Here is a 57,671-nt window from a genome sequence, read left to right on the forward strand (position 1 = left end):
GCGCCAACCCGAGCAGCCGCTGCAAGCCCGCGCAACAAAAAAAGCCGACCCGGGCAATCGCCCGAGCCGGCACAATCACAGTCAGCTGCTGCGTACCTACGCGTTCAGCGCGGCGTTCACGGCAACGGCGCAGGCCACGGTGGCACCGACCATGGGATTGTTGCCCATGCCGATGAGACCCATCATGTCCACGTGCGCAGGCACCGAGGAGGAGCCGGCGAACTGGGCGTCGGAGTGCATGCGACCCATGGTGTCGGTCATGCCGTAGGAGGCGGGGCCGGCAGCCATGTTGTCCGGGTGCAGCGTACGGCCGGTGCCGCCGCCGGAGGCCACGGAGAAGTACTTCTTGCCGGCGGCCAGGCGCTCCTTCTTGTAGGTGCCCGCAACCGGGTGCTGGAAGCGCGTGGGGTTCGTGGAGTTACCGGTGATGGAGATGTCCACGTTCTCGTGCCACATGATGGCAACACCCTCGCGGACGTCGTCGGCACCGTAGCAGTTGATCTCGGCGCGCGGGCCATTGGAGTACGGGATGGTCTCGACGACCTTGAGCTCGCCCGTGTAGTAGTCGAACTGCGTCTTCACGTAGGTGAAGCCGTTGATGCGGCTGATGATCTGGGCGGCGTCCTTGCCAAGGCCGTTCAGCACGACGCGGAGCGGCTTCTTGCGGGCCTTGTTGGCGTTGAGCGCGATGCCGATGGCGCCCTCGGCGGCAGCGAAGGACTCGTGGCCAGCGAGGAAGCAGAAGCACTCGGTGTCATCGCCGAGCAGCATGGCGCCCAGGTTGCCGTGACCAAGACCAACCTTGCGGTCCTCGGCAACGGAGCCCGGCACGCAGAACGCCTGCAGGCCCTCGCCGATGGCGGAAGCGGCCTCGGCGGCGGACTTCACGCCCTTCTCGATGGCGATGGCGCAGCCGAGCGTGTAGGCCCAGCCGGCGTTCTCGAAGGCGATGGACTGGACGCCGTGCACGATCTCGCGCGGGTTGACGCCCTTGTCCAGGCAGACCTTCTCGGCATCCTCGAGGGAGGAGATGCCGTACTGAGCGAGCACGCCGTTGATCTTGTCGATGCGGCGCTCGTAGCCCTCAAACGTAACAGTCATTGTCTAACCTCCCCCTTCTACTCGTTGACCGGGAACACGCTGGCGACGGAGTGGGTCTCCTTGTCGTCACGCGGGTCGATGTACTTGGCGGCGTTGTCCCACTGGCCGTAGTGGCCCATGGCGCCGGAGATGGCCTCCTCGGGGGTCTTGCCGGCCTTGACGGCGTCGGTGAACTTGCCGAGGTTCAGGAACTCGAACGCGATGATCTCGTTCTTGTCGTTGAGCGCCATGCGGGTGACGTAGCCCTGGGCGAGCTCGAGGTAACGGGCACCCTTGGCCTTGGTGCCGAACATGGTGCCAACCTGGGAGCGCAGGCCCTTGCCGAGGTCGTCGAGGGAGGCGCCCACGGGCAGGCCGCCCTCGGAGAACGCGGTCTGGGTGCGGCCGTAGACGATCTGCTTGAAGATCTCGCGCATGGCGACGTTGATGGCGTCGCAGACGAGGTCGGTGTTGAGCGCCTCGAGGATGGTCTTGCCGGGAAGGATCTCAGCGGCCATGGCGGCGGAGTGGGTCATGCCCGAGCAGCCGATGGTCTCGATGAGGCACTCCTCGATGACGCCCTCCTTGACGTTCAGCGTGAGCTTGCAGGCGCCCTGCTGGGGAGCGCACCAACCCACACCGTGCGTGAGACCGGAGATGTCGGAGATCTCCTTGGCCTGAACCCACTTGCCCTCCTCGGGGATGGGCGCGGGGCCGTGGTATGCGCCCTTGGCGACGGGGCACATGTTCTCCACTTCCTTCGAATACTGCATGCCTCTCCTTTCTGTTGCATGCGCCGCCGTGCTTTCCCCGGCACCGCGGCTAGCCATGTGCCACCCAGCCACCGGGCGGAAAGACCCGTCCCCCGCGCGGCTCGGCGGCATCCACAGACACACTGATAATACAGCGAACGGACGTGCATGGAACGGCAACTTGGTAATGGATTGTCATGTTTCTGCACGTAGATGGCGAGTTGTACAAGGTTCAAAGGTCAACTTTTTAGTTAACTGAGTCTAATTGTCGCACCGCAAAGGCCGACGGCGCGGTCCGCGAACGCCTTCGCCCAAGGCGCCCCCGTCAGAGGACGCACCTCCAACCGGCAGGGCGGCCCCACTCCACGCCCTCGCCCGGGGCGCCCCCGTCAGAGGACGCGCCCCCAACCGGCAGGGCGGCCCCACCCCGCGCCCTCGCCCAAGGAGCCCGCCCCGGGCGCCGCCGCCCCTTGTGGGTAGAATGGTCGAGACTCATACGGGACCCCGGCGCGCGCACGCCGGGGCAATCGAACAGGAGCACATCCATGGCACATGAGCAGGCAGGGCCGCAGGAGTTCGAGCTTGGCAAGAACTCCCGCGTGCACCACCTCATCAGCGTCATCTCGGGCAAGGGCGGCGTGGGCAAGTCCCTCGTCACGGGCATCCTCGCCACCGAGCTCGCCCGCGCCGGCAAGACCGTTGGCATCCTCGACGCGGACATCACGGGCCCGTCCATTCCTCGCATGTTTGGCATGGCCAAGGCGCACGCCACCGCCGCCGACGAGCAGCTCGTCCCCTGCGTCTCCAGCCGCGGCACCAAGGTCATGAGCGCCAACCTCGTGCTTGAGGACGAGACGCAGCCGGTGCTGTGGCGCGGACCCGTGCTGGGCGGCGCCATCCGCCAGTTCTGGGGCGACACCGCCTGGGGCGACATCGACTACATGCTCGTCGACATGCCTCCCGGAACGGGCGACGTGGCGCTCACCGTGTTCCAGAGCCTGCCCATCGAGGGCGTCGTCATCGTGACGAGCCCGCAGGACCTCGTGTCCATGATCGTGGGCAAGGCCGTGAACATGTGCGCCCAGATGCAGGTGCCGGTGCTGGGCCTCGTGGAGAACATGAGCTACGCCGTGTGCCCCAAGTGCGGCGAGCACCTGCACATCTTTGGCGAGAGCCACCTGGACGAGGTGGCGGCCGGCTACGGCCTGCCCGTCCTGGGACGCCTGCCCATCGACCCCAAGATCGCCGCCGCCTGCGACGCCGGCACCTTCGAGGACGACCTGCCGGAGAATCTCTTGCCCGACGCCGTGGCGCTCGCGCTCGACCTTCCCGAGCTCGAGGTCTCCGAACAGGCACCCAAGGGCCCCGAGCCCACGATGGCCGAGCGCGCCGCGGCCGCCGCGGCCGCCTACAAGGCCAAGAAGGCCCACGAGAAGGACGGCGGGGACGACGGCACCGTGGACATGACCCCGCGCGAGGTTCGCTAGGTGGCGGGCGGCCGCAGGAAGGCCACAGGCAAGGGCGGCGCCAAGGGAGGCTCCCGGGCACGCGAGCGCGAGCGCATGCTCGCGGACGCGGCGCACGCGGAGCTTCCCGCACGCGCGGACGTCTGCGTCATCGGCGGCGGCGCGGCGGGGCTCTGCGCCGCCATCGCCGCGCGCGAGGCCGGTGCCCGCGCCGTGGTGCTCGAGCGAGACCTCGCCTGCGGGCGCACGATTCTCGCAACCGGCAACGGCCGCTGCAACTTCTGCAACACGAGGCTCGAGGCGCGCAACTACAACCACCCCGAGCTCGCCGAGGCGGTCATGGGCGAGCCCGCGGCCGCGCTCGAGCAGGTGCTGGGCTTCTTCCGCGAGGGAGGCCTCGCCTGGGCGGAGGAGGACGGCAGGCTCTATCCCCGCAGCCGCCAGGCGGCGAGCGTGCGCAACGTCCTGCTCTCCCGCTGCTGGCGCGAGGGCGTGACCCTGGCTCCGGCGCGTGAGGTCCTGGGCGCTGTCCGCCGGCACGGCACGTGGTACGTCACCTATCGCGAGCGCTGGCACGAGGGGGCGCTCAGCATCGTGCCCGCGCAGGACGAGGAGGGGCACGCCACCGGGGCCATCCGCACGCTCCGGGCCCGGTCGCTCGTCATCGCGAGCGGAGGCGGCACCTCCGCGCTTGCCAAGGAGCTCGGCCTGCCGCTCGTGGCCGAGTCTCCCGTGCTCTGCGGCGTGGCAGCCCAGGGGCCCACGCCGCACCTGCTCGAGGCGATCGACGGTAGGCGCGCCCACTGCGTCGCCACCCTCACGCGCGCAGGGCGCGTGGTGCTGCGCGAGGCCGGCGAGGTGCTCTTTAGGCCCTATGGACTCTCCGGCATCGTGAGCTTCGACCTCTCCCGCGTGGCCAGGCGCGGTGACATGGTGGAGCTCGACCTTGTGCCCGAGGTGGACGCCTGGGAGGTCGACCACCTCGTCGCCAGCCGCCCCGGCGACACCGCCGCGCTGGACGGCATCCTCGACCCCGTCATCGCCGCCGAGCTGCTGCGCCTTGCCGGCGGTACGGGCTCCAGCGGCCTCGCCTGGCGCGTGGCGCCGCTCGCGAAGGGGCTTCCCTTCCGCGTGACGGGACTGGCAGACGAGGCGCACGCGCAGGTCACCCGCGGAGGCATCGACGTGGCGGCGCTCCACGCGCAGACGCTCGCGCTGCGCGGCGTAGGCGGAACTCGGCCAAGCGACTCGCCCACGGCGCACCCGCGCCTCTACGGCTGCGGCGAGGCGCTGGACATGGACGGTGCCTGCGGCGGCTTCAACCTCGCCTGGGCCTGGCTCTCGGGCCTCACCGCCGGCGAGGCGGCCGCCCGCGGGTAAAGGCAGGCGCGTGCGGCCCGCCCGACCGGCACGCTCGGCCCACTCGGCCGTCAGCCCGTGCGGCAGCCCGACCCGTCAGTACGCTCAACCGAAAGAAGGGGTCCTTGAACGCTCGTTCAAGGACCCCTTCTTTCGATCCGACCGCCACGGCCCGACCGCCACGGCCCGACCGCCACGGCCTCAGCCTACCGCATCTTCACGCCAGCGATGACCTCGGTGATGCCGTCGAAGATGAGCGCGAGGCCGGCAACCAGCATCACGAGCTCGGCCATCGCAAAGGGCGACGCCGCCACGCAGGCACCCGCCACCACGGTGAGGATGCCGAGCACCATGCGCCAGCCCGCCCCCGGAAGGCCCAGGCGCCTGATGGCCATGGCCTCGGCGATGTCGTTGACGCCCGTAATCAGGATGATGATGCCGATGACCACGTACACGATGGCAACGAAGGCGTCCGGCATCGTCACGAACAGGGCCCCGGGCACGAGCTCCACGAAGCCAACCACGAGGTCTGCCTGCCTAAGCTCGGCCGAGCGGTGGGCCCACGAGTTCAAAAGCGTTGCGGCGCCCGCGACCACGAGCGTCCAGCCCACGATCTGCACGATGAGCAGTGTGGCGCCGATGGGGCTCACGAACATTGCCACGCCCAGCACGAGCAGGGCGATGCCCATCAAGATCACGGCAACCTTCGTGCGCCGGAAGAGCTTCTCGAACAAATCCATAGGTTCCCCCTTACCGAATCGGGCTGCCGCGCATGGTGGCGCCCCGTTAAAGTCAGCTACAGTGATACCCACTCGCTTGAGAGTCTGACATGAGGAGGACGGGCTTGGCTCGCGCACCATCGGCGCGCGGCACCCTAGAACAGGGCGCTCACACCCACGAGCGTCAGCACGCAGCCTCCGGCGATGAGCGCGTAGTCGCCCAGCAGGTGGCCGTAGCGCTTGCCGAGGGTGATGCCCGCGACACAGATGAGCGCCGTCACGAGCGCGTTGCAGACGCCCACGAACACGATGTCCGCCTCCATGGCGCGCATGCTCACGCCGATGGCGAAGACGTCGATGGAGGTCACGAGCGACTGCAGCAGAATCGAGCGCTTGGCGAGCCGGCGCTCCGGCAGCTCGTCTTCGTGGCCGCTCTCGTCTGCCCTGAGTTCCGTGATGCCCTCGCGCACCATGCCGATGCCAATGAAGCCCAGCACGGCGAGGGTGACGATGCCGGCGTAAGCCTCGATGAAGTCACCCACGAAGCTACCGAGGAAGTAGCCAATAGCCGGAAGCACGCCCTGGAAAAGGGCGAACGACAGGGGCATCAGCAGAAGGCGCCGTGCGGGCTCCTTTGGGTGCAAAAACGTGTTCGAGATGGTCACCGCAAAGATATCCATGCTGGTGGCGACGCTGATGACGAGAATCTCCCATAGGGCCATGCGCATACTCCTCTCTGGGGGAGCATGCTGCCCGCGCGGCACCGGGCCCCTCGCAAGGGCGCGGCGCAAAGGCGGCCGAAGGTCATGACGCTCCCCCGACACCCCAAGGGGAAGCTCATGGCTCAGCTGCATAAGGCGGGACCCGACACCGCCCGCGTGGGCGATGGGCGGGACTGCCGGACAGGTGGCCGAGCAGGGAGCTCGGGCGGCGTGCTGCGCACGGGGCCGGCAGGCCAGCGGTGGGAGCGAAGCTCCGGAGAACGGCCGAAGGCGGTCGAGCCAATGGCGTCGCATTGCGGCGTCAATTTCTACTCACAGTGAGTAGTTTTGCAGATAAATACCCTCCCGTCGAGGGGTATTTTGATCGGACGCACGAAACGCGCACTAGCCGGCAGAGACCGCATCGCGCATCGCTACGCAAACTCAGCCGGAAAGGCGGCGAGAGGCCGCACCATGAGGCGCATGAGCATTCGGCCGTCTTGAGGCGCCGTGCCTCGCGCGCCATGTTGCCTCCGGATGACTACCCCCGCTCGCCCTTCGCGTCCGGCAGGGTAAGCAGCATGACGAGGCCAGCCACGAGCAGGATGCCAATGGAGAGCACGCCCAGGCTCGCGTCGCCCGTGAGCGCCGTGATGACGCTCACGAGGAAGGTGCCCATCACGCTCGCATAGCGCCCAAAGATGTCGAAGAAGCCGTAGTACTCGTTGCTGTGCTCCTTGGGCACCAAGCGGCCAAAGTAGCTGCGGGAAAGCGCTTGGATGCCACCCTGAAACAGGCCCACGAGGATGGCGAGGACCCAGAACTCGGCAGCCGTCTTGAGGAAGAAGGCCGCAAACAGCACGATGCCCACATAGGCCACCACGGCGGCGATGATCATGCGCAGGGTGCCGAACCTGCCCGCAAGCCTGCCGTAGGCGATGGCAGAGGGAAACGCCACGAACTGCGTCACGAGCAGGGCGAGGACGAGCTGCGTGGAGTCGATGCCCAGGGCAGCCCCATAGCTCGTGGCCATGGAGATGACGGTGTGGACGCCGTCGATGTAGAAGAAGAACGCGAGCATGTAGACGAACAGGACGCGGTCGCGCGCGATGCGCCCCGTGGTGGCCACGAGCCCGCGGAAGGTGTCGGCGGCGATGGTGGCGAGTGTCTCGCCCGGCTCGCGCTCCTTGCCAAAGCGCTGTCGGTAGGTCTTGAGCAGGGGCACCGTGAAGGCGAGCCACCACAGGCCCGTGATCACGAAGCTCAGGCGCGTGCAGAGCATGGTGTCGAGCCCCAGCTCGGGGCCGCCAAAGATGAGCGCCAGACACAGCAGGAACGGAATGGTGGAGCCCACGTAGCCCCAGGCATAGCCCGAGCTCGAGACGGCGTCCATGCGCTCGTCTGTGGTGACGTCGGTGAGCATGGCGTCGTAGAACGTCATCGAGGAGTTGAGGCCCACGGTGCAGAGCACGTAGATGACGAGGAACGGAAGGGCGCCCATGGGAAGCGCTTGGGCAAAGCACAGAACGAGGCCCGTGAGGAAGAAGCCGAGGAAGAACTTGACCTTGTTGCCCGCGTAGTCTGCAAGCGAGCCCAGGATGGGCATGAGCAGGGCAACCACGAGCGAGGCCACCGTCTGGGCGTTGGCCCAGGCCGTCACAAGCTCGGCGGCCGAGGCGCCAGTGTTGAGGGCGTTGAAGTAGATGGGGACGACGGAGGTCTGGAGCAGGACGAGCGCAGAGTTTCCCACGTCGTACATGACCCAATTGCGCTCGAGCTTCGTGTAGGTGATCTTATCCATCCGGCCTCTCCCGTCTGCAGGTCTGCGCGTCCGGGCCATCAAGGAGCACACCGAACGTAGCTATGGTAGCCGTATGTGGGGCCGCGAACGTAAGGCGACGGTAAATGGGCCCGACAGAGAACCACCCGTGAGTCACCCACCGCCCAGGTTGCCGCCTACTTTGACTCATTTTTCAAACAAGGCGTTACGCGCGAGCTAACCAGCACCGGCCATCGCGGGATGCAAGGCAATCTCGCAGAGTGGAATAATGGTTCAGGAAAAAGGCCAAGGCATCCTTGCCTCATCGGCACCGAAAGGACCACCATGCCCGCACTTATCACCCATCATCTCTTTGGCGAGCACTCCGCCAACCTCCTGCCTGCCGGCGTGATCAACGACGAGGAGGAGCTGCTGGCGTTTCTGCTCGGCAACCAGGGTCCCGACCCCTTCTTCTTCCGCTTTGCCGGCCTTCCCGCACATGTGGCTGCCTCCCAGCGCCTCGCCCACCGGATGCATGACGAGCGCATGACGGCGGCGTTCTCCGCGCTGCGCGACGGCGTGAGCCACCTACCCGCCCACGACGCCGGCATCGGACGCGCGTTTGCCCTGGGCATGCTCTCCCACTACGCGCTGGACCGCCACGCCCACCCCTTCATCTACGCGCAGGAATACGCACTCGTTGATGCGAACCCTCAGCTTGGCGATGCCGGCGGCGAGGTCCACGCCGTTATCGAGAGCGACATCGACACATGGATGCTCTGGTCGCTCCGCCGCGCCACCGTGCACGACTGCCCGCCTGCCGCCGAGCTCGCCCGTACCGAGCGCATCTGCCGCGTTGCCGGCGCGCTCATGAGCCAGGTTGCCTGGGCGGCGTTCTCGCTCGACGTTCCTGCCACCGAGTACGGTGACGCCGTGGCCAACATGGAGCTCGTTTACCGCCTCATCGAGCCCGCCGGATCGACCGGTGCGCGCCTCGTCGGAAGCCTCGAGCGCCTCGGCCGCGCCCACTCCCAGATCCAGGCCCTCTCCCACCGGGTGTCGACGAGCGACGAGTGCCCGGCCGCAAACCTCGAGCACGACGAGTGGGTGAGCCCCTTCACCGGCAAGAGGTCCACGAAGTCGTTCAAGGACCTCTTTGACGAGGCACTCGTAGGCTGGCCCCGCCTCGCCTCGGCCTTCACCCACGGCGGCGACGACCTTCGCCAGGCCATCGCCAGCCTCAACTACTCCGGCCAGCCCCTCGGCGAAGCAGAGAAACCCAGCGAGTAGACCGACCCCCGAAGGGAACAAATAAACCTCCCAGCCCTGTGTTTCAGGGCTGGGAGGTTTTTTGGTTAGCGCCAACAACAAGCAAGCCCCGCGACCTCGCATAGCCACACGGCGCGGACCGGCCATACGCCAAGCGAATCGGATTCGAAGATTGCCGAGCGTGCGTATAGCCAGGCCGTGCTGCGCGGCGGTCGTCGCCTGTTGCTGAGCGCGCGCATGGCCAGGCCGTGCCGCGCGGCAATCGTCGCCTACTCCTGGCGTTCGATAAACTCCTCCACCACCGCGTTATACGTCTCCGGGATCTCCAGGTGCACGCAGTGGGTACCAGGCAGCAGCGCCCACTCGGCACCGGGGATGCCGTCGGCAATCTGCTTGGCGATGAGCGGCGTGCACTCGTCTGCCGTGCCCGAGGTCACGAGGGTTGGGATGCAGATGTCCCCCAGCTGGTCCACCACGCTCCAACCGCTCAGGCAGCCGGTGACCACGAACTCGCTCATTCCCTGCATGGCGTGGTAGCACTCGTCGCCAACCGGGTCCGGGAAGGGCTTGCGGATGTTGACGGGCCGCTCCCCCTCCGGCACCAGCGCCACGTGGCGGCGGTAATACACCTCGCTTGCCGCCTTCACGTCCGGCGCGTCGTAGTTGCCGTCAACGTCGGCACGGGCGAGGGCTTCGTCCATCTCGCGCGGCAGGTAGTGGCGCAGGCGCACGGCCTCGGAAAGCCAGAGGTCCATGCTCGCCGGCGAGCTGGCGACCACCATCGAGGCCACGCCGCTCGGCCGATGCGTGGCGTACTGCATCTCCAGCATGCCGCCCCAGCTCTGGCCCAACAGGTGCACGTGCTCGAGACCCAGATAGCGCCGCAGCTCGTGCAGCTCCTCCTCGTAGAGGGCGGGCGTCCAGAGCTCGGGCAGGACAGGCGTCTGCGAGTAGCCGCAGGAGAGCTGGTCATAGTAGATGACCTGTCGCCCGTAGGCCTCCGCCAGCTGGTCGAGAGAGCGCAGGTACCAGTGCGTGTTGCCCGGGCCGCCGTGAATCGTGAGCAGGGGCAGGCGGCCGAGGTCGCTCTCCCCCGCGATGCGATACCACGTGCCATAGCCGCGGAAGGGCATGTAGCCCTCGCGAACCGGCAGGCCTCCCTCGGTGGTGTAGGAGCGTTCCTCGCCCAGCGCGAGCCCGTTGCCCGCAACGAATCCGTCTGCCATGTGTCCCCCTGTCGATTGTCCCGTAGAACTGCTCGTCCCCGATGCTAGTCCCTCGCAAGCCTACGCCACTCAGCGGAAGTGGGCCCCTCGAGAATCACTGGCGGGCCCGGCCTTCTCGTTGGACGTCGAACGAGTGGCGGAGCCCTCCCCGGCAACCGAGGGCGCGTCGGGGTTCGCGGCGCCCTCGCTGGCCAAGCCCTTGCCTGCAAGGTCCTCGCCAGCGGCCCCAACGGCAGGTGACACACCCGATTCCGTCGAGAGCCGACCCGCCTGCTCCCCCTCTGGCAGCGTGACGCTCGCGAGCGCGCGGTCCATGGCGCGGGCCCGGGTGCCCACGAGGCTGTCAATCGTGCGTGTGGCCGTGCCGAGTTGCTTCTGCGCGCGCAGCAGTAGCGTCTGGTAGCTCGCGAACTCCGTCTTGACCGCCGCAAGCGTGCGCTGGATCTCGTCTGCCCTGCGCTGGATGGCCACCGCCTGGAAACCCATCTCGAGGCTGTTCAGCAGGGCCGCCATGGTCGAGGGGCCCGCCACGCTCACGCGACTCTCGCGCTGCAGGCGCTCAAGCAGGCCCGGGCGGTTGGCAACCTCCGCATAGAGCCCCTCAAAGGGCAGGAAGAGCACGCCAAAGGCGGTGGTTGCCGGAGGCGCCACGTACTTGTCGTGAATGTCCTTGGCCTCCGTGCGCAGACGCGTCTCGAGCACCTTCCAGGCCACCTCGACCGCCGCGGCGTCGCCCGCCTCCTGGGCGGCACGCAGATGCTCGTAGGAATCGCCGGGGAACTTGGCATCGATGGGAAGCCAGACCGTCTGGCCATCTTCCCCCGGAATGCGCACCGCATACTCCACGCGCTCCGAGCTCCCTGGCACCGTGGCCACGTTCTCGGCAAACTGCGCCGGTGCGAGGACCTCGCGCAGGATGGCACCCAGCTGCACCTCGCCCACGATACCGCGGGTCTTCACGTTGGAGAGCACGCGCTTGAGGTCGCCCACACCCTGCGCCAGGCCCTGCATCTCGCCCAGGCCGCGGTCCACCTGCTGGAGCCGGGCGTCGACGCGTGCGAACGACTGCGAGAGCCGCTCGTTGAGCGTGTGCTCGAGCTTCTCGTCAACCGTGGCGCGCATGGCCTCGAGCGCCTGGGCATTCTCCGCACGGAGCCGCTCGATGCTCTGGGCGTTCTCCATGCGAACGCGCTCGAGGCTCTGGGCGTTGTCCGCCCGCACGGTCTCGAGCCCACGAGCCGTCTCCGCGCGGAGCTGGGCCATCTGGTCTGCCAGGCGAGAGAGCCCGTCGCCCGCCTGCGAGAGCTCAACGCGCTGAAGCTCGCGGCTCTGCGCGAACTGACGCTCGAGCATCGCGGAGAGCTCCGGTGCCTGGGCGGCCGGACGGCCGGCACCCTCGGCCGCGCGTGACAGCCGCACAAGAGCCAACGCCGCAACCACAAGTGCGGCAACGAGCAGGACGATGAGTATGGCGAGCAGCACCTCGGTGGGCATGGGGCCTCCAAACGTACGACCAGGTCCCACCCATCCTAGCGTGCCTTCCGGACAGAAAGCCCGCGCGCCCTCACCCGTGCGTGCGATGGTCCTGGTAGTTCGCGAGGCAGGACGCAAACTCGGGCGAGGTGTCGGAATTGCCTGAGCGCCAGGCTTTGTGGTCGATGAGTCGGCAGAGTAGAGCTCGTGGTACCAGGACTTGCTCTGGAAGTACTCGCGGAGCGACTCGTCCTTGAAGCCGAGGCCATGGCGCGCGTAAATCTCGTTGTGGGCGATGAGCAGCTGCCCGTCTGAGAGGCCCGAGACCTCGCTCATGGCGTAGAGGCGCGTGTCCGAGTTTGGCTACGCGAGATAGCCAGGCTGCGCGCCCCCACGCTGGGAGCCCCTCACGGAAGCCGTGGGCACGAAGCCTTGGGACACCGCGGTTGCCTCAGGGCCCACGACCGTCGTCTCGTCAGAGGCCCCGCGGGGCTCCTTGGCATCGGCCACTCCCCCGAGCGACCTCAGCGCCTCGTCGACGCCATCGCCCTCGGGAATCGACGCCCCAGAAGGGGCATCCTTGGCCTCGGCACCGCACTTGCTGCAGAACCGGGCCCCGTCATCGAGCCTCGCCCCGCACTGCGCACAAAACCTCGCCATACCCACTCCTCCCGTCAAGCGTCTCGCCGATTATACGAGCAGCGGCGGACACCCCGCGAGCATCCCCACAAGCACGCTAACGCCCAGCAACAACGTAGCGGCCCCGGAGCCGAGCTGCTAAGAGAACATTCCGCAGGCGCCAAATCACTCGCTTTGCGCAAGTGCCTGTCGCCGAGGGCGTTCTCGTGCAGCTCGGCCCCGGGGCCGCCTCACGAGCGTGGAAAGCTGGTTAGCACACCTTGAAGACCCAGTCGTGCTTGTCCTCGAGGTCGGCGGACTGAATACCCACGAGCGTCTCGCGGAGCTTCTTCATGACCGGACCGCACTCCTCGTGGCCCTCGGGGAACTCGACGACGAGCTCGTTGTTGTGAATCTCGCCAACCGGGGAGATGACGGCAGCGGTGCCGCACAGACCGCACTCGACGAACTCGCCCTCAGCGACCTCGTTCCAGGTGACGGGACGCTGGTCGACCTTCATGCCGAGGTCCTCGGCAACCTGCACGAGCGAACGACGGGTGATGGAGGGCAGGATGGAATCCGTGTGGGACTGCGGAACGACGAGCGTGCCGTCCTTGGCGACGAACAGGACGTTGGCGCCGCCGGTCTCCTCGACGTAGGTACGGGACTGGGAGTCGAGGTAGAGGTTCTCGGCATAGCCGTTGCGGTGGGCCTCCATGGTCGGCTTCAGGCTCATGGCGTAGTTCAGGCCGGCCTTGATGTTGCCGGTGCCGTGGGGCGCGGCACGGTCATACTTAGAGACGCAGAGCTTGATGGGCTTGAGGCCACCCTTGAAGTACGGGCCCACCGGCGTGACGAGGATGCGGAACTGGTACTCGGGAGCCGGGGCGACGCCGATGACGTTGCCGGAGCCGATCATGAGCGGGCGCACGTAGAGCGTGGCGCCGGAGCCGAAGGGCGGCACCCAGGCGGCGTTGGCCTCAACGACCTGCTTGACGGCCGCGACGAACTTCTCCTTCGGGAAGGGCGGCATCTCGAGGCGCTGGGCGGAATCGTACATACGAGCGGCGTTCATATCCGGACGGAAGCAGACGATGTCGCCGTCCTTGGTGGTGTAGGCCTTGAGGCCCTCGAAGACCTCCTGGCAGTAGTGGAAGATGCCGGCGCACTCGGAGAGGGTGATGGTGTGATCGGTCGTCAGGCCGCCCTCGTCCCACTCGCCGTCCTTCCAGTTGCAGACGTAGCTGTAGTCGGTGGGCTGGTAGTCAAACGTGAGGTTGCCCCAGTCCAGATCCTTCTTCTCCACTGCCATTCGAAACTCCTAACGAACGTTCCCTGTTCCGTCGCAGCTCGCGGACTGCGGCCTTGCGGGCTTGTGCCCTCCCCTTTGGCACGCGGCGACGCCTTGGACGTCCCGAGCGAGTCACCCGCGGGGTATTTGCACAGGATAGTCTTTTCGTTTCGGAATGGCGTAGAAATCTGAGTCAAACGTGTTACGGCTTCGTTACGCAGGCCAAATAACCCACGGCTTGTCCTTCGATTGGTGGGCAAGCGCCCGCGCGCACCCAGATGCTCCCGGACTGGACGCCCAGTCGAAGCGCCTCCCGTACAAGTGCCCACGTGCGTCCGGACGCTCCCATGGCGTCAGGGTGCCTCGCCAAGACTCCGGCCAAGCTCGCCCGCCGAGTGCCAACTCACTCGCCGCGTCGAAATCCCTGAAAGAAGTTGGCACATGGTTTCTCGTGGCGAACGTCTTGAAGCGTGCGCGCCATTCCCCGGGGGCTTTGAACTCCTTCGGAACGTCCATCTCGCGCTTCCCGCACTCGGCGCGAACCGCCAGGGCAAGCTGTGCCAGCTCGAAGCGCTCCGCGCTCGCATAGAACACGATGTCGACGAGGTCCTTCATCCTCGAAGAGGGCCAGCCGCCCGGATGCCGCTCCATAACGGCGCACAGTTTGTCCGCCAACTGGTCAGGAAGGGCGTAGAGCAGGTACTCGCGGCACGGCAAGCCGTCCAGCTCGATACGGTTGAGCGGCTTCATTCGCTCGGGCGGAAGCGTCGGCGTGCAGTCGAGCGAGAGGTCGATGAGAATGGGGTCCTTCTCCTGCTCTCCCACATACGTGGCGAACCTCAGCTTGAGCAACCTCGAATACCCGTTCTCGTCCATCGCCTCCTCATGCCGGGTCAGCACGAAGCGGCAAAAGTCGCCCAGGTCAAGCGCCGCCACATCTTCCATCTCGCGAAGGGCATCCTCTGCACTCACGCGAGGGCGGGCGGCGAAGTCGAGGTCGCGCGTGCTTCTTGCTCCGGGGATGCGGGCAAGGAGTCCGGAGCCACCCTTCAGGATGAAGCGGCCTTCCGGGTTGGAGAACACGCGACATAGAAACCGATCCCTTAGAGCCTGACGGTAGCCTTCGCCGAGACCCCCACCCGCCACATGCACCGCACGCTTCACGGCGCAATCGAACTCCGCGGGGGAATTAAAACTCATAGCTGCGCCTCCCCCAACAGCGCTCCAAACAATGGGTAGCCGGCGGGATGGCCGCATCTCGTCGCCACCTCATCTACCTTCTCGCAAACACTCGAGACAACGGAGTCGGGATTGTCGCGGAGGAAATCTCTCAAGGCGTTCGAGACGAGGCTCTCGTCCTCCCCGTCACGCAACAGGTCCAGAACGGTTCTCTCCGGGGAGGTGGTCGGTATCCCGGAGACTTGGACGATCTCGCCACGCACAAGGGATGCCTTGACCAAGCGCAGGCCAGGGCGCGCGCTCTGCCGGCGCTCGACGGACGTGAAGGTGATCGGCTCCGGGTTCAGCTCGCCCAGCCCCATGAGCCAGGCGGCCGTCCCACGGCTCGCCACCACGTCGCTTTCGTCACGTGCGCGCTCCCAGGCAGGCACTGCGCAGTCGAGGGCGAGCCACGCCGCATAGACGCGCTCCTCACGGAAGGAGGGCGCGGCGCAAGAGCGGTACACGCTGGACATCACGCGCTCGATGTGCCCGTTGCGCTCGAGCCTCGAGAGGGCGTGCCTGTCCACGCCCACAGCCTCAGCCCGCGCAGTCGTTACCAGCCCGCGCTGGGAGGCCATGAGATCGGAGAGTATGTTGAGGGCATCCAAAGCTTTCATGTGACAATTGTCACAGTAGTTTGTTACAAATCTAGATTGCAAGGGTGCATTGCAGCGTTTCTTTTCCGAGCTTGCGTGACATGTCGCGCTTGTTCGGAGTGGCAAGGCTACACCCGCACCGTCATCGAAGGTAGTGTCGCGATTGTTGGTGTAGAGCTCGGTTCTCGAGGGTAGCCGCAGACTGCCCGAGGAACCGAGAATCACCTGGAATGCCGTCGACTTAGCGCATGTCAGGCCGCCTTCCTGCCGGCAGCGGGGTTGTCGGCCGCGACGAGCGCGACGATCGCGGCCGCATGCTCGGCGGCGGTGCCCTCGTAGACGGGCGCGGGCGCGTTGGCCTCGGCGCCCTCGACGGCCCTGCCGACGGCGGTGACGGGCGCCGTCGACCGCACGCGGCCTGAATCCCCGCGCTTGACGTAGGTGGCGTCGAGCCGGACGTGGAGGTACTTGACGTCAGAGAGGACACGCCCCTGCAGGTCGGCGACCGCGTCGTCGGGCGAGGGGCACATCCTGGACACCTGGCCGGCGCCCATGCGACCCATGCCCATGGGCTGCGCCACGCGCCTCACCCTCCCCGCGGACACGCCGTCGGCCACCATCTTGGACACGGCGGCGATGGCCGCTTCCTGCTTTCTGCGGCAAGGGAAGCGGCCCCCTACGCCAATGTTCGGGACACTACCTCTAAATCCATCACCGGAGGGTTTAGGCATGATTATGCGCGCTTTGTTCGTGCACGGAACCTCCTGCGGCGGATGGGCACCGCACACGCAAAAGGGCCGCACGCCCGTAGACGTGCGGCCCCCCACGACAGCCGCAAACGCAGCCCACCGCCAACGAAAACGACCGAAGCCTACTTCAGGTCCTGCAGCGCCACCACGTCAAGCGACGTCTCGCGGGCCGTGCGGATGGCCTCGACCATGGCCTGGGCCGTGGCGAGGGTGGTGCAGTTCGTCACGCGGTAGCGCACGCACAGGGAGCGCAGCGTGTAGAAGTCGTCACGCGTGTCGTGGCCGCCCGGCGTGTTGATGATGAGCTTGATGTCGCCGCCAGAGATCATCGTGCCGATGTTCGGGCGCATCTCGCTCGTGCGGCGCACGCTCTTGCAGTCGATGCCCGCCGCGCGCAGGGCCTTGGCCGTGCCGGAGGTGCCCACGAGCTTGAAGCCCATGCCCACGAGGTCGCGGGCAACGGCCACGCAGGAGCGCTTGTCGCGATCGGTCACGGAGATGAACACCGTGCCCTTGGTGGGCAGGCCGTAGGAGATGGCCAGCTGCGTCTTGGCGTAGGCTGCCGGGAAGGTCTTGGCGATGCCCATGACCTCGCCCGTGGACTTCATCTCGGGGCCCAGCGTCATGTCGGCACCCGGGAAGCGATCGAACGGCAGCACGGCCTCCTTGCAGGCAAAGTAGTCGAACGTGCGGTCCTCCGCCGGCAGGTTCAGGTCGGCAATCTTGTCGCCGGCCATGATGTTGGCCGCCATGCGAGCCAGGGGCACGCCCGTGGACTTGCTCGAGAACGGCACCGTGCGACTCGCGCGCGGGTTGAGCTCGATCACATAGAGCTGGCCGTTGTGCACGGCGTACTGCACGTTGAGCGCGCCCACGACGTGACAGGCAAGCGCGAGCTTGTGCGTGGTCTCACGAATCTCGGCCACCATGGAGTCTGCCAGCGAGTACGGCGGCATGCAGCAGGCGGAGTCGCCGGAGTGGATGCCAGCCTCCTCGATCTGCTCGAGCACGCTGCCCACGTAGCACTGCTCGCCGTCGGCCAGGGCGTCAACGTCCAGCTCCACCGCGGAATCCAGGAAGGAGTCCAGGTAGATGGGGTGGTCCTTGGAGACGCGCGTGGCCGTCTCCATGTAGGCCTTGAGGTGCTTGGCGTCATAGGCGATAACCATGCCGCGGCCGCCGAGCACGTAGCTCGGGCGCACCAGCAGTGGGAAGCCGATGCGGTGGGCAACCTCGACGGCCTCATCGTAGGTCTCCGCCACGCCGCTCACGGGGTAGGCGATGCCCAGCTCGTCAAGCAGGGCGCTGAAGCGCTCGCGATCCTCGGCGAGGTCAAGGGCGTCGGGCTGGGTGCCCATGATGGGCACGCCTGCGGCCTTGAGGCGCGCGGCGAGGTTGATCGGCGTCTGGCCGCCCAGGGTGCAGATGACGCCCGCCGGCTGCTCCACGTCCACGATGTCCATGACGTCCTCGAACGTCAGCGGCTCGAAGTAGAGGCGGGCGGAGGTGTCGTAGTCCGTGGAGACGGTCTCGGGGTTGCAGTTGACCATGACCGTCTCATAGCCCTTGTCATGCAGGGCGTAGGCGGCGTGGCAGCAGCAGTAGTCGAACTCGATGCCCTGGCCGATGCGGTTGGGGCCGGCCGAGAGAATCATCGCGCGCGGCTTGGTGGCCTCACGGCGCTCGGAGTCGACGCCGGCGTAGGTCTTGTAGTGGTAGCTTGTGCGCGCGGGGAACTCGCCGCCGCAGGTGTCGACCGTCTTGATGACGGGCACGACGCCCTTGGCCTTGCGCCAGGCACGAACCTCGAGCTCGGTGGAGCCGCAGAAGTGCGCGATCTGCTCGTCGGAGAAGCCGAGCTCCTTGACGGCGCGCATGTCGCGCTCGGAGATGTCGGTGAGCTTGTGCTCGGAGAGCCACTTCTCAACCTTGACGAGGTTGTCAAGGTGCGAAAGGTACCAGTTGTCGATGCCGGTGAGGTCGTGGATGTCCTCGATGTCCCAGCCACGACGCAGGGCCTCGATCACGTAGAAGATGCGCTCCGGCGTGGGCACGGAGACCTTCTGGCGGAAGTCGGGCACGTCGAACATGGCGGGGTCGTCCGCGCCAAGCATGTTCTCGCCGATCTCGAGCGAGCGCATGGCCTTGTTGAAGCTCTCCTCGAAGGTGCGGCCGATGGCCATGACCTCGCCCACGGCCTTCATGCGCGTGGAGAGGGTGGTGTCGGTGCCCTTGAACTTCTCGAAGGCGAAGCGCGGGACCTTGACGACGCAGTAGTCGATGGACGGCTCGAAGCACGCCGGCGTGGCCTGCGTGATGTCGTTCATGATCTCGTCGAGCGAGAGGCCCACGGCGAGGCGGGCGGCAACCTTGGCGATCGGGAAGCCCGTTGCCTTGGAGGCCAGCGCCGAGGAGCGGCTCACGCGCGGGTTCATCTCGACCACGATGATGCGGCCGTCCTCCGGGTTCACGGCGAACTGGACGTTGGAGCCGCCCGTGGCCACGCCAACCTTCTCCAGGATGGCGAGCGAGTAGTCGCGGAGCTTCTGGAGCTCGGTGTCGGCGAGGGTCTGCGCCGGTGCCACGGTGATGGAGTCGCCGGTGTGGACACCCATGGGGTCGAGGTTCTCGATGGAGCAGATGACGATGCCGTTGCCCGCGGCGTCGCGCATCACCTCCATCTCGATCTCCTTCCAGCCCTGGATGGACTCCTCCACCAGGACCTCGCCCTCGGGCGACAGGTCGACACCCTGGGCCACGATGCGACGCAGGTCGTCCATGTCATAGGCGATGCCGCCGCCTGCACCGCCGAGCGTGAAGCTCGGGCGGATGATGACGGGGAAGCCCAGGTTCTCGACGATGCGCTCGGCGTCGGCCACGGAGTAGGCGAAGCCGCTGCGGCAGATGTGCAGACCGATGTCCTCCATGGCCTCGGCAAAGAGCTTGCGGTCCTCGCCGATGCGGATGGACTCGGTGTTGCAGCCGATGACCTCGACGTTGTACTTGGACAGCACGCCGCGCTCGTCGAGCTCGATGGCGCAGTTGAGGCCCGTCTGGCCGCCCATGTTGGGCAGCAGGGCGTCCGGGCGCTCCTTGGCGATGACCTTCTCGACGGCCTCGGCCGTGATGGGCTCCACGTAGGTGCGGTCGGCCTTGTTGGGGTCGGTCATGATCGTGGCCGGGTTGGAGTTCACGAGCACGACCTCGTAGCCGAGCGCCTTCAGGCTCTCGCACGCCTGGGTGCCCGAGTAGTCGAACTCGCACGCCTGGCCGATGACGATCGGGCCGCTTCCGATGACCAGGATCTTCTTGATGTCGGTACGCTTCGGCACTTAGAAGCGCCTCCCCTCGCGGACGTCGATGGCAAGGTAGTCGGGCACGCCCTCAATGAGCCTGCGGAACGCCTCAAACAGGTACACGGCGTCGTGCGGGCCGGGCGAGGCCTCGGGGTGGTACTGGACGGAGAAGCACGGCTGGTCGAGGAACTGGATGCCCTCGGGCGTGCCGTCGTTGAGATTCACGTGCGTGAGGCGGATGCGGCCAAACTGCTTGGACTCGACGACCGGCGCGATGCGACGCTCGCTCCAGAAGCGCCAGTCGGCAGAGCCGGTGGCCTTGAAGGCGTCCACCGTCTCCTGACCGCCGGAGAGCTCGGGCACGAAGTCGCCGATGGTCTGGAACTCCAGGCCATAGTTGTGGTTCTGGGCCGTGACCTCCACCATGCCGGAGAGCAGGTTCATGACAGGCTGGTTGCCGCCGTGGTGGCCGTACGGGAGCTTCTCGATCTGGGCGCCCGCGGCCTGGGAGATCATCTGGTGGCCAAGGCAGATGCCAAAGACGGGCACCTTGCCGATGAGCTTGGTGGCCTCGGCGTAGACGCTCGGCAGCTCGCGCGGGTCGCCAGGGCCGTTGGAGAGGAACACGCCATCGGGCTTGGCGGCAAGAATCTGCTCGGCCGTGGTGTCCCAGGGCACGACGCGCACGTCCAGGCCCACGCCCACGAGGCCGCGCAGAATGCCGCGCTTCTCGCCGCAGTCGAGGGCGATGACCTTGTAGGTCTTGCGCGGTTGGTCGAGGTCGACCTTTGCGGAGACCTCGTAGGGCTCCGGCGTGGAGACCTTGGCAACCCAGTTGGTCTCGGAGATGGAGGGGGCGGCCTTCACGCGGGCCACGAGGCTCGCAGGGTCCAGGTCCTCCGTGGAGATGGCGCAGCGCATGGTGCCCGCCTCGCGGACGTGGAGGGTGATCTCGCGCGTGTCCACGCCCTCGATGGCCACGATGCCGCGCTCGGCGAGGAAGTCGGGCAGGCTGCCCTCAGCGCGCCAGTTGTTGGGGGTGTGGCACATGTCGGCCACGACGACACCCGCAAGCGCCACGCCGTCGGACTGCATGTCGGCGGCGCAGACGCCGTAGTTGCCAATCTGCGGATAGGTGAACGCCACAACCTGGCCGGCGTAGGATGGGTCGGAGATGACCTCCTGGTAGCCGGACATGGACGTATTGAAGACGAGCTCGCCGAAGGTCTCGCCGGTAGCCCCGACCGAGAGTCCCTCGAACGTGGTTCCATCCTCGAGCGCAAGCAGCGCTCGGGCGGCCCCGGTTGCCAGCAGTGGGTTCACGCGTGCCCCTTTCTGTCAGGTGCAAGGCGCACGGCACAAAAAAGACGCCCGGACCATGTCCGACGGCGTCCCCACAAGACAGGCGCGTCTGTTCGTGACGTGCCCTTTGGCCCAACGTAACCACGACTTGTCCAACGTCGTGGCAGGCCCCGTGCCTTGCAGGTATCCCGTACCGTGCTTAAAGGTCGGTTGCTGAGTATACCCCCACAGGACCTCTTGGGGAGGCGAGAACAAGCCATGTCGTGACTTCGTGTGGATTGCCGCCGCGTGCCGGGGCGTACCTATACTCGTGTGCACCTCGCCCATGAAGCAGGCATTGGGGACAGACCCTTTTGCACGTTTTCTGAAAGCCGCCCGCCCGTCACGGACGCGAGGGGCAAGGAAGCGATGGCTCCGATGCGGCGGCTCCCCGCCCAGAGGAAGTCCAAGCTCGCGGCCAGCCTGCGGCACGCGAGGCATCGACTCTTTGGAGGTTAACGTGGCAGGAACGCAACAAGGGGACGCCGGAGAGAGCAAGAGGCCCGCCGTCTTCAAGGACCTCTCGATGGCGCAGGTCATAGCCGGTGCGCTCGCGTCTGTGACGTCGATGCTGCTCACCGAGCAGATTGGTATCGCGGGCGGTATCATCGGCGTAATCGTGAGCTCGGTGGCCTACACGGTCACCGCCAAGGTGTACGGCAACATGCTCGCGAGCTCCGGCGAGAAGCTCCGGGACCACCTTGGCTCGGACGTCACCGAGCGCATCTCCCCCACCACGCCGGCGCATGAGGCATGCCGCACCGAGTCTGCCGGCGGCACTCGCCTCATGCCACGGCCCGCGAACGCCGAGCCGGGTACGAGACGTCACGCCGTGCGTGGCACCGACCCACGCGCGGAGGCAACCCGCCGCGTCGCGCTCGACTCCGAGCAGTCTCTGGACCTCACCGCCGAGGGTGGCCGCATCGCCCCGCCTGCGCTCCGGGCGCAAGCGGCGGACAAGCGCCAGGCCGAGACGCGCAAGAAGGTCATCATCGTCTCCGTGGTGGCGGCCCTTGCCGCCATGGCCGTCTCCGCCCTGCTCGTGACCGCCCTCACGGCAGGAAACGGCCTGGGAACCAAGCCCTCCCAGATCAACTCCGCAAGCGTGGCGGTGACTGACGAGGCGGCCGGCACGAAGGCCGCGACAACGCACGCCACCAAGACCGAGGACCCGACGGCGAAGACCGCCGAGGCGGAGACCACGACATCCTCCAGCAAGGCCGAGGCCACGACGCAGAACGCTTCCGACTCCTCGAGTGACGCAGGCAACTCCGGCTCCGCGCCCGCGGGCAACGCCACCACAGGCGGGGCCGGCGCCTCTACGGGCTCAGGCTCCGGCAGTGCCTCTTCGCCCCAGACCCAGCAGGGGGCTTCGACGCCCACCGCAAAGACCGAGGCCACCTCTGCCTCCGCCGCGCCGGATGCCAAGGCGAGCGCCCGGTAGCGGGCGGCGGACGCTCGGCGGGCGGCTGACAACAGCCGCCTGGCAGCCGCTCCACCAGCGGGCAATGGCGAACAACTGACCACCCAACGAGCAAGGCCCGGTGCCACATGATTGGCACCGGGCCTTGCCTGTTGAGCATCTAGAAATAGAAGCCGAGAGGCGCACCGGAACACAAGGGCCTAGTTTTCGCAGGTCTCGGCGATGCCTTCCGAGACCTGCCGAACACGCCTACTCCCCACAAACCGTGGCAATGCGCGGCAGGGCCACCAGCACGATCGCGGCGCAGTGGGCAGCGGCCACCCTCTCGAACGTGGGGTAGTCCACGCTGCCCGAGTCATCGGCCTTGTCGGAGATGACGCGCACCACCACGAAGGGCACGCCGTTCAGGTGGCACACATGCGCAATCGAGGCGCCCTCCATCTCGCAGCACAGGCCGCCAAAGGTGTCGATGATGCGACGTTTGGCAGCAGACGAGCCAATGAACTGGTCGCCAGAGCAGACACGTCCCTCGAACACGTGGACGTCGTCCGCCGCGCCCTCGACCGCCGCAACCACCGCTTCGCGGAGGTTGGCATCCGCCTCAAAGGCAATAAGACGCAGGTCGGGGTGCTCGCCCGGCTTGTAGCCGAGCGGCGTAACGTCCATGTCGTGCTCGACGGCATCGGTTGAGACCACAAGATCGCCAATCTCGATGCGGGCGTCGAGCGAGCCGGCGACGCCGGTGTTGATCACGTGGGTGACGCCATAGCGATCCGCAAGGGCCTGCGCGCACACGGCCGCGTTGACCTTGCCGACGCCACAGCGCACAACCACGACGTCAACGCCCTCGAGCGTGCCTGCCACGTACTCGTTGCCTGCGATGACCGTCGTCTGCGCGCCCTGCACCTTGCTCTTAAGGTACGAGACCTCCGAGTCCATCGCACCGATGATGCCCACCTTGATTGCGGCCATGGCCCTCCCCCTTCGCGGTTCTGTCGTCGACGCAACATCGTAGCGCGCCCGCTCGCGCCGCCGCAAACCGGGCGCCTCGATGCCATCCGCGGCACGCCTGCGGCGCCACTCGAGCGGACCCATCCGAAGGCCGCCCGCGGCGCCACTCGCGGGGCAACACAAGCCGCCCGGCCTGCTAGCCGATGAGCGACAGAATCTGGCTGAGGCCCTTCTTGCCAAAGGAGACCTGCTCGGACTTGCCATCCTCGTCAATCACGAGGCAAGGCACGCTCATGACGTTGTACTGGTCCTTGAGGCCCTCGAAGTGGTTGATGTCGTAGACGTCGGCCGTGACCTTGGCGTTGTCCGCGGCGATACGCTGCGCGGCCGTCACCACCTCGGGGCACATGGTGCACGAGAGGCCCACGAGCACGCGCAGGCGCACGTGACGGTCGATGCCCGCGATGGCGGCGCGGTCCTCCTCGGCGATGGGCTGGCCGGGACCGGCGGCGTTGTAGAGGCCGAGGACGAAGCTCGTGAACTCGTGGCCACCCGGCACGCCGTGGAAGGCAAGCCCCGTGGCGGTGCCGTCGGCGCGGCACACCTCGACGTAGGGAAGCTCGGCCTCGCCGTCGGCGGAGGTGTCGGCGTGCTTCACCGTGAGCTTGTCCGTGAGTTTCGCGAGCTCGCCCATATAGCCCTCGAGCTCGGAGGAGACGGGACGCTCGTCGAGGTGCAGCGAGAGCACGAGCGGGTTGGCCATGCGCTCGAACACGGCATTGAGCTGGGCGAGCATGGACTCGTCGAACAGCTCGCTCGCCGAGGCGGTCGAGGCCTGCTCGCCCTCGGTGGCAGGCTTGGGCGCGGCGGCGTCGGGCTCCGTCGCCTGCGGGGGGCTCACGGGCGCCTGGGGCACGAGACCCGTGCGCTCCTGCGCGGCCTTGAGGTAACGCTCCATCTCGGTTGCGGTCGTGGCCGCCTGGCCCACGGCCGTGGCCACCTGACGCAGGGGCTTCACGCACACGTCGCCGGCCGCGAACAGGCCGTCCGCCGTGGTGGCCTGGTGCGCGTCGGTGAGGATGTAGCCGCGCTCGTCCGTCTTGGCGATGCCATGGGCAAGCTCGGTGGCAGGCGCGTAGCCCACGAAGACGAAGATGCCGAAGGTCTCCCCGGGCCTGGCCTCGAAGGCGGTCTCATCCCCCGTCTTGACGTTGCGATAGACGAGCTTGCGCAGGGCCGTGTCGCCCGAGGCCTCCACAACCTCGGTGTTGTAGAGCACCGAGATCTTATCGTTGGACTTGGCCTCCTCGGCGGCAGCGGGCGCGCAGGTGAAGTCCTCGTCACGCACGAGGATGGTGACGTGGCGCGCGTACTTGGTGAGGAACACGCTCTCCTCCGCCGCCGCGAATCCGCCGCCAACCACGAAGACGTCCTTGCCGGCGAAGAACTCGCCGTCACAGGTGGCGCAGTAGGCAACGCCGTGGCCGCGGAACTCGTCCTCGCCCTTGAAGCCCACGTGGCGCGGGGACGCGCCCGTAGCCATCAGCACGCCAAAGCAGGGGATGTCGCCCTTGGTGGTGTGAACGTGCTTGATGTTGCCCGCCATGCCCAGGCCCGTGACCTCGGCGAGCATGAACTCGGCGCCAAAGGCCTCGGCCTGGCGCCGCATCGTGGCGGTGAGCTCCTTGCCGGAAGTGGAGAACACGCCCGGGTAGTTCACAACCTCGTCGGTGATGGTAATCTGCCCGCCAAAGCGCTCCCTCTCAACCACGAGTACGCGGTAGCGGGCGCGGGCCAGATAGATGGCCGCCGTGAGGCCGGCGGGGCCGCCGCCCACGATGACGGCGTCATAGAGCTTGGTGACGTCAATGTCTGCCATATTACAGCTGGCCGACGAGGTCCAGGCTCGGCTTCAGGGTCTCCGCACCCGGCTGCCACTTGGCGGGGCAGACCTGGTCGCCGTGTTCGGCAACGAACTTGGCGGCCTGGACGAGGCGCAGGAGCTCCTTGGCGTTGCGGCCGATGCCGCCGGCGTTGACCTGGTAGACCTGAATCTTGCCCTCGGGGTCGACGATGAAGGCGCCACGCTCGGCCAGGCCGTCCGGCTCGATCAGGACATCGAAGTCACGGGCGAGGACGTGCGCCGGGTCGGCGAGCATCGGGTAGGCGACCTTCTTGATGCGCTCGGACTCGTCGTGCCACGCCTTGTGGACGAAGTGGGTGTCGGTGGAGACGGAGTAGATCTCGCAGCCCTCGGCCTTGAAGGCGTCGTAGTTCTCAGCGAGCTCCTCGAGCTCGGTGGGGCACACGAAAGTGAAGTCTGCGGGATAGAAGAAGAACAGGGACCAGTGACCAAGGACGTCGGCCTTGGAAACGGTCTTGAACTCGTCATTCTGGAAGGCCTGAACGGTGAAGTCGCCGACCTCGCGTCCAATCTGGGACATGGTGAGCTCCTTTGCTCGTCATAGGGAGTCTCCGAAACCCGGCGGGCACCGGCTCGCTCCCCTTTGCGATACCGCACATATATGGTACAAGGTTGGTATCGCTTGCTCTTATTAGTACTGGGTCCTATTATTGGGATACTCACTTGTAAGTCAAGGGCAACTTGTAAGTTTTCGGCCAAGAAATCCAATCGCCCGACGGGAGGGATGCACATGCCACGGACGAGCACGCCCCAAGAGGCAACCGCGAAGCCCCGCAGGAACACGAAGCAGCGCCAGCTGGTGCTCGACGCCGTGCGCTCGCGCCGCGACCATCCCACTGCAGACGAGATCTACCTTGCCGTTCGCGAGCAGGACGACCACATCAGCCGGGGGACGGTCTACCGCAACCTCAACCTACTTGCCGGCGAGGGCGAGATCCAGGCGGTCCACGTCAAGGGCGGGGATCGCTTTGACCTCCGCCGGGACCGTCACCCCCACATCGTCTGCCGCGAGTGCGGGCGCGTCGTGGACGCACCCATCCCCTACGATGACGAGCTCGACGACGCGCTCGCCACCGAGACGGGCTACGCGTTCACGAGTCACGTGACCACGTTCATGGGCCTCTGCCCCGAGTGCCAGGCGCGGGACGCGCAAGCCTCGCAGCCCTAGGCCACGGCAAGCACCGGCCCGCCAGGCCCTCCGGTCAATCCCCCACGCAATGCCACGCCCCGGCCACCTCCTCGGTGACCGGGGCGTTATTTGGGACAGACCCATCTGCAGGCTTTCTGAAAGCCTATTCAGAAAACTTGCAGATGGGTCTGCCCCCAATGACAAGGGCGCCGCACCTCCGGAGAGATGCGGCGCCCTGTTGTGCGCGAGCTAGCTCACACGCGCAAGTTCAGCCACAAAGGAGAGCTTACTTCTCGGCCCCCGCGAGGGAGTCGAGGATGTGCTCGTCCTTGCCGTCGAACTTAGGCGCCGGACGGAACACCTGGAAGATGATGCCAGCCAGCGCGAGGAACGCGATGATGGTCCAGAAGCCGAAGTTGCCGAGGACGAAGAGCTCCCAGAGCTGGTTGATGATCATGCCAACAACCCAGCCGAAGCCGCACTGATAGCCGATGGCAGCCCAGAACCACTTCGGGTCGTCCATCTGACGACGGATGGTGCCCATGGCAGCGAAGCACGGAGCGTCGAGCATGTTGAACGCCACGAACGCGCACATGGCGCCAGCGTGGAGGACACCAGAGGCATCGGTGAACATGCCAGCGAAGCCGTTCCACATGGAAACGGAGTTCTCGGTGGCATCGCCCAGACCGTAGAGGACGCCGAACGTGGAGACCAGGTTCTCCTTGGCGATGAGGGCGGAGATGGAAGCCGCGGCGGCCTGCCAGCTGTCAGCACCGAGCGGGGCAAAGATGATGCCGAGGGTGCCACCGATGCCGGCGAGGACAGAGTAGTCCATGTAGTCGTCGCCAACGCCGTCCATGCCAGGCAGGTAGCCGAAGGAGCCGGTGCCGCCGTCCCAGCCAGAGACGCCGAAGTTGGAGAGGAACCAGATGCCCACGGCAGCGGCGAAGATGATCGTGCCGGCCTTCTTGATGTAACCGGAGAGGCGCTCCCAGATGTGCAGCCACCAGGACTTGATGGACGGCATGTGGTAGTCGGGGAGCTCCATGACGAACGGGGCGGGCTCGCCCTCGAAGGGCTTCGTCTTCTTCAGCATGATGCCGGAGATGATGATGGCGAAGACGCCGAGGAAGTAGAACATCGGGGCAACCCACCAGGCGTCAGAGCCGCCGATGAGGACGCCCATGACCAGCGCGATGATCGGCTGCTTGGCGCCGCAGGGGATCATGGTGGTCAGCATGGCCGTCATACGACGGTCCTTCTCGTTCTCAATGGTCTTCGTGGCAAGGACGCCCGGGACGCCGCAGCCAGAGGAGACGAGCATCGGGATGAAGGACTTGCCGGAGAGGCCGAAGCGACGGAACACGCGGTCCATGACGAAGGCGACACGGCTCATGTAGCCGCAGTCCTCGAGGAAGCAGAGGAGCACGAAGAGGACGAACATCTGCGGGATGAAGCCCAGGACGGAGCCCACGCCGCCGATGACGCCGTCAACCACGAGCGAGATCACGACGTCGGAGGTGCCGATGGAGGTCAGCCAGTCGGTCACGGCCGTCGGGATGGAGGGCACGTAGCCGTCGTAGTCGGCGGGATCCGGGGCGTTCTCGGTGGCGTCGACGGCGGCGGTGAAGTCGTCGGCCGTGACGGACGGAACGGTCACGAGCTCCATGCCCTCGTCAACGGCAGCCTCGGCGTCGGCAGCGTCGGCGTCGCCGGAGACAGAGGTGATTGCCTCGGGCTCGGCGTCGTCGCCGGCGGAGGGGTCAACCTCCATGTAGTTGCCGTCAGCGTCGTGCGCGGGCACGTCGGTGGCCTCGACGTTGGCAGCCGTGGCCTCGGAGACGAAGTTGTCGACGACGGCCTGGGAGTCGGCGTCCTCGGGGTCCTCCTGGAGGGCCGCGACGGCGTCGGAGACCTCGGTGGCGCCGTCCTCGTCAACCACGCCAGCATCCTGGGCGGCGGCGATGTAGCCGTCGATCTGGTCCTGGTAGTAGTTGGAGTCGTAGTCGTCCTGAGCCTCGGTGTAGGCCTCCTCGCCGGCACCGCTCACAAAGAAGCCGTCGGAGAAGAGGTTGTCGTTCACCCAGTCAGTACCGGCGGTACCAACGGTGGAGATGGCGATGTAGTACACGAGGAACATCACGACGACGAAGATCGGGAGACCGAGGATTCGGTTGGTAACGACCTTGTCGATCTTCTCGGAGGTGGTGAGCTTCTTGGGTGCCTTCACGACGCAGGCGTCCATGACGCGGGCGATCCACTCGTAACGGTCCGAGGTGATGATGGACTCGGCGTCGTCCTCGCGAGAGGTCTCGACGGCCTTGACGAGCTTCTCGAACTCCTCAAGCTCGGCGTCGGAGAGGTCGAGCGGCTTGATGGCGGCGGCGTCGCGCTCGAACACCTTGATGGCGAACCAGCGGACGAGCGTCTCGTCGCACTTGCCCTTGATGCCAGCCTCGATCTTGTCGAGCGCATCCTCGACCTCGCTGGAGAAGACGTGGACCGGCGTGGTGGCCTTGCCGGCCTTGGCGGCCTCGATGGCGGTCTTCACGAGCGTGTCGGTGTTGGTCTCGCGCAGGGCGGAGACCTGAACCACGGCGCAGCCGAGCTCCTTGGAGAGGGCGTCGGTATCGATCTTGTCGCCGCTCTTCTCGAGGAGGTCGAGCATGTTGAGGCCGAGGACGACCGGCAGGCCGCACTCGAGGATCTGCGTGGTGAGGTAGAGGTTACGCTCGAGGTTCGTCGAGTCGACGAGGTCGATGACGGCCTGCGGGCGGTTCTGAATCAGGTAGTCGCGCGAGACGATCTCCTCGGGCGAGTACGGAGAAAGCGAATAAATGCCGGGAAGGTCGGTGAAGGTGACGGCCTTGTCGCCACGCCACGCGGCCTCCTTCTTCTCGACCGTGACGCCGGGCCAGTTGCCGACGTAGCCGTTCGAGCCGGTTAGGGCGTTGAACAGCGTGGTCTTGCCGCAGTTAGGGTTACCTGCGAGCGCAATGTACATGCGGTCTTCCATGACTCCCTTTCCTCTATGTTGCCGGGGGCGGGGTCGGCCCCCTGGGCCCGCTTGGGCGGACTCATTACGTTTGGCGCGCACGTCCCCACGCGTCACGCCACGCTCGGATCGAGCTCCGAGGTCCGGCCGCTGAGTTGCAGCCGGAGGGTCGCGTCCTCACCTTGTGGCTCGGACGGGACGACGTTACTCCGGGTCGACGTCGACCTTCTCCGCCTCATCCTTGCGGATGGACAGCTCGTAGCCACGGACGTTGACCTGGATGGGGTCGCCGAGCGGGGCCACCTTGACCACCTTGACCTTGGCGCCCTTGGTGAGGCCCATGTCCATGATGCGGCGCTTGACGGCGCCGGTGCCGGTGAGTGCCTTCACCGTGCACGAGGACCCGACGGGGATGTCCCTGAGCGTAGTCACCTTTTCCCTCTCCTTCTCTCTTGCCGGCGCCTGGGCGCCGGCGACGAACGACATATCGAGCACCGGGCGCACCCGATGCCGCAAGCGCCCCGAAGGACGCGAATGCGCTAGTCCTCAGTGGTGGTGTAGACGTGCATGGCCGTGGCGTGGTCGACGCCAAGTTGCGCGCCCTTCACCTTGACGATGCTGCCGGAGGCGCCCGTCTGGGTGATGACATGGACCTCGGCGCCCTCGACGAAGCCGAGGTTCTCGAGGTGACGACGCATCTCGTCGTTGCCGCTTACGCGAACCACGCGGACCTTCTCGCCCTCGTGGACCATGGCGAGCGGAAGCTGTGCGCCTGCCGACATTGGCTGCCCCTTCCCGATGTCTCCGCACGGGAAAACGGCAACCGACCGAAGGGGGTCGCGTTGCCGTTTGAACCGCACTTTCTGCCGCCTACCGGCAGAAAAAGGGAGAAGTTGTGTTCATCTAACGAAAAGTAGTATGGACTCAACTTATGGGCGAGTCAACCGGGGTGAACCTCTTTAGTAAGATTTGGAAAACTTCTTGCAGGTCAGAGGGGTCGCGCAGGCACGGTTTTCCTTCGCGGGCGTGACCCTGGCGACTGGGATACGTCCGTTCGAGTAGGGCTGAGGTCTCGCCGGAAGGACAGGGGCCTTCCCTGCAGGCGCGGCCCCGTCATCGCTCGCCAGGACCGCTCGCCCGTGCGGGGCTGTCTTTCCCGGCAGGTGCGACGTCGCCGCGAGGGACAGCGCCTCGACCGAAGCTGCAGCCTTAACGGCTAGAGGCCGTACTTGGTGACGGCACGGCGAAGTGCCCTGCCCCAGGGAAGCCAGATCGCAGCGAGAAAGGCCACGGTGGCCACGCCGTGCAGGATGTCGAGCGGCAGTGCCGCGGCCACGGCGGTTCGGGCGTCGTGCGCCATCACGGTGCCGGAATCATCGGCCACAACCGTCATACCCCACGCGCGATTCTCACGGCAAGAGATCACCAGCGAGCCTACGGGGGCGGCGCAGGGCGGGGGCGCGACGCTGGGGCGCGGGCGCAAGGCGCCCATGCCCCCCGTGCCCGCAATCCCCCTACCCCAGCACCTCGCCGGCAATCCTCGCCGTCTCCGTGGCGTCCTTGGCGTAGTAGTCGGCGCCCACCATCTTGGCGTACTCGGGCGTGAGCACGGCTCCGCCCACCACCACCTTGCACCAGGGCGCTTGCGCCCGGAGCAGCTCGATGGTCTCCGCCATGGCAGGGACCGTGGCCGTCATGAGCGCGGAGAGGCCGCAGAGCCTCACGTGGTCTCTCACCACGGCGTCGGCCACCACCTGTGGCGGCACGTCGCGACCAAGGTCCACCACGTCAAAGCCGTAGTTCTCCAGCAGCATGCGCACGATGTTCTTGCCGATGTCGTGGATGTCGCCGTGGACCGTGCAGATGACGACCTTGCCCTTGCTCGGACCGGCCGCGCCCGTCGCGTCGCTCGCCGCCTTGATGGTGTTGAAGCCCTCCTTGGCCGCCTCGGCGCTCGCCATGAGCTGCGGCAGGAAGAAGGTACCCGCCTCAAAGCGCGCGCCCACCTCGTCAAGGGCGGGTATCAGCACCTCGTTGATGGCATACATCGCGTCGTGCTCGGCCAGGATCTGGCCCACCACCTCGCCCATCGGGCCCTTGCGACCCGCAAGCACGAGCGCGCGGGCCCGTTCCTCGGGCGTGGCGGCCTCCTCGGCAGACGTCTGGCCGCCGGACGCGCCGCCAGTCGCGCCGGCGGCCGCGGTGGCGCCCGCCGGCAGCTTGTCGGAGCGCTCGGCATAGTGGGCCACGTAGTACTGCGCGCTCTCGTCCTCGCCGGAGAGTACCCGCCAGGAGTCGACGACGTCCATCATGCGGCGCGTGGCCGGGTTGATGATCGCGAGGTCGAGACCGGCGCCAAAGGCCGCCGCCAGGAACGTGGCATTCACGAGCGGGCGGAATGGCAGGCCAAAGCTGATGTTGGAGACGCCGAGCACCGTGCGCACGCCCGCCAGCTCTCGCTTCACGAGCGTGATGGCGTCCAAGATGGCGCGAGGCGCGGTCTGATCTGTGGAGGCCGCCATGCACAGGCAGTCCACCACCACGTCGTGACGCGGAATGCCGGCGGCGTCGGTGGCGGCCACGATCTTGCGCGCCACCGCGAGGCGGCCCTCGGCCGTGGGCGGGATGCCGTCCTCGTCGATCGTGAGCGCCACGAGCGCGCAGCCGTAGTGCGCGGCGATGGGCACCACGGAGGCCAGCACCTCGTCCTTGCCGTTGGTGGAGTTGATGAGCGCCTTGCCCGCGTAGGGGCGCACGGCGGCCTCGATGATCTCAGGGTCGGCGGCGTCAATCTGAAGCGGCAGCGTGGTGACGCCCTGAATCTCGCTCACGAGCTGGCACATCACGGCGCGCTCGTCGATCTCGGGCAGACCGGCGTTGACGTCGAGAATCTGCGCGCCGTCGGCCGTCTGGGCAATCGCCATGCTCATCACGTAGTCGTGGTTGCCGCTGCGCAGGGCCTCCTTCATGCGCTTCTTGCCCGTGGGGTTGATGCGCTCGCCGATGACACCGATCTGCCCCATCTCGAGCGCGCACATCTGCTGCGGGCCCGCCACCGCAAAGCAGTCGCGGACGCGGCGCGGCGCGGGGGTGCGACCGGCGAGCAGCGCGCGTTCGCCGGCGATGTAGTCCGGCGTGGTGCCGCAGCAGCCGCCCACGACGGTCACACCGGCGTCGAGCATGCCGGCAACGGCCTCGCAGTACTCCCTTGGCGCCACGTCAAAGACGGTGACGCCGTCCTCCACGCGTGGCAGGCCCGCGTTGGCCTGCACCATGACGGGGCAGGTGGCCCAGGGCAGCATCGCCTCCACGAGCGGGGCCAGGCTCGCTGGGCCCAGCGAGCAGTTGATGCCCACCACGTCCGCCCCCAGGCTGGAGAGCGTGAGGGCCGCCACCTCGGGCGTCGTGCCCAGGAAGGTGCGGCCGTCCTCGGCGAAGGTCATGGTCACGAAGACCGGCAGGTCCGAGTTCTCCCGTGCGGCGAGCAGCGCTGCCTTGGCCTCGGCGAGGTCTGCCATCGTCTCGATGATGAAGAGGTCTGCGCCGGCCGCGGTGGCCGCGCGCACCTGGCGGGCAAAGAGCTCGTAGGCATCGTCGAACGGCAGCGTGCCCATGGGCTCGAGCAGCTGGCCCGTGGGCCCGATGTCCGCGGCAACATAGCGGACGCCCGAGGCGCGGGCGCAGCGCACGGCGGCCTCGAAGACCTCCTCCACCGTGGCAGCGCCGCCGAGCTTCTCGGCGTTGGCGCCAAAGGTGTTGGTGGTGGCCACGTCCGCGCCGGCGGCGGCGTAGGCCGCGTGGATCTCCGTGATCTCGGCGGGGTTGGTGAGACACAGAAGCTCGGGCAGCTCGCCGGCGGCAAGACCGCGCGCCTGGAGCTGCGTACCCATGGCGCCGTCGAAGACAAGGAAGTCCTCGCCGGCGAGCACGCGCGCGAGGTGGTCGTCTGCCACGCGGGGCGTGCGGGGCGCGAGGCGGTCCTTGGGCCAGGCGGTGGGGGTGGCGCCGGGCGCCGCCGGCGCGGGCGACGGAGCTGCCGACGGGCTAGCCGAGGCGGCATCGGGGGTCACGGGCGCGGGCGACGGGCTGGCCGAGGCAGCGGCGCCGCGGACGGCCTCCACGGAGGCGCAGTGCGCACAATCAGTCACGACAGGTCCTTCCGGTTGGGCGGATGTTGCAGAAGTCAAAGCACAGGCACCCCTTGCAGCTGTGATGCCCGCTCGGCTGGGGACGGTCGAACATACCAACGAGGGCGGAGACGCTCTTCGTTGGGGTCATGAGCAGGGTGCTCGTGAGCGTGACACCCAGGCGACGCTGCGCGTTCAGGGCGGAGAGCAGCACCGGCTGGGTGCTCATGGGCAGGTCGCCGTACCCCGGCGAGAAGCGCGAGTTGGTGTAGAGGCCGCGCTCGCGCGCGCGGGCCATGAGGCTCGCCTCGGCCGCGTCCGCTGCGCGCTCCACGATGGTGCTGCCGCAGGAGTCGAAGATGACCTGGGCCACCGAGTCCGTGAGGGAAAGCCGCCTGAGCTCGCGTTCGATGCCCATGCCGATGGTCACGGCCATCACGCCAACGGCGCGCGCCCCCGCGAGGTGCTCCACGATGGAATGGCCCCTGAGCTCGAGCGCGGTGCCCTTGAGGCGAATGATTGGCGCCGAGGCGTCCTCGCGCCCCGCACTCGCCGGGTCGTTGGAGCCGGCGACGAGAGGGGCGGGGCTCCCACTGGGGGCGGGGCTCGCTGCACCGGCAGCGTCCAGGTCTTCCTCCGCCCGCGAGGCAGCGGGGAGCTCGGAGCGCCCCTCGTCCACGTCGAAGACGGCGACGCAGCCGCGGGGCCGCGCCAGGGCAAGCGCGCTCGCCACCACGCCGTCGATGCGGGCGTCGAGCTCGGGCATGAGCGGCTGGCCGGTGTAGCCCAGGTAGCGCAGCACCTCGCGACGGTCGATGGAGTCTATCTCGTAGCTCTCGACGGTCTCCGCCACGCTACGCCTCCAGGTAGCCGCACTCGACGAGGGCGTCGTGGGCGGTGTGCGCGATGGCGGGCTTGTTCATGCTATAGACATGCAGGCCGTCGACGCCGTTGGCCGCGAGGTCGCGCAGCTGCTCGCAGGCATACTCGATGCCGGCGGCCGCCTGGGCGGCGGGGTCGTCGCCGGCAAGCACGAGGCGTTTCACGACCTTGGCCGGGATGGACGCGCCGCAGGTGAACGCCATGCGCTGAATCTGCTTGACACTCGTGAACGGCATGACTCCCGCCACGATGGGCAGCTTGACGCGGTGGCGCAGGCACTTCTCGCGGAAGCGGTAGAAGTCCTCGTTGTCGAAGAACAGCTGGGAGACCAGGTAGTCTGCGCCGGCCTCCTGCTTCTTGTAGAGACTTTCGTAACTCTCGTCCTCGGTGGGCGACTCGACGTGCCCCTCGGGATAGCAGGCTGCACCGATGCAGAGCTCCGGCGACACCTCGCGCAGGTGGGCGATGAGGTCCGAGGCATGCTCGAAGTCGATTGCCTCGCGACCGGGCGCGCGGTCGCCGCGCAACGCCAGCACGTTCTGCACGCCCGACGCGACGAGCTCGGAGACGTAGGCATCGACGTCGGCGCAGGTGGAACCGAGGCACGTGAGATGCGCGAGGGCCGTAATGCCCAGGTCGCGCTCGACGGACCCGGCGATGGGTGCCGTGTTGGCCGAGTTGCCCGAGCCGCCCGCCGAGTAGGTGACACTGATCCAGTCCGGCTTGTCGTGCGCCATCTCGCTCGCCACCCCGAAGGCCGCCTCGCGCGGCATCTCTCCCCGGGGCGGGAAGATCTCGAAGGAGAACGTCTGCTTGTGTCCGAGCTTTTCGCTGATCTTCATAGTGGTAGAGCCCTTCTTGTTACGTGCGGCGAGCATATGGCGCAAGCGAGCAAGCGCTGTGAGACGCATGCAATCATCCTACTTGCTTCAAGCCTACACGCAGTCGTTCGGCCACGCACTCTGCATACCGGCTGGCTATGTGGAGACATAGGGTCTGCCTAAACCTAATGCAAAATGCTCATCTTCAGGCTGTGGGAGGCAGACAGGTCATGAAGCTAATCGCCATGCACCATGAAGCTGCTTGCGCCGGCGGCTCGCGACCGGCAGTGCGCGTCATAGGCAGTGCGCGACCGGCAGTGTGCGTAATAGATGGAAAGCTCCTCCCCGGAACGTCTGTCCGAACCTCAACCGCAAAGATGCGCTGGGAAGATGCACGGGTGTTGGCGCGGCGGGGGTGGCCCCGCCCTCAAACATGTTGCCCCTCAACGACTGATGCCGCCTCGCGGGCCGTCGCACAATCACCAGCCAAAGATAGGGCCATATTTGTTGTCTAGGCGCGAAGTCCCTGAGTACCAACTAGTAAATCTATTTATTTACGCAGGTAGACGACTTATTGATATGTAGTGGCTCGTGGGTCTGCTCGACCCATCGAACCTAGACAACAAATTCGTCCAAAGTTTTCCCCGAGATGGCCAAAAGATGGCTGAGAGACGCCCACGACCAAGACGTCGCGCGAGGAAGGCTTCCCAGCCACAGCCAGAGCGACGCGCATGACCGGGCCTTCCCAGCCGCGAGCAATACGCCACTCGAAAAACGGGTCTTCTCAGCCGCAGCCGGGACGGCATACGAGAACGGCTTCCTCAGCCACGAGCAGAGCCCCCATCGCTCACCGAATGGATGGGTCATTTTCACGCCCGCTCCTCCACACTGGTATCAGACAAGTCGCTATCCGGGTGGCGTCTTGTTAGGTGGCAGTCACCCGGACATCGCCTTGCCAGACAGCCGCCAACCCTGGCAGCGCCCCACCCGCCACAGGTGGGCGGTGCCCGACCTGCGCCTCACCCGTCACAGGCAGGCAGCGCCCCACCCGGTACAGACAGGAGCCGCTCGGCTCGCACCTTGGCCGTCGTAGCCAGGTACCGCCCGGCCCGTACCGCACCCGGTGCAGGTGGGCACCGCCCAGGCTGGCAGCTCGCCCGGCACCCGGCACGCGCCGCGGCAAGCGTGCAGGCAGCTCAATCGCACACCCCACGGGAGCGCCCATGTCTTACATCGAGTTCGATAACGTCACAAAGACCTACGGCACTGGCGACGCGCGCATCAACGCACTTGACGGCGCGAGCTTCGCCGTGGAGCGCGGAGAGCTTGCCGTGGTGCTCGGTGCGAGCGGAGCGGGCAAGACTACGGCGCTCAACATCCTCGGCGGCATGGACTCGGCCACCTCGGGCCGCGTCGTGGTGGACGGCCGGGACATCACGCATGCCACCGAGGCCGAGCTCGTCGAGTACCGTCGCTCGGACGTGGGCTTCGTGTTCCAGTTCTACAACCTCGTGCCCAACCTCACCGCGCTCGAAAACGTCGAGCTCGCAAGCCAGATTTGCCCGGACTCCCTAGACGCGCGCGAGACCCTCGGCCGCGTGGGCCTGGGCGAGCGGCTTAACAACTTCCCCGCCCAGCTCTCCGGCGGCGAGCAGCAGCGCGTCTCCATCGCCCGAGCCGTTGCCAAGAACCCCAAGCTTCTGCTCTGTGACGAACCCACGGGCGCGCTCGACTACAAGACCGGCAAGCAGATTCTCCAGCTGCTTCAGGACACGTGCCGAACCGACGGCATCACCGTCGTGCTCATCACCCACAACGCCGCGCTGGCCCCCATGGCCGACCGCCTCATACGCTTCAAGAGCGGGCGGGTCACGGAGATGGCAACGAACGCCTCCCCCACCCCTATCGCCCAGATTGAGTGGTAGCCGTGACGAAGCCAACGCATACATATGAGCGCGGTCGGCGGGCGGGCGCGGCGAGCGCTCGTTGGCGTGGACGCCGGGGGCACGGCCCATCGGCCTTCGCCAAGGACACCCTACGGACCATGCGCGGCAGCCTCCGCCGCTTCCTGTCCATCGCGGCCATCTGCCTTTTGGGCATCACGATGCTCGTGGGCCTCACCATCGCCTGCGAGGACCTGCGCCTCTCGGCCGACGAGTTCTTCGACGCGCAGCGGCTCTACGACGTAAGCGTGCAGTCCACCCTGGGCCTCACCGATGACGACGTGGTTGCGCTCGCCGCCCTTGACGGCGTGGAGGCGGCCGAGGGCAGCTGGGACGAGACCGCCTACACGCAGGTAGGCGGCGCCCGGCACTCGGTTGCCGTGCACGCACTCACCGCCCAGGGCATGAACAAGCCCTACCTCATCGAGGGCCGCCTGCCCGCGAGCGCCAACGAGGTGGCCGTGACGAGCGAATACCTCGAGGAGAGCGGCAAGCAGCTGGGAGACATCCTTACCTTCTCGGCAGACGACGCGGACAGCGAGCTCTTCGAGCAGCGCGACTACACCATCGTGGCCGCCGTCATCGACCCCACGAGCGTGGCGGCCAAGAACGGCTCGTCGTCCTTTAGGGCCACGGGTGCCAAGTACGCGTTCTTCGTGCCGGCGGCCGCAGTGACGAGCGACGTCTACTCCGTCGTCTACCTTCGGGTAAGCGGCGCGGCGCAGCTCAATGGCTTTTCGGGCGCCTACCAGGAGCGTGTCTCCGAGGTGGCTGCGAAGGTCGAGGCAATCAAGGGCGAGCGCGAGGCGGCACGCGAGCAGGAGGTGCGCGCAGATGCCGAGGCGCAGGTAGACGAGGCCGAGGCGGACGCGAACGCACGGCTTGCCACGGGCGAGCAGCAGCTCGCGGACGCCCAGGCCACCATCGATGACGCCCTCGCCCAGATTGCGGACGGGCGCGCGCAGCTTGCCCGGCAGGGCGCGAGCGCCAGGGAGCAGCTCGACGCCGCGCAGCGGAAGATTGACGCCGGCAAGTTCCAGCTCGAGCTCGCGCGCTCACAACTCGAGGCCAACGAGACGCAGGTGGCAGACGGAGAAGCCCAGCTTGTGGACGGCCGCGCGCAGCTCGACGCCGCACAGGCCACCCTCGATGCCCAGCGCGAGGCGGCGGAGCGGGGCATCGCCGATTACGACGCCGGCATGTACGAGGTCACGAGTGGGGCCAGCCAGCTGCGCGCGGCCCTGGGGGCGAGCTGGCCCGAGGCCGAGTGGCAGGCCGTGCTCGACGCCGCGGACAAGGAGAGTTCCGCGGCCGCGCAGGAGGCGTTCGTCTCCCGCATCAAGGATTATGCGGACACCGCCCTCCCCCTCCTCGACACGGGCCTCACGCTCACTGACGAGACGCTCTCCCTGCTCGACCGCCTCATCGCCGGAGAAGAGGAGCTGCGCCAAGACGTCGCCTCGCGAGCCAACGAGCTCGTGACGAACCTGGAGCAGAGCGGCCTGCTTACCGAGAGCCAGCTCGCCCAGGTGCGCGACGCCCGGCAGAAGCTCGACGACCCCATGGCGGACACGGCCAAGCTCACCGAGGCTCGCGACCAACTTGCGGCCGTGCGCGAGATACTCGCCAGCCAACGGGGGCAGCTCGCGGCGCTTCCGGACTCCGCCCGCCAGCTCGCGGAAGGCGCCGGCAAGCTTGCCCTCTCCCGAGCGCAGGTCGACGCCGCCCGCGACGCACTCGCGGGAGCCATCCCCGAGGCGCAGGCCACCATCGACGCCAGGCGCGTCGAGCTCGAGGCGGGCGCCGTGCAGCTTGCGGACGGGCGTGCTCAGCTTAGCCAGGGATGGGCCAGCTACCGCAGCGGCCTCTCCGAGCTCGAGGCGGGCCAGGCGGAGCTCGACGGCCGGCGCGCGTCGGCCGCCGAACAACTCGCAGGCGCGGCCGCCCAGCTCGACGACGCCGAGGCGCAGGCAGCGGACGGCCAGGCGGAGCTCGACGCCCGGCGCGAGGAGTTCGAGCGCCAGAAGGCCGAGGCGCTCGCCAAGATAGCCGATGCCCGCGCAAAGATTGCCGACATCGGCCAGGCCACCTGGTACGTTCAGGACCGCTCGGCCATTTCCAGCTACGCCTCAATAGACTCCGACGCCAGCTGTATCCAGGTCATCGGGACGGTGTTCCCGGCCATCTTCCTCACGGTGGCCATCCTCGTCTCGCTCACCACGGCCACGCGCATGGTCGAGGAGGAGCGCGGGCTCATCGGGCTCTACAAGGCGCTTGGCTACCGACGCGCACGCATCATGTCCAAGTACGTCACCTACACGCTCTCGGCGGCGGCGCTTGGCGGAGCCATAGGCTCCGTGCTGGGCTTTATTGCCCTCCCCGAGTTCCTGTTCGGCGTGTTCGAGGTCATGTACACCCTGCCTCAGATGAACCTGCACTTCGACGCCGGCCTCTGTGCGCTGGCGGTGGGCATGTTCGTTGTGGGCATCAGCGCGGCCACGGCGCTCACGGTGCGCGGCGAGCTGGCGGAGCAGCCCGCCGCCCTCATGCGCCCCAAGGCACCGAGGGCCGGCACGCGCATCCTGCTCGAGCGCATCGGGCCGGCCTGGCGCAGGCTGTCGTTCCTCAACAAGGTCACGGCCCGCAACCTCTTCCGCTACAAGCGTCGCCTGGCCATGACGATCTTTGGCGTGGCGGGCTGCACGGCCCTCATGATCTGCGGCTTTGCCATCGCGGACACGGTGCTGGCGCTCTCGCCCAACCAGTACGGGGACGCGAGCCGCGCCGGCATCTACGAGTACGATCTGCTCGCCGTGACCCAGCCCCAAGACCTCGAGGGAGCCGCGGCCCAGCTCACGGCAGCCGGCGAGGTGGAGGGCTACGTTCCCGTGCGCACGGAGAATATGACCCTCGACCACAACGGCGCCAAGGAGACGGTGCAGCTCGTCGTGGTGCCAGACGGCTTCTCGCTCGACGGCTACATCGACCTGCGCACCGAGTCTGGCGGGCACCTCTCCCTCGAGGAGGCCACGGCGGGCCCGGACGGCGTGGCGGGCACCGAGGACGATGGCGTGCTCGCGACGAAGAACGCAAGCACCGTCCTCGGCTTTGGCGCGGGCGACGAGCTCACGGTGCAGGACACGGCGCTTCGCCAAGCCAACGCCCGCGTGGATGCCGTGGTTATGAACTACCTCGGCAACGCCGTGTACCTGACGCAGTCCACCTACGAGCGGCTCTTCGGCGTGCCGCTCGAGGCCAATGCCATGCTCGCCCACCTCAGCGGAGACGCGGACGCGCAGATCGCATTCGCGAACCAACTCGCCTCGGACCCCACCTACCTGAGCGTCACGAGCATCCAGGAGGGCATCCGCGACTTCACGGCCAACTTCATGCTCATCAACTACGTGGTTGTGCTCATCACGACGCTCGCCGCCGGGCTCTCGTTCGTGGTGCTGTTCACGCTCTCCACCACCAACATCTCCGAGCGCAAGCGCGAGCTGGCGACCATCAAGGTGCTGGGATTCCGGCGCGGCGAGGTGCGCACGTACGTGAACAAGGAGCTGCTCATCCTGGCCGCGATGGGCACCGCATGCGGCATACCCGTGGGCACGGTGCTCGGCCATGCCCTCACCTACGTGCTCAACATGCCGTCGATGTACTTTGCCGTGGAGATTCACCCGCTGAGCTATGTCTGGAGCTGCGGCATGTCGATGCTCTTTGCCGTGGTGGTGCGCCTCATCACGAACCGCTCGCTCGACCGCGTGGACATGGTGGGAGCGCTCAAGTCTGCCGAGTGACGGCAAGCGCATGGGGCCCCGCCTTTTGCCATGAAAAAAGCCCGCGTCCCGCTCGAGGCGGAGACGCAGGCCCAGCTGCAAGCTTATGTGAGAGGCACACGCGCGGCAGATCAAAATGCCTCGGTCCTAAGACCCAGCTTACAGGCCCAGAATCTCCTTGACCTTGGCGATGATGGCCTCGTCGGTGGCGTTGGCGAAGAAGTACTCCTGGAAGTGCTCGCCGGCCAGGGCGCCCTTCACGAGATCCTGGTCAAGCTCGCCGAGGATGTCGACCAGCGGACGCATGGTGACGGCGCGCACGCCGTCGAGAATCTTCTTGTTGCGCTGCTCGGGTTCGACGCGCTCGGCAGGGTAGCCGTTGCCAGAGCCGAAGCCAAAGAGCTTCTCGAAGGTGTACTCGAGGTTGAGCTCGGCGCCCCAGCCCTGCTTGAGCGCAAACGGCATGGCCACGGCATTGCCATCGTTGACCTGGGCAAACGTGTAGGCATCGAGAGAATCCTCGACATGGCCGCAAAGCACGCCGGGGAAGCTGTTGCAGGCGAGCATGGCGCCCTCACCAGTGCCGCAGCCGGTGACCACGTAGTCAGCCGCGCCGGAGTTCAGCAGCACGGCGGCAAGGATGCCGTTCTGCACGTAGGTGAGCGGCGCGGAGCCCTCGGCGGCGTACATGCCGTAGTTGAACACGGTGTGGCCCATGGGCTCGACGACCTTCTTGAGGGCGGCCTCGATCATCGTGTTCTTGGAGTTCTGGCTATTCTCGTTGATGAGGGCGATCTTCATCGTGAGGTTCCTTTCGGTGCGGGCCGAGAGACGCGCGTTCGCTCTCGGCAGTTGGTTGTTTCTATCGACTACTTGCAGCGGCAGAGCACAGGGCGGCCGCACGCAAGAAGGGACCAGAGTCTCGACTTCGGCGCCAAAATCGGCGTTGAGAGCGAGATTCTGACCCGCCCGATACCAGGTTGGCGGGAATCCGCCCAGCAAAAGCGGCGCCACTTGAGCTCAGGCGAGCCCGACCCGGCGCAACTCAGACAGTTTCAACCTCGGCGTTACTTCGGCTGCTTGCCGATGTAGGCGAGGATGCCACCGTCGACATAGATGACCTGGCCGTTCACGAAGTTCGAGGCGTCGGAGGCCAGGAACACCGCGGTGCCCATGAGGTCAATCGGCGTGCCCCAGCGCGCGGCCGGCGTCTTGGCGCGGATGAAGGCGTCGAACGGGTGCATGGAGCCGTCCGGCTGCTTCTCGCGCAGCGGCGCGGTCTGCGGCGTGGCGATGTAGCCCGGGCCGATGCCGTTGCACTGGATGTTGTGCTCGCCAAACTCGGAGCAGATGTTGCGAGTGAGCATCTTGAGACCGCCCTTGGCAGCCGCGTAACCGGCGACGGTCTCGCGGCCGAGCTCGCTCATCATGGAGCAGATGTTGATGATCTTGCCGTGCCCCTTCTCGATCATGCCGGGAAGCACCGCCTTGGAGACGATGAACGGGCCCGTGAGGTCGATGTCGACGACCTTGCGGTACTCGGCGGCGCTCATCTCGAGCATCGGGGTGCGCGTGATGATGCCGGCGTTGTTGACCAGGATGTCCGGCGTGGTGCCGAAGTCCTTCTTGATGTTCTCGATGAGGCCGGCGACGTCCTCCTCGCTCGTGACGTCGGCAATGTAGCCCTTGGCCTCAATGCCCTCCTTGGTGTAGGAGGCAAGGCCCTCGTCGAGCTTGTCCTGGTTGCGGTCGTTGAAGGCGATCTTGGCGCCAGCCTTGGCGAATGCGGTTGCCAGGGCGAAGCCGATGCCGTAGGAGGCACCGGTCACGAGGGCCACCTTGCCGTCCAGGCGGAAGCTGTCCATGCTGAAGACACTGGGATCTGCGTACTGCTCTGCCATACAAACCTCCTTGGTGATGAGGGTCGGGACCAGCGCGTTGGCGCGTCTTGCAGTTGCTTGGCTGATTGCCGTAGCCGCTCAGCCACTCGCGTAGCCGCCCGACCGGCTGTCCCGGCCGCTCAGCTGCCCGCGCAGCCGCCTGACCGTTTGTCTCGATCGCATTGCCACCCGCGCAGCCAGCCGACCGTTTGCCCCGGCCGCTCAGCCACTCGCGTAGCCGCCTGACCGGCCGCCCCGGCCGCTCGGCTGTGACGGCAACTGCCTTCTTCGTCGTACTCCTCCCCTACCTAGCAAGAGGAGCTTGGCGTTGGTCCTTCGCTCTTGTAAACCAATTTACAAGGTCATATTGAAGTCAGTAAACCGGTTTGTCAAGCAAAGTTTCGTAAAGACAAGAAAAGATTTCTCAGCCTCCGGCGCACCTCGCCCACCAGCCCGAAGATAGCCGCGCTGCCAGCCGTAGCCCAGCACGCAGCCACCTATCGCACCACCTGCCGTGGCGCCAGCACGCAGCCACCTGTCGCACCACCATCCGTAGCGCCAGCACGCAGCCGCCTGTCGCACCACCAGCCGTGGCGCCACGACGCTCCATCCGCCGGGCGCCGTACCACCAGCCACAGCAACAGCACACCCGGCAACCCGCCGCTACAATCTCAACCGCATGCAAACGGCAACCGGAAGGAACTCACATGCGCGCAAAGATGGTTCACGACTGCGTCCACGTGCTCGACCGCGACAAGTCCATCGCATTCTACGAGAAGGCGTTTGGCCTGCACATCCTAGGCAGAAAGGGCCCCGAGGATGGCTCTTGGGAAATCATCTTCATGGGCAACGACGAGAGCGACTTCCAGCTCGAGCTCACCTGGAACCGCGGCCGCGTCGAGCCTTACAACAACGGCGGTGACGACACGCACCTGGCCTTCGCCGTGGACGACATGGAGGCCGCGCGCAAGCTGCACGAGGAAATGGGCTGCGTGTGCTATGTGAACGAAGCCATGGGCATCTATTTCGTCGAGGACCCCGACGGCTGCTGGCGCGAGGTCGTGCCGATGAAATAGCCTGGCGACGGCTGAGGCTCGCGACATCCCCGGGACAGTTGGGGCATGCGGCAACCTCGTCCACGCGAGGCTCCGGGCTCGGGATGAAGGCCATGTCCGAGGTTTCCAGGCTGATGTTGCAGGTGCTGGGCGTCACACCGCTCCCAACTAGTTTACTGGTTTGCATCAAATACGCAGGAAATACGAGCATAAGATAGGTAAACCTGAGATAAACTGATGGCAAGCAGCCACCAGAGGAGTCACCATGCCCGCCAACACCAAGAAACGCGTCACCATCAATGACATCGCCACCATGGCGGGCATCTCCAAGACCACGGTCTCCTTTTACCTCAACGGCAAGACGGAGCGCATGAGCTCCAAAACGCAGGAGCGCATCCGCGAGGCCATCGCCAAGACCGGCTACGAGCCCAGCCCCATCGCTCGTGGCATGAACGCCAAGAAGACGTCGCTCATCGGCGTCATCATCGGCGACATCACCAACACGTTCTCCAACCAGATCGTGAAGGGAATCGAGGGTGTCGCGGCCGAAAAGGGCTACCGCACGCTCGTGAGCAGCTCCAACCACAGCCGCACCGACGAGCGCGCCTACATCGACCGCTTGCTCGCCGTTGGCGTGGACGGCTTCATCGTGCAGCCCACGGCCCGCTTCAAGGAGATCTCGCAGGTCATCGAGGCCGCCGGCAAGCAGCTTGTCTTCTTTGACAGCAAGTTCTACGACTTTGCCTCCAGCTGGGTGAAGACGGACAACTACGAGGCCACCTTCCGCGCGGTCACCGAGTGCGCGCGCAAGGGCTACGAACGCTTCCTGCTTGTAGCCGCGCCGCCGCAGCTGCTGAGCTCGCGCATCGAGCGCACGAGCGGCTTCGTGGACGCGCTCGAGGCGTCTGAGGTGGGCTTCACGCAGTTCGAGATTGAGAACGACCAGGTAGACGTGCCCAAGCTCCAGGAGTTTTTGCGCTCCAACATCGACGGCACCACGCCCACGCTCGTCTTTGCCCCCAACTGCTGGACTCTGCCGGACGTCTACGTGGCCATGCGCGAGTTCTACCCGATGATGCCGGACAAGGTAGGCCTACTCGGCTTCGACAACGCCGAGTGGGTGGGCGTGGCGAGCCCGAGCGTGTCGGTTGTGATGCAGCCGGCCCTCGAGGAGGGACGCCAAGCCTGTCGCCTGCTGCTGGACCTCATCGCCGGCGATGCCACAGTAGACCCGCACCAGGTCCTGAGCTGCGACGTCCAGTGGGGTGCCACCACGCTGTAGCCCGAACCAAGGGGACGTTATCCGGCGTCCCTTTTCTTCCTGAAAATATTTCATAATTCCCTACGTGTTTAGTAGGTTATTCGTGCATACTATTCCACGTCCTACTGATCGCGTGCCGCCCGACCCCGCGCAACCTGAGGCCAGCGGCAAGACATGGAGGGAAGTCACATGTCGCCAGAAACCATCGGGCAGGTGCTCGTGACGCTCGTCGTCTTCGTTGCCCTGCTCATCGGCCTCGTCGCTCTCAAGCGCAGGGGCACAAACTTCACGCCGCGCGTGTTCATCGCGCTGGCCGCGGGCCTTGTGCTCGGCGGAGGCATCCAGCTCTTCCTGGGCCTCAAGACCGATGCCACCACCACGGCCCTCGACTGGATCTCCATCGTGGGCAAGGGCTACATCGCCCTGCTCAAGATGCTGATCATTCCGCTGATCTTCGTCTCGATCGTGAACGCCTTCACCCACGCCAAGGTCACTGACAAGTTCGGCAAAATCTCCGGCGTCGTGATGGCCGTCCTGCTGGGCACCGTTGCCATCGCCGCCCTGTTCGGCTGGGCCGTCATCGCCTTCTCCGGCCTCGCCGGCGCGAGCTTCACCCAGACCGCGGCGCAGGACACCATGACCGCCCTGCAGACCAAGCAGCAGACGGTCGAGGGTCTCACGCTGCCTCAGGTCATCGTCTCGTTCATCCCGCCCAACATCTTCGCCGACCTCGCCGGTAGCCGAGCCAACTCCACCGTGGGCGTCGTGGTGTTCTCCGTCATCTGCGGCGTCGCCTGGCTCAAGCTCCGGGAGAGGAACGCCGAGCAGGCCGAGTTCTTCAAGAACTTCGTCGACAGCCTCAACGGCATTGTGATGCGCATCGTGAGTATGGTGATGGACCTCACCCCGTACGGCATCCTCGCCCTCATGGCCAACGTCATGGCCACGAGCGACTTCGCCGCCGTCATCGACCTCGGCAAATTCGTACTCGTGAGCTACGTGGCGCTGATTGGCATGTTCCTTGTGCACCTCGTCATCCTGGCGGTCCAGGGCGTAAGCCCCGCGACCTACGTGCGCAAGACCTTCCCCGTGCTCTCCTTTGCGTTCGTCTCCCACACGAGTGCCGGCTGCATGCCGTTTAACATCGAAACCCAGACCAAGGCCCTTGGCGTGGACGAGGCCAGCGCCAACCTCTCCGCCAGCCTCGGCGTCTCCATCGGCCAGAACGGCTGCGCGGGCATCTACCCCGCCATGCTCGCCACGATCATCGCCCCGACGGTGGGCATCGACGTGCTCTCCCCCGCCTTCGTGCTGAGCCTCGTGGCCGTCGTGGTCATCAGCTCGTTCGGCATCTCCGGTGTGGGCGGCGGCGCCACCTTCGCCTCGCTCGTGGTACTGGGCACGCTCAACCTCCCCATCGGCATCGTTGGCGTGCTTGCGAGCGTCGAGATGATCATCGACATGGGCCGCACCGCGCTCAACGTGAGCGACGCCATGGTTGCTGGCGTGACGGCATCCAACGCCTGCAAGGACCTCGACCGCAGCGTTCTTGCCGACCCCAAGGCCATTGTTGACGTGGAGGCCAAGGCGAAGACCGCGTAGCGTTCCGGGCCGGGCGGCATCCCGAAGCGCCCAACGTGCCCCGCGCCATGCGGCGTGTCGAAGTTCACGGTACCCCGCGCCATCGGCGTTTCGAAGCGCACGGTGCCCCGCGCCATGCGGCGTTTCGAACGAAATGGCACCCCAAGCAGGAAGCGCGCGGCTGCCTCACGCATGGGAGGCGGCCGCGCGCTCATGAAAAGCGAGCCAATCGGAAAGCCAGCGCACACCTGGCTTCCGATTGGCTCGCTTTCTTGCATCGGCCTTGCGCAGGACCTGCGGCAAGGCAGGCTCGCACGGCTACTTGGCAGCCGCCTGGCGCGCGGCTCAATCCCGGCGGCCACCCAACCCGGCGGCTAACCAACCCGGCGCCGCCCGATGGCGACCGATCGCTACTTGGCAGCCGCCTGCTCCTCGTGCCAGCGGTGCGCCGTCTCGGCAAAGTGGACCTCGTTGCAGAGCAGCTCGTGGCGCACGGCCTCGTAGCCATGCTCACGCCCAAGCTTCACGATGTAGCCATTGATGTAATCCACCTCGGTGGGGCGACCCTTGAACATGTCCTGACACATGCTGGGATAGTGGTACTTGAGGTCGACAAAGCTCTGCATGATGGCGTCAACCTCCTGCTCGCGGCTGATGCCGAGGTCGATGCCCGCGAGCTCGCACACGTCAAAGCCCTCGTCCACCAGCTGGGAGCAGACGTGACGCATGTGCTCATCCGCGCCGATGGGGCCCATCTGAATCTCGAACATGGTGCAAAGCGTGTTGCACACCGAGTTGAGCATGACCTTCGCCATGGACATGCTCATGATGTCGGGACTCCATTCGGGGCCGAGCTTGGCCGCGGTGAGGTCCGCGAAGAGCTCGTCGCCAGCCGGAGTGCGCTTGTTGTCGTAGGCACAGATGTGCATGTACTCTTTGCCGAGCGCGCCCATGAAGTCCACGTCGCCGGGACCGGGCAGCACGGTGGCGATGACGGCCGTGCCGCCAAAGAGGTGCGCCGGGTCGAAGTACTCGAGCAGCTTCTCGTAGTGGCCCATGCCGTTCATGGCCGTGAAGCAGAGCTGGCCGGGCTTGAAGAGGTGGGCGCAGCGCTTGAGCATGTCGTCGAGCTGCATCTGCTTCATGAAGACGATCCAGCAGTCGGGCTCGCCGGTGTACTCCTCGGGGTAGTAGACGTCGATGGGCACGAGATGGCGGTTCTCGTGGTCGCGCGCCACGTAGACGCCGCCCTGTTCGCGAGTTTTCTCGACGTTGGGCTCCCAGGCGTCGATGAAGTCGACGTCCTTGCCCGCGTACTCCTTGAGGTGGATGCCGTAGCGCAGGCCCATGGCACCGGCACCGATGACCGCATACTTCATGAGAGACCCCCAGATGACACGGGGCCACCCAGGCGGGCGGCCCCTCGATACCGTCGTACGCTGTCATGGTACTCCGCTGGCGGAACGCGGGGGCGGCGAGGCATACGCGGCGAGCCGAGACTTCGGGGCGGGGGCGGCGAGGCATACGCGGCGAGCCGAGACTGCGGGAACCAAACCGTGCGGATTGCTTCCCGCAGTCTCGGCACAACGGATGGAGGGGACGCGCCCAAAACAGCGCAGATGCCGAACCGAAGGACGGGAAACCAGACGCCTCGTTTAGTTCCCTATCTTTCGATCCGGTTGGGAATCTGGCTGGGGCTCGTTTAGCGCCGAGGGTTTATTCGGGCGATTGCGGACATGGCAAACATGGCGCCCGCATCCCTTTGCATCCCTTCGTGAGCGCCCTCGATTGTTGTCCACGAATCCAGGCGATTGCGGACATGGGGCTTAACAAGGACCAAGGTTGCGCAGAAATCGGGCCGATTGCGTGATCGGGGCATGCCGGAACGGCTCATTAGACGGCGAGGAGGCCATGTCGGAGGAACTCTCCCACGCATGACAAAACCGTCAATCAGTCTACCTGCGGTTTTACAATGCGTCGGACAACCACACCATAACCGACAGCCCTGGATGCCTGCCGCGGCTACGCAATCCCGGAGATTCGTGGACAAACGACCCTGTCGGCTGATCCCTGCCTCGCAATCGCCCGGATTCGTGGACAGGAATGCCGGCGCCTAAGCGGTCAGCACCGCGGGCGTCGTGCAAATCACACAATCGCCCGGATTCGTGGACAGGACGGGACGATGTCCGGGCTGCCAGAGCCCCAGCCCCATGTCCCTGCCTGCGCCCCGTCCCTCGACAGCACAATCGCCCGGATTCGTGGACAGATGTGCGCACGAGCTCGAGCAGCCCCATGTGCGCACGAGCTCGAACGGGTCCCCCCATGCGCGCACATGGGGCCCTCCCATCATTGCTCACGCCAGGCCCCCGCCGCATTCTTCGGACACCCGCGTCGCGCCTTCACGCGCGACCATCCTCCGGGGGTACGAGAGCCACGTGCTCGCCCACGCCCCAGCGCACGAAGTGCCATGAGCTCACCGACGTATGCTCGGGCGCATGCTCGGGGTCGGCGAAGTTGCGCCTGCCCGCATATTGAGCCGGCGTCACGAGCGAGACGTCACCACGATAGTAGTGGTGCGGGCCGAGCACGTTGTAGGTGCTGTTGTAGAGCTCGACGGAGAGCTCGTGCTCGCCCGCCGCAAGCGGAAGCGGCTCCGTCTCGAAGTCTGGGCCCCACACGTCTAGCGGCTCTCCCCCGTCCACGCGAATGCGCGCCGCGCTTGCCCGCACGTCCTCGAGGCGCACGCGATAGCGGCCCTCGGCCTCCGCGTGGAACGACTTGTCGAGCCTCACCGGCAGGAACGAGAACGGATAGCCGCTCTCGAGGAGGTCGTAGGAAAGCTCCGAGAGATTCTCCTGACGATAGACCTCGAAGTTGCCCGAGCTCGTCATCTGGCGCTCGTCGAAGGGCCACAGGCGAGCCCAGGCGCCAAAGCGGCCGGCAAGGAAGATCTGCGGCTGCGGCTCGTCCTTGGCAATAATCCGCAGCTCATGCATGCCTGGTCCGCAAAGCTTGGCCGGGATGTTGGCGGTGAGGTAGTTGCCCTCGGCCACATGGCACGCCAGCTCGACGCTATCCCACGCGAGCAGCGAGACCGGGTCGCTGAGGTTGATGCGGAGCGGAACGTCCGAGAGGTCGTCGCCGAAGTGGGTCTGGGCCACGAGGGCGTCGGCGGCGGCCTCCAAGCGCGCGGCAGAGGCGATGCTAGAGACGGGCCGTCCGTTAGCGAGCGTAAGCTCTGCAGGCCACCCGTCGGCAGGTGAGCCCACCACGGGCCCGGCCTCCTCGTCCTCAAGGTCGGTGTCCTCGGGCTCCTGGGCCGCGGGCTCCAGCACCAGGAGATTCTCCGCAGGTGGCGTCATGTGCCAGGGGTCCTGGGGCGGCACGAACGCGGCAGGTCCCACTGCCTCGTGCGCACCAGAGGGCGCTGCCGTTGCCCGCGCATCCTCACACGCCCGCTCGCCCACGGCCAGCGTCTCCGGCATGCCCACGAACGAGGTCGTGACCTTGCCCAGGCTCGCGAGCCAGCCCTCCGGCGTGAGTACCTCAACACCCGCACGCTCGAGTGACATGAGCAGGACAGACACGCGCGGCGACTCATAGGCCTCGGCAAAGGCAACCACACGCCTGAAGCGAGCGGAACCCACCGCAAGCACATCGCCCTCGACGCGGGCGCAGCGCTCGAGCTGGCGCTCCTCCACAAGGTGGGGCGACACGCCCAGCTCCGCCGCATCGTCCATGAGGGACACGATCGCGTCGGACATGCGCGCCGCAGCCGAGTTGGGCTCTCCCGAGCCGTCATAGCCGATGGTGCCCGCAAGCTCACCGGGGACGAAGCGCCGCTGGATGGCACGCATGGGCACCACAACGAGGGTCTCCGCGCCACGCACCACCCGCGGGCGCTGGTCGGCGGAGCGAAGCCGCCCGAGAAGCGAGCGGAACACCGGGCGCCAGGTGACGTGAGAGGGCACGGACGCCGGCCAACCGCAAATGGCGTCAGCCGTAAGGCGAAGCTGGTCTGCGTGGAGTACCACGTCCGAGACGCCACAGTCACCAATCCAGCGCAGGTGGCGCTCGAGGTCCTCGGGCGAAGAGCCGTTGCCCGCGCCGCCCAGGGCCAGGCAGAACGAGCGCCTGGCACCAGACAGCGCCGCCGCACTCGAGGCCAGGCGCGGAAAGTAGCGGTTGCCCTCCTCGCGCCCGATCGTGTCGACGCCCGGAAAGGCCACGGCAGAGAGCGCCTCCAGAGCGCTGCCGGTATGCCACACCTGGAACCACGGGGTCTCCTCGCCGTGCAGGCGCACGGCGAGGTCGATCCCGTTTGCCCGGCACCAGGCCCCAAGGGGCTCGAGCAGACCGGCGACGAGGCAATCCGTGAGGCACTCCCAGTAGGCAACGCGCAGAGCCCGTGCCTCTTCGGAATCCCCAAGGAAGAGCAAACGAAGGCTGGCGGGGCTGAGGCTCGCTCCGCGAGACCCAAGCGCCTCCTCGAGCTCGCGAGGCCAAGGCAGGGTTCCCACGGGGATGTCTGCCAGGCGCATCTCGCCGGGGGCGAACACGTCGACGGCGTCGAACGCCTCCGGGACGAGCCTCGAGCGATAGAGCTCAAGAACACGCTCGATGAGCGCCTGCGTGCAGGTATGCGAGAAGACGCTCACGCCAGGACGCTCGTGGACGCGCACCTCGCCGCCGCGGAGCCGGCCGTTGAGCTCCTGAGCGCCCTCGAGCGCAAGCCAACGAACGCGCGCGCCAGGCAGCTCGCGGGCAACGTCTACCGCCAGCGAAGAGATGGGCCAGCCCATCCCATCGCTCAGGCCGAATTGGAGCCCGAGGCTCCTCGCGTGGAGAATGGCGGCTGTGAGCAGGGAGAAGTACGCATCGTCATAGCAGCCCGCCATGCGGCCCTTGGGCTGCCACACCACCCCGTCAAAGCCGGCCTCGGCGTAGGCGTCGAGCCTCGAGGAAATCTCGGAGGACGAGGCGCGATCGTTAACGGCGAGCAGGGCGTGGAATCTCATGAACCCTCCTGTGGCGGTTGGCGTCATGCCGGAAGCCAGCGGCTAGAAACGAGGGACGCGGTGGCGCACGAACCTCGAGCTGCCACAACGACAGCGCTCATCCGCAGGGCCTCGCAAACCACCCGCAGGCCCAAGGCCGGCCTCGCAAGCCACCCGCAGGCCCCGTGCCAGGCCCCGCGAAAGAGACAACTGTGCAACTTCTAACGCATCAGCAATATTCTACCTGCGGTTTTCCCGAGGCATGCGTTACAAGTTGCACTGTCACCAAAAAGAAGGGAGTTTTGCGGGGACGAGGCGCCCTACAATCCCCGCAGATACGCAAGGCAACCCTCGGCCGTCTCAGGCGTGCTGTTCTCCACGACGCACTGAATGTGCGGCTTTGCCTCGGTAGCCCATGCCACCACCTGCGAAAAGTCGAAGGCCCCGGTCTCCCCAGCCCCATGGCAGACGAGCCGCTGGCCCGAGCCGTCAACCCAGCCGCGCAAGCCGCCGTTCTCGAGCGGGCCCTCATCCGGAACGATCGAGAAATCCTTCGCGTGCAGCACGCAGACGTCGTCACCGCACAGCTCAATCATGCGAGCGACCTCGCCGCGCGTCGCATCCGGCGCAACAACGCTCGCATGCAGCATGCTCACCGGATCCCACAGCACGCCGAGCGCCGGTGACGCCACCGCGTCCAGCACGGCCTGCACGCGCTCGGGCGTGCAGGCCACCTCATTGAAGCCCGGCTCAATCGCGAGCGTCACGCCAAAGCGCTCGGCGAGCTCCGCCGAGCGCGCCACGCCGCGCTCGAGCGCGAGCAGGGCCTCGTCGCTCCGCCGCTCCTCGGTGATGCGGTTGCGCGCGTCGGGCCGGCCGGTCTCGGTACCCACGACGCAGCCGCCCAGCCAGCTTGCGAACCTGCAGCATGCGGCGTACTCGGCCAGCTGCTCGTCCAGCGCCTCGCCCTCAAGCGCGAGGTTCTTGTAGCAGCCAAAGACAGCAACCTCCACGCCCGCGCGCTCGCATGCCTCGCGCAGATGGGCCGCCAGGCCCGGCGTGAGCCCCGCACGCGAGATGCCGTACTCCTTGTAGACCACCTTGCTCGCCAAGTGAACGCAAGAAAAGCCGAGTTCGCCAGCCCTGCGCAGGCGCTCCTCGAGCGGCGCCGGAGCCATGTCGTGAAGCCTGATGCCCACACGCAGCGTATTTGCCATGATCTACCTCGTTACCCGAATCTCATCTCAGTACGCACATCACTTACCGCACGAAGCCGCCGAACGGGTCCTCCACGTCCAGCTTTGCGAGCTCGTCGCCGCGCATCGTCTCGATGTAGGCGAGCACGAGCGGGGCCACGCCCTTGGCGTCGTTGGTCACGACGGGCTCGCTCATGTAGTAGCCAAAGGTGCCGTCGCGATGCTGCTTGTTGCCAAGGCCCGCCACCAGGCAGATGTTGCCCAGCGCCAGCTCGCCACCCTCTTCGGAGAGGCACGTGGCGCACACGCCGTCGAACGCACGCTTGCCCACGTCCCACAGGCCCTTGTCCAGTACGCCCAGGCGAGCGCCCTTCATGATGGCGTTGGCAAAGATGGCGCTGCCGCTCTCCTCCAGGTAGTTGGGAGCGATCCCCGGCAGGTTGATCACCTGGTGCCACATGCCCGTCTCGCTGTCCTGGTACGGCAGCATCGCGCCCACGAGCTCTCGGAACATCTCGCCCAGCACGCCGCGCTCGGCCGACATGCTCGCGGGCAGGATCTCCCACGCGTCCACGAGCGCCATGGCAAACCAACCCTCGGCCCTCAGCCAGAAGTTGGAGGAGAGGCCCGTTACCGGGTCTGCCCAGAACTGGCGGCGGCTCTCGTCGTAGGCGTGGTAGTAGAGGCCGTTCTGGGGGTTGCGCATGCGCTCGCGCACTACCTCGAACTGGTGCAGGCTGTCCGCGCATCCACGGCCGTCGCGATACGCAAGCTCGTACTGCAGATAGAAGGGCTGGGCCATGTAAAGGCCATCGAGCCACACCTGGTTGGGGTATACGGCCTTGTGCCAGAAGTTGCCCTCGCGCGTGCGGGGCTGCCCGTCCAGCTGCCCGCGCACCACGTCAACGGCGCGGCGGTACTTCTCCTTGCCCGCAAGCTCGTGCAGGCGGAAGAGCGTCTTGCCGGCGTTCACGTTGTCGAGGTTGTGCTCAGCCGGGTCATAGCGCGCAATCGAGCCGTCCTCGGCCACGAAGTTGTCGATGAAGGCGTCGGCGAAGTCCAGGTAGTCAGCACGACCGGTGATGTCGTACAACTCGATGAGCGCCTTGATCATGCAGCCGTCGATGTAGTTCCAGCTGTTGGGCTTGCCGGCGCGAATCTTTTCGATGTTCCACGCGGGCGCCTCGGGCGTCGAGCGCTCCAACAGCTGGTCGATGTACCTGTCCAGGATGGCGTTGCAGCCCATGGCGGTTCCTTTCCTTCGCGATGGTCTCTCTCGCTCGCATTGCCCCGCACGGGGCCCCGGCACAATTCGGCACGCCCCCGGCAATGGTCTCCCCTAGGCGCGCCCGGCTCGGGCCGGCGCACGCTCGGAGGCCATAATCTCCGCGAGATGGGCGAGATCACCCATATCGCGGAGATTATGGCCTGCAAGCCCGCAATTGGGGACAGACCCTTTTGCAACTTCCCTGAAAGCACCCTCAGAAAGCTTGCAAAGGAATCTGTCCCCAATGACACGTGGCTAGGCGGCGGGCTTGACGGTGTCTTCCTTGTAGCCCACGTTGTTGTGGCCGAAGCAGTTCTCGTACTTGAAGCCGGAGAGCTCCTCGCAGAGGGCCTTGACCTCGGGTTTCACGTCCTCCATGCGGCCACCCTCACGGACGCGCTCAATCTCTGTGGTGAGCACGTCGCACTGCTTCTTGTCGATGTTGATGCGCTTGCCGAGGAACGCGGCGAGGATGAAGAAGCCGGCGACGCCGATGAGCATGTAGGCGCAGATGGCGATGGGCACGCTCGCGGGCTGCGTCACGTCGGCGCTGTTGCCCGCCGAGCGGATGAAGCCGGAGACGTCAAGCACGAAGCCCCAGGCCGTGACGGCGATTCCCTGGACGAACTGCTCAACGAACTTCTGGGCCGAGCTGTAGATGCCCTCGCGGCGACGGAGTGTGATGAGCTCGTCGATGTCCGGGATGTAGTTCAGCGGGATGTCGGGCAGGTACTGGAAGCCAACGTAGAAGAACTTCCAGACGGCGAAGATGATCGGGTAGGCGATCATGGCGATAGCCGGCGTGGAGAAGCCGGTGATAGAGCCAGCGGCGAACACGTTGAAGGCAACGATGCACGCGGCGCAGCCGAGCGTGGCGGCGTACCAAGGCAGGTGGAAGCCCTTCTTGGCCATCCAGGCAACCCAGACCACGGTGCAGACGATGGCGACGACCTTGCCGGGCATCTCCATCACGGACTCATAGGACTTGGCGATGCCGAGCGCATACACGATGAAGAACGAGAGGCAGGCGCTCCAACAGGCGGCAGCGAGCTTAGTGGAGAGCTGTGCGTAGAGCACGCGGCGGAACGAGCGGTTGCGGAAGGTGGAGAGCACGTCGATGACGAGCTTCTTGATGGCCTGGCCCACGCCCTCGATCTTCTCCTGGACAACCTCGTCAGGCGTGCGCTCCCAGGTGGAGCAGTACACGGCGATGAGCGAGATCAGCATGACGCTCGCGTTGATGGTGGCGATGATGAAGTAGGAGAACGAGTTGGTCTCGCCAAAGACGCCGAAGCCGAAGCCCACGAGCGCGGCCATCAGGAATCCGGAGATGTTACCGAACATGTGCTTGAAGCCAGTGAGGTACGTACGCTCCTTGAAGTCGTCCGTCATCTCGATGGTGAGCGTGGGCAGGCTCGTCGCCGTGATGGTGTACGCGACGTTGTAAACCATGTAGAGCACGAAGTAGTACGGGAAGCCGAAGGGCGTCACCGTGAAGATGAGCGGCTCGGCGAGCATCATGGGCATGGCGAGCAGCAGCCAGAAGCGGCGACGACCGAACTTGCGGCCGATCTTGGTGGAGTACATGTTGTCGGCGATGAAGCCCATGATCGGCGACAGGATGGCGTTGAGGTAGATGGCCGCAGACGCCACGAGGGCCGCCTCGCCAGCCGACAGGCCGCATTCGGTGGACAGGAACATCACCATGTAGCTGTGCGTGAACGTGAGGGCTCCGGAGTTGAGCATGCCGCCCATACCGAAGCCAAGGCGCGTCCAGAAGGTGATCTTGCGCTTCTTTCCCAACTTGAACATTTCGATCCTTCCCGTGTTCCCTGCTGCGGGTGACCTTGGTCAGGCAGGCTTGGAGCGGCCGAAGGTGTTCGCCTGCCTGCAGATGACCCTGATTTCAAAGTCATCAATGAAACCGGTTTCTTCTGATTTCTTTCGATGACTGCGGAATCAATCATCCCGCGTTTGAGTGCATTCTATGAGGAAGACGATTCCCGTTTCAAGTCGTTTTACTGGCAGTTCTTAGGCCACCGTGCCACTTGCCGAATTGATGACATTAGTTGCAGCTGGTCTTCTGAAGCTCTTTCTATGGTATCGGTTTCTATTATCAGATACAGCGAAAGAATGCAGGTAACGGCTTTATGACGCATTATGGGTGCTTACGGTCAAAACGCGTCGTTTTGAGTCAGATAACTCGATTGTTTCAGGAAATAGGGGTCTATAAGGCCAAATAGCGGCTATTTGGCACATCAAACCATTTCTGCGAATGGTCGATGGTCTCGGTTTCAACGGTAGCGGTATTGGGCCCGATTGCGCCAATCTTTGACTGTGTTCCCCTGCTCACGGCGGGCTTACCGCACGAAACCCCGTGCCTTGAGGCCGTGCCTTGCTCTCGATGGATTCGGCGGCCTACTCTGTGCCTCGAGGCCCAACACTAAACAGGGGCCCGCCGCGCAGGGGCCCGCCGCGCAGAACTTGAGCCCCAACCCCATTTCGGGGCTGGGGCTCAAGTTTTGCGTACCCAACCGGGCATCCGCTGGCTATGACGACCGTATCAGCTGCAACAAAGTGGGAGCCTCGTCCCAATTAAGGGATAGCGAGGCTCCCACTTTGTTGCAGACTCCGCGCCACACGCGGACGCCGGCCTTGTCGTAGGCCCCGCGCCACACGCGGGGACCGACACTGTTGCAGGCCCCGGGCCACACGCGGACGCCGGCCCTGTCGCCGCCCGGCCCCGCGCCACACGCGGCCGCCAGCCCTGCTGCAGAGCCGGACCCGCAGCGTGTGGGCGTCAGACAGCCAACCAACAGGATTTCGCTATGAGCGCACGACCTCGTCCACGTCGGAGAGGACGAGCTCGTCGCCCTCCTGGCCCTCGATGGTCACGTGGTCCAGCACGAGGGTCGACACATGCTCGGCATTGAAGCCGGCCTTGCGCATCTCCTCCACCCCGCAGGCCATGGCAGGCTTGGCCGCCTGCGCGTCCTCGGCAAAATCGATGTGGACGTTGTGCAGCTCGAGACGATCCACCTTGCTCTCGGGCAGGCCCGTGATGTAGGCCGCGGCGGCGTGACAGCGATGCGCCACGATGTCGCTGAAGTTAAGCGAGGCCACCTTGGGCGTGCGGTCGTCCACCGGCAGCGCCTCCCGACACTGGACGTAGTCGCTCTTGCCGTCCGGGTCGCAGAAGTAGAACGAGTTCACCACGAACGGCGTCAGCACGTCCGTCATGCGGATGTTCTCAAAGATGATGCCCACGAACACGGAGTCCTTGCCGCGCCCGCGCCTCGTCTTGACGCGCAGGCCGCGGTCCGTGCGCTCAAACAGGCAGTCGCGCGCCGTGAAGCCGCAGATGCCGCCGGCTGCCTCCGAGCCCAGCACCACCGAGCCGTGTCCGTCGTGCATGTAGCACTGCTCGATCGTAAGGTCGCGACAGGGCGGGCGCAGTGCCCTCGGCATCGAGAGCTTGCCGCTCTTGACGGCGATGCAATCATCACCCACGGAGAAGTGGCAGCCCTTGATGGTGACGCTGCAGCAG

Annotated in this window: 42 protein-coding genes and 1 pseudogene (1 of these 43 cut by a window edge); 10 read left to right on the top strand and 33 right to left on the bottom strand. The window is 66.3% G+C overall.

The annotated features are described in order from the left end of the window. Positions 1-96: 96 nt before the first annotated feature. Positions 97-1,101, bottom strand: coding sequence for a GGGtGRT protein (locus EFAMC2_RS05505; RefSeq protein ID WP_154027846.1), 1,005 nt, complete (start codon positions 1,099-1,101; stop codon positions 97-99). Positions 1,102-1,118: 17 nt separating this feature from the next. Further along, positions 1,119-1,853, bottom strand: coding sequence for an iron-sulfur cluster assembly scaffold protein (locus EFAMC2_RS05510; protein ID WP_154027847.1), 735 nt, complete (start codon positions 1,851-1,853; stop codon positions 1,119-1,121). A 524-nt stretch (positions 1,854-2,377) separates the two neighbouring features. Here EFAMC2_RS05510 and EFAMC2_RS05515 point away from each other — a divergent pair. Next, positions 2,378-3,319 (top strand): Mrp/NBP35 family ATP-binding protein, encoded by a 942-nt coding sequence (locus EFAMC2_RS05515; RefSeq protein WP_222838529.1) that lies wholly within the window; start codon positions 2,378-2,380, stop codon positions 3,317-3,319. Continuing rightward, positions 3,320-4,678 carry an NAD(P)/FAD-dependent oxidoreductase gene (locus EFAMC2_RS05520; RefSeq protein WP_154027848.1) on the top strand — a complete coding sequence of 453 codons (1,359 nt, stop codon included), beginning with the start codon at positions 3,320-3,322 and terminating at the stop codon, positions 4,676-4,678. A gap of 185 nt (positions 4,679-4,863) precedes the next feature. Here EFAMC2_RS05520 and EFAMC2_RS05525 read toward each other — a convergent pair whose 3' ends face one another. The 3 genes from EFAMC2_RS05525 to EFAMC2_RS05535 all read right to left on the bottom strand — a co-directional run bounded on the left by EFAMC2_RS05525 (position 4,864) and on the right by EFAMC2_RS05535 (position 7,869). Continuing rightward, positions 4,864-5,397 (bottom strand): HdeD family acid-resistance protein, encoded by a 534-nt coding sequence (locus EFAMC2_RS05525; protein WP_187325168.1) that lies wholly within the window; start codon positions 5,395-5,397, stop codon positions 4,864-4,866. Positions 5,398-5,531: 134 nt separating this feature from the next. After that, a complete protein-coding gene (locus EFAMC2_RS05530) occupies positions 5,532-6,098 on the bottom strand; it encodes a manganese efflux pump MntP family protein (RefSeq protein WP_187325169.1) in 567 nt (188 codons plus the stop codon). 520 nt (positions 6,099-6,618) lie between these two features. Beyond that, positions 6,619-7,869 (bottom strand): MFS transporter, encoded by a 1,251-nt coding sequence (locus tag EFAMC2_RS05535; protein ID WP_154027883.1) that lies wholly within the window; start codon positions 7,867-7,869, stop codon positions 6,619-6,621. Positions 7,870-8,181: 312 nt separating this feature from the next. Here EFAMC2_RS05535 and EFAMC2_RS05540 point away from each other — a divergent pair, with 312 nt between their 5' ends. Then, positions 8,182-9,126 (top strand): zinc dependent phospholipase C family protein, encoded by a 945-nt coding sequence (locus EFAMC2_RS05540; protein WP_154027851.1) that lies wholly within the window; start codon positions 8,182-8,184, stop codon positions 9,124-9,126. 248 nt (positions 9,127-9,374) lie between these two features. Here the strand turns inward: EFAMC2_RS05540 and EFAMC2_RS05545 are convergent, their stop codons facing one another. The 10 genes and pseudogenes from EFAMC2_RS05545 to carA form a co-directional block, all read right to left on the bottom strand. Then, positions 9,375-10,331: a proline iminopeptidase-family hydrolase gene (locus EFAMC2_RS05545; RefSeq protein WP_154027852.1), complete on the bottom strand. Its 957-nt coding sequence runs from the start codon at positions 10,329-10,331 to the stop codon at positions 9,375-9,377. A 69-nt stretch (positions 10,332-10,400) separates the two neighbouring features. Beyond that, positions 10,401-11,825 carry a DNA recombination protein RmuC gene (locus EFAMC2_RS10320; protein WP_154027884.1) on the bottom strand — a complete coding sequence of 475 codons (1,425 nt, stop codon included), beginning with the start codon at positions 11,823-11,825 and terminating at the stop codon, positions 10,401-10,403. Between the two features lie 180 nt (positions 11,826-12,005). Further along, positions 12,006-12,152, bottom strand: a pseudogene (locus tag EFAMC2_RS10325) (YARHG domain-containing protein); the annotation flags it as partial. A gap of 15 nt (positions 12,153-12,167) precedes the next feature. Next, the gene (locus EFAMC2_RS05555; RefSeq protein ID WP_154027853.1) at positions 12,168-12,464 is read right to left on the bottom strand and encodes a zinc ribbon domain-containing protein; all 297 of its coding nucleotides are present in this window, start codon (positions 12,462-12,464) and stop codon (positions 12,168-12,170) included. Positions 12,465-12,693: 229 nt separating this feature from the next. Further along, positions 12,694-13,734 (bottom strand): branched-chain amino acid aminotransferase, encoded by a 1,041-nt coding sequence (locus EFAMC2_RS05560; RefSeq protein WP_154027854.1) that lies wholly within the window; start codon positions 13,732-13,734, stop codon positions 12,694-12,696. A gap of 192 nt (positions 13,735-13,926) precedes the next feature. After that, positions 13,927-14,913, bottom strand: coding sequence for a nucleotidyl transferase AbiEii/AbiGii toxin family protein (locus tag EFAMC2_RS05565; RefSeq protein WP_187325172.1), 987 nt, complete (start codon positions 14,911-14,913; stop codon positions 13,927-13,929). Continuing rightward, complete coding sequence (locus tag EFAMC2_RS05570) at positions 14,910-15,551, bottom strand: type IV toxin-antitoxin system AbiEi family antitoxin domain-containing protein (protein WP_154027856.1); 642 nt, start codon at positions 15,549-15,551, stop codon at positions 14,910-14,912. The genes EFAMC2_RS05565 and EFAMC2_RS05570 overlap by 4 nt, the downstream gene beginning before the upstream one ends. 230 nt (positions 15,552-15,781) lie before the next feature. After that, the gene (locus tag EFAMC2_RS05575) at positions 15,782-16,261 is read right to left on the bottom strand and encodes a transposase (protein ID WP_154027857.1); all 480 of its coding nucleotides are present in this window, start codon (positions 16,259-16,261) and stop codon (positions 15,782-15,784) included. Positions 16,262-16,401: 140 nt separating this feature from the next. Beyond that, positions 16,402-19,611: a carbamoyl-phosphate synthase large subunit gene (gene carB / locus EFAMC2_RS05580; protein WP_154027858.1), complete on the bottom strand. Its 3,210-nt coding sequence runs from the start codon at positions 19,609-19,611 to the stop codon at positions 16,402-16,404. Next, on the bottom strand, positions 19,612-20,898 hold the full coding sequence (gene carA / locus EFAMC2_RS05585; protein ID WP_222838530.1) for a glutamine-hydrolyzing carbamoyl-phosphate synthase small subunit: 1,287 nt from the start codon (positions 20,896-20,898) through the stop codon (positions 19,612-19,614). It abuts the gene before it with no gap. A gap of 478 nt (positions 20,899-21,376) precedes the next feature. Between carA and EFAMC2_RS05590 the strand changes: the two genes are divergently transcribed. Beyond that, positions 21,377-22,360 (top strand): hypothetical protein, encoded by a 984-nt coding sequence (locus EFAMC2_RS05590; RefSeq protein ID WP_154027859.1) that lies wholly within the window; start codon positions 21,377-21,379, stop codon positions 22,358-22,360. 228 nt (positions 22,361-22,588) lie between these two features. On the opposite strand, the gene EFAMC2_RS05595 is transcribed toward EFAMC2_RS05590, so the two are convergent. From EFAMC2_RS05595 to ahpC, 3 genes are all read right to left on the bottom strand, one after another. Continuing rightward, on the bottom strand, positions 22,589-23,311 hold the full coding sequence (locus tag EFAMC2_RS05595) for a 5'-methylthioadenosine/adenosylhomocysteine nucleosidase (RefSeq protein WP_154027860.1): 723 nt from the start codon (positions 23,309-23,311) through the stop codon (positions 22,589-22,591). A gap of 175 nt (positions 23,312-23,486) precedes the next feature. Next, positions 23,487-25,169 (bottom strand): FAD-dependent oxidoreductase, encoded by a 1,683-nt coding sequence (locus EFAMC2_RS05600; RefSeq protein WP_154027861.1) that lies wholly within the window; start codon positions 25,167-25,169, stop codon positions 23,487-23,489. Between the two features lies 1 nt (position 25,170). Further along, positions 25,171-25,734, bottom strand: a complete 564-nt coding sequence (ahpC, locus tag EFAMC2_RS05605; protein WP_154027862.1) for an alkyl hydroperoxide reductase subunit C — start codon at positions 25,732-25,734, stop codon at positions 25,171-25,173. 210 nt (positions 25,735-25,944) lie between these two features. Here ahpC and EFAMC2_RS05610 point away from each other — a divergent pair, with 210 nt between their 5' ends. Further along, positions 25,945-26,382: a Fur family transcriptional regulator gene (locus EFAMC2_RS05610; RefSeq protein ID WP_154027863.1), complete on the top strand. Its 438-nt coding sequence runs from the start codon at positions 25,945-25,947 to the stop codon at positions 26,380-26,382. Between the two features lie 247 nt (positions 26,383-26,629). Here EFAMC2_RS05610 and EFAMC2_RS05615 read toward each other — a convergent pair whose 3' ends face one another. The 7 genes from EFAMC2_RS05615 to EFAMC2_RS05645 all read right to left on the bottom strand — a co-directional run bounded on the left by EFAMC2_RS05615 (position 26,630) and on the right by EFAMC2_RS05645 (position 35,189). Further along, a complete protein-coding gene (locus EFAMC2_RS05615) occupies positions 26,630-29,359 on the bottom strand; it encodes a ferrous iron transporter B (protein ID WP_154027864.1) in 2,730 nt (909 codons plus the stop codon). Between the two features lie 183 nt (positions 29,360-29,542). Further along, positions 29,543-29,770, bottom strand: a complete 228-nt coding sequence (locus EFAMC2_RS05620; RefSeq protein ID WP_261980120.1) for a ferrous iron transport protein A — start codon at positions 29,768-29,770, stop codon at positions 29,543-29,545. Between the two features lie 107 nt (positions 29,771-29,877). Then, a complete protein-coding gene (locus EFAMC2_RS05625) occupies positions 29,878-30,120 on the bottom strand; it encodes a ferrous iron transport protein A (RefSeq protein WP_154027865.1) in 243 nt (80 codons plus the stop codon). 434 nt (positions 30,121-30,554) lie between these two features. Then, positions 30,555-30,722 carry a hypothetical protein gene (locus EFAMC2_RS05630; protein WP_261980121.1) on the bottom strand — a complete coding sequence of 56 codons (168 nt, stop codon included), beginning with the start codon at positions 30,720-30,722 and terminating at the stop codon, positions 30,555-30,557. Positions 30,723-30,852: 130 nt separating this feature from the next. Beyond that, positions 30,853-33,486 carry a homocysteine S-methyltransferase family protein gene (locus EFAMC2_RS05635; protein WP_261980122.1) on the bottom strand — a complete coding sequence of 878 codons (2,634 nt, stop codon included), beginning with the start codon at positions 33,484-33,486 and terminating at the stop codon, positions 30,853-30,855. Next, complete coding sequence (locus EFAMC2_RS05640) at positions 33,479-34,318, bottom strand: vitamin B12 dependent-methionine synthase activation domain-containing protein (RefSeq protein WP_154027866.1); 840 nt, start codon at positions 34,316-34,318, stop codon at positions 33,479-33,481. Before EFAMC2_RS05640 ends, EFAMC2_RS05635 begins: the two co-directional genes overlap by 8 nt. Before the next feature lies 1 nt (position 34,319). Further along, complete coding sequence (locus tag EFAMC2_RS05645; protein ID WP_154027867.1) at positions 34,320-35,189, bottom strand: methylenetetrahydrofolate reductase; 870 nt, start codon at positions 35,187-35,189, stop codon at positions 34,320-34,322. A gap of 1,202 nt (positions 35,190-36,391) precedes the next feature. On the opposite strand from EFAMC2_RS05645, the gene EFAMC2_RS05650 reads away from it, so the two are divergent. After that, positions 36,392-37,093: an ABC transporter ATP-binding protein gene (locus EFAMC2_RS05650; protein WP_154027868.1), complete on the top strand. Its 702-nt coding sequence runs from the start codon at positions 36,392-36,394 to the stop codon at positions 37,091-37,093. Positions 37,094-37,212: 119 nt separating this feature from the next. Beyond that, positions 37,213-40,908 (top strand): FtsX-like permease family protein, encoded by a 3,696-nt coding sequence (locus tag EFAMC2_RS05655; RefSeq protein WP_154027869.1) that lies wholly within the window; start codon positions 37,213-37,215, stop codon positions 40,906-40,908. 138 nt (positions 40,909-41,046) lie between these two features. Here the strand turns inward: EFAMC2_RS05655 and EFAMC2_RS05660 are convergent, their stop codons facing one another. Together EFAMC2_RS05660 and EFAMC2_RS05665 are read right to left on the bottom strand one after the other, a co-directional pair. Beyond that, positions 41,047-41,688, bottom strand: a complete 642-nt coding sequence (locus EFAMC2_RS05660; protein WP_154027870.1) for an RpiB/LacA/LacB family sugar-phosphate isomerase — start codon at positions 41,686-41,688, stop codon at positions 41,047-41,049. 266 nt (positions 41,689-41,954) lie between these two features. After that, positions 41,955-42,752: a gluconate 5-dehydrogenase gene (locus tag EFAMC2_RS05665; RefSeq protein ID WP_187325175.1), complete on the bottom strand. Its 798-nt coding sequence runs from the start codon at positions 42,750-42,752 to the stop codon at positions 41,955-41,957. Positions 42,753-43,474: 722 nt separating this feature from the next. On the opposite strand from EFAMC2_RS05665, the gene EFAMC2_RS05670 reads away from it, so the two are divergent. The 3 genes from EFAMC2_RS05670 to EFAMC2_RS05680 all read left to right on the top strand — a co-directional run bounded on the left by EFAMC2_RS05670 (position 43,475) and on the right by EFAMC2_RS05680 (position 46,685). Beyond that, positions 43,475-43,843, top strand: a complete 369-nt coding sequence (locus EFAMC2_RS05670; RefSeq protein ID WP_154027872.1) for a VOC family protein — start codon at positions 43,475-43,477, stop codon at positions 43,841-43,843. Positions 43,844-44,087: 244 nt separating this feature from the next. Further along, entirely contained in the window at positions 44,088-45,104 is a 1,017-nt protein-coding gene (locus EFAMC2_RS05675) for a LacI family DNA-binding transcriptional regulator (RefSeq protein WP_154027873.1), read from the top strand. A 168-nt stretch (positions 45,105-45,272) separates the two neighbouring features. Then, the gene (locus EFAMC2_RS05680) at positions 45,273-46,685 is read left to right on the top strand and encodes an L-cystine transporter (protein ID WP_154027874.1); all 1,413 of its coding nucleotides are present in this window, start codon (positions 45,273-45,275) and stop codon (positions 46,683-46,685) included. A gap of 389 nt (positions 46,686-47,074) precedes the next feature. Here EFAMC2_RS05680 and EFAMC2_RS05685 read toward each other — a convergent pair whose 3' ends face one another. The 6 genes from EFAMC2_RS05685 to EFAMC2_RS05710 all read right to left on the bottom strand — a co-directional run. Next, a complete protein-coding gene (locus tag EFAMC2_RS05685; RefSeq protein ID WP_154027875.1) occupies positions 47,075-48,043 on the bottom strand; it encodes a ketopantoate reductase family protein in 969 nt (322 codons plus the stop codon). A gap of 1,020 nt (positions 48,044-49,063) precedes the next feature. Beyond that, positions 49,064-51,682: a hypothetical protein gene (locus EFAMC2_RS05690; protein WP_154027876.1), complete on the bottom strand. Its 2,619-nt coding sequence runs from the start codon at positions 51,680-51,682 to the stop codon at positions 49,064-49,066. A 299-nt stretch (positions 51,683-51,981) separates the two neighbouring features. After that, positions 51,982-52,878, bottom strand: coding sequence for a sugar phosphate isomerase/epimerase family protein (locus tag EFAMC2_RS05695; protein ID WP_154027877.1), 897 nt, complete (start codon positions 52,876-52,878; stop codon positions 51,982-51,984). A 43-nt stretch (positions 52,879-52,921) separates the two neighbouring features. Next, the gene (locus EFAMC2_RS05700; protein ID WP_154027878.1) at positions 52,922-54,103 is read right to left on the bottom strand and encodes a glycoside hydrolase family 105 protein; all 1,182 of its coding nucleotides are present in this window, start codon (positions 54,101-54,103) and stop codon (positions 52,922-52,924) included. Positions 54,104-54,379: 276 nt separating this feature from the next. After that, positions 54,380-55,936: an MFS transporter gene (locus EFAMC2_RS05705; protein ID WP_154027879.1), complete on the bottom strand. Its 1,557-nt coding sequence runs from the start codon at positions 55,934-55,936 to the stop codon at positions 54,380-54,382. Between the two features lie 1,014 nt (positions 55,937-56,950). Further along, positions 56,951-57,671 carry the final stretch of a glycoside hydrolase family 28 protein gene (locus tag EFAMC2_RS05710; RefSeq protein WP_154027880.1) on the bottom strand. The gene runs 854 nt beyond the window's last position, so the window shows 721 of its 1,575 coding nt (coding positions 855-1,575); its start codon lies off the right edge, out of view; the stop codon is at positions 56,951-56,953.

The sequence above is a fragment of the Olsenella uli genome, from assembly GCF_901212655.1.
Taxonomy (GTDB): Bacteria; Actinomycetota; Coriobacteriia; order Coriobacteriales; family Atopobiaceae; genus Parolsenella; species Parolsenella uli_A.

What these genes read in the sequence shown, in the direction of transcription:
- EFAMC2_RS05505 (WP_154027846.1), bottom strand. Translation starts at nt 1,101, where the DNA reads ATGACTGTTACGTTTGAGGGCTACGAGCGCCGCATCGACAAGATCAAC.
- EFAMC2_RS05510 (WP_154027847.1), bottom strand. Translation starts at nt 1,853, where the DNA reads ATGCAGTATTCGAAGGAAGTGGAGAACATGTGCCCCGTCGCCAAGGGC.
- EFAMC2_RS05515 (WP_222838529.1), top strand. Translation starts at nt 2,378, where the DNA reads ATGGCACATGAGCAGGCAGGGCCGCAGGAGTTCGAGCTTGGCAAGAAC.
- EFAMC2_RS05525 (WP_187325168.1), bottom strand. Translation starts at nt 5,397, where the DNA reads ATGGATTTGTTCGAGAAGCTCTTCCGGCGCACGAAGGTTGCCGTGATC.
- EFAMC2_RS05530 (WP_187325169.1), bottom strand. Translation starts at nt 6,098, where the DNA reads ATGGCCCTATGGGAGATTCTCGTCATCAGCGTCGCCACCAGCATGGAT.
- EFAMC2_RS05540 (WP_154027851.1), top strand. Translation starts at nt 8,182, where the DNA reads ATGCCCGCACTTATCACCCATCATCTCTTTGGCGAGCACTCCGCCAAC.
- EFAMC2_RS05545 (WP_154027852.1), bottom strand. Translation starts at nt 10,331, where the DNA reads ATGGCAGACGGATTCGTTGCGGGCAACGGGCTCGCGCTGGGCGAGGAA.
- EFAMC2_RS10320 (WP_154027884.1), bottom strand. Translation starts at nt 11,825, where the DNA reads ATGCCCACCGAGGTGCTGCTCGCCATACTCATCGTCCTGCTCGTTGCC.
- EFAMC2_RS05555 (WP_154027853.1), bottom strand. Translation starts at nt 12,464, where the DNA reads ATGGCGAGGTTTTGTGCGCAGTGCGGGGCGAGGCTCGATGACGGGGCC.
- EFAMC2_RS05560 (WP_154027854.1), bottom strand. Translation starts at nt 13,734, where the DNA reads ATGGCAGTGGAGAAGAAGGATCTGGACTGGGGCAACCTCACGTTTGAC.
- EFAMC2_RS05565 (WP_187325172.1), bottom strand. Translation starts at nt 14,913, where the DNA reads ATGAGTTTTAATTCCCCCGCGGAGTTCGATTGCGCCGTGAAGCGTGCG.
- EFAMC2_RS05570 (WP_154027856.1), bottom strand. Translation starts at nt 15,551, where the DNA reads ATGAAAGCTTTGGATGCCCTCAACATACTCTCCGATCTCATGGCCTCC.
- EFAMC2_RS05575 (WP_154027857.1), bottom strand. Translation starts at nt 16,261, where the DNA reads ATGCCTAAACCCTCCGGTGATGGATTTAGAGGTAGTGTCCCGAACATT.
- EFAMC2_RS05595 (WP_154027860.1), bottom strand. Translation starts at nt 23,311, where the DNA reads ATGGCCGCAATCAAGGTGGGCATCATCGGTGCGATGGACTCGGAGGTC.
- EFAMC2_RS05600 (WP_154027861.1), bottom strand. Translation starts at nt 25,169, where the DNA reads ATGGCAGACATTGACGTCACCAAGCTCTATGACGCCGTCATCGTGGGC.
- ahpC (WP_154027862.1), bottom strand. Translation starts at nt 25,734, where the DNA reads ATGTCCCAGATTGGACGCGAGGTCGGCGACTTCACCGTTCAGGCCTTC.
- EFAMC2_RS05610 (WP_154027863.1), top strand. Translation starts at nt 25,945, where the DNA reads ATGCCACGGACGAGCACGCCCCAAGAGGCAACCGCGAAGCCCCGCAGG.
- EFAMC2_RS05615 (WP_154027864.1), bottom strand. Translation starts at nt 29,359, where the DNA reads ATGGAAGACCGCATGTACATTGCGCTCGCAGGTAACCCTAACTGCGGC.
- EFAMC2_RS05625 (WP_154027865.1), bottom strand. Translation starts at nt 30,120, where the DNA reads ATGTCGGCAGGCGCACAGCTTCCGCTCGCCATGGTCCACGAGGGCGAG.
- EFAMC2_RS05645 (WP_154027867.1), bottom strand. Translation starts at nt 35,189, where the DNA reads ATGAAGATCAGCGAAAAGCTCGGACACAAGCAGACGTTCTCCTTCGAG.
- EFAMC2_RS05650 (WP_154027868.1), top strand. Translation starts at nt 36,392, where the DNA reads ATGTCTTACATCGAGTTCGATAACGTCACAAAGACCTACGGCACTGGC.
- EFAMC2_RS05655 (WP_154027869.1), top strand. Translation starts at nt 37,213, where the DNA reads ATGCGCGGCAGCCTCCGCCGCTTCCTGTCCATCGCGGCCATCTGCCTT.
- EFAMC2_RS05660 (WP_154027870.1), bottom strand. Translation starts at nt 41,688, where the DNA reads ATGAAGATCGCCCTCATCAACGAGAATAGCCAGAACTCCAAGAACACG.
- EFAMC2_RS05665 (WP_187325175.1), bottom strand. Translation starts at nt 42,752, where the DNA reads ATGGACAGCTTCCGCCTGGACGGCAAGGTGGCCCTCGTGACCGGTGCC.
- EFAMC2_RS05670 (WP_154027872.1), top strand. Translation starts at nt 43,475, where the DNA reads ATGCGCGCAAAGATGGTTCACGACTGCGTCCACGTGCTCGACCGCGAC.
- EFAMC2_RS05675 (WP_154027873.1), top strand. Translation starts at nt 44,088, where the DNA reads ATGCCCGCCAACACCAAGAAACGCGTCACCATCAATGACATCGCCACC.
- EFAMC2_RS05680 (WP_154027874.1), top strand. Translation starts at nt 45,273, where the DNA reads ATGTCGCCAGAAACCATCGGGCAGGTGCTCGTGACGCTCGTCGTCTTC.
- EFAMC2_RS05685 (WP_154027875.1), bottom strand. Translation starts at nt 48,043, where the DNA reads ATGAAGTATGCGGTCATCGGTGCCGGTGCCATGGGCCTGCGCTACGGC.
- EFAMC2_RS05690 (WP_154027876.1), bottom strand. Translation starts at nt 51,682, where the DNA reads ATGAGATTCCACGCCCTGCTCGCCGTTAACGATCGCGCCTCGTCCTCC.
- EFAMC2_RS05695 (WP_154027877.1), bottom strand. Translation starts at nt 52,878, where the DNA reads ATGGCAAATACGCTGCGTGTGGGCATCAGGCTTCACGACATGGCTCCG.
- EFAMC2_RS05700 (WP_154027878.1), bottom strand. Translation starts at nt 54,103, where the DNA reads ATGGGCTGCAACGCCATCCTGGACAGGTACATCGACCAGCTGTTGGAG.
- EFAMC2_RS05705 (WP_154027879.1), bottom strand. Translation starts at nt 55,936, where the DNA reads ATGTTCAAGTTGGGAAAGAAGCGCAAGATCACCTTCTGGACGCGCCTT.